A 54,095-nucleotide genomic window follows, 5' to 3' on the forward strand; every position below is an offset into this window, starting at 1 on the left:
CCATAAAACTGATCGAATTCATAAATCCAGCGCATCATCCGGCAGCGAAAGGCGATTCGTCCGCCCGCCGGAACGCTCAATCCTGAAGGCACATCATGTCCGCGCCCAACTGGACCGAACTCACCCAATTCGCCCTCGATCTCGCAGAAGCCTCGGCCCGTGAGATCCTGCCCCATTTCCGGCAGAACATCCCGGTCGATGTCAAAGCAAGCGTCGTCTGGGACCCGGTCACCGAGGGCGACCGCGCCGGGGAACGGATCATGCGCAAGATGATCGAGGCGCGCTATCCCGATCACGGCATCCATGGCGAAGAATATGGTCAAAAGCCCAGCCGTTCGGGCTTCACCTGGGTGCTCGACCCGGTCGACGGCACCCGCGCCTTCATATCCGGCATGCCCACCTGGGCCACGCTGATCGGCCTCAATTTCGAGGGCAAGCCCACGGTCGGCGTCATGAACCAGCCCTTTGTCGGAGAAACCTTCTATGGCAACCCCGAGGGCGCATGGTCGCGGCATCGGGGAAGCGAGCGCAAGCTTTCGACCCGTCCGGCCCGGCCCCTGGCCCAGGCCACTTTCACCACCACGGCTCCCGAGCTCTATCGCAACGATGCCGAGAAAGGCATCCTGAGGCGGCTGAGTCAGGCGACACGCCTCACCCGCTATGGCGGGGACGCCTATTTCTTCTGCGTGCTGGCGGCCGGGCAGATCGACCTGGCGCTCGATGCGCATATGGAGCCCTATGACATCGCCCCGCTCATTCCCATCATCGAAGCCGCCGGCGGCGTCGTCACGACATGGGAGCGCGGCGATGCGGCAGGGGGCGGCGATGTGATCGCGGCAAGCTCGCCCGCCCTTTATGAAGAAGCGCTCGCCGTCATGCACGGGTCTCGGGATGCTTAAGCGCCGGTGAAGGCCTCGAAGGCGGCGAAGAACTGCTCGCGTATGCTGTCGCGCTCGAACAGGATCTCATGGCGCGCTTCCGGGATGACGGCCAGCGACACGCCCGAGGCGGCGTTGCAGAAACGCCTGGTCGCCTCATTGTCGACGACGCGGTCGCGGCCTCCCACGACGACGAGGATGGGGGCGCGGAAGGTGACCGAGGCGGCATGCGACTGCATGTGCCGCAGCGAGCGAAGTGCCGCGTTGAGCCAGGAAAAGGTCGGTCCGCCGACTCCGAGATCAGGCTGTTCCGCCAGCGTGTTCGTCGCCTGAAGGAAACGGCGCCGGTCGCTGGTGAGGTTGTTGCCGGCAAAGTTCGACGGCGCGAGAGGGCGCTTGCTCTGGCCCGGCAGAAACAGGCGGCCAAGCCCGATCTTCGGAAACAGCGCGCACATGAAGCGCACCAGCGGCATGGGCCAGATGCCGACATCGACGCCGATCAAGGGAGCCGAAAGCACTGCACGCTCGAACCAGGTGCGGCGCTCGAGCGCCCGCAACAGAACGAGACCACCGGTCGAATGTCCCACGGCATAGAAAGGCGGCGGACAATCCGGCAGCACGATCTGCGTCATGAAGGAGGTGAAATCGTCGTCATACTCCGAGAAGTGTCTGACGCCGTCGCGATAGCGATCCTCATAGGCGCGCTGCGAGCCGCCCTGGCCGCGGAAGTCGAAGGTGGCGACGGCAAAGCCGCGGCGAATGAAATCGCCGATCGTCTCGAACCAGCGCTCGATGAAATCGCCTCGCCCGCAGACGAGAACGACGGTACCGCGCGGCGAGCCGGGAATGGCGTAGGCGGCACGCAGTTTGCGGCCGTCCCGGGTGGTGACGGTCGCGCCCTTCAGCCCCTCCGGCAAGCCGTTGCCCGGAAGGGGGGTAAGCGGAGTCAGGAGATGTGCGAGGGCCTGGTCCACGTGCTGATGCCCGGTTTCATGAACTCGTTGCCGGCACAAAGACACCGGCAGGAACAGGATCCGACGATCCTGCCCCTGTCATGCAGCACTATCAGCGTTTCTTGACTTCGGTCAATTCGCCGGAGGCCGAATTGAGCTTGACGGAGAACGGCTTGCCGTCACGGGTCGCATTGAAGGCATAGACCTGGCCTTTGCAGGTCACCGATTCGACGCTCTTGAAGCCATAGCCCGAAACGATCTCGCCTGCCTTGGCGCATGTGATCGTGGTCGGCTTCTTCTTGGCCTGCCGTTTCGTCTTCGACTGGACCGACGGCTTGGGCTGGCCTTGTGGCTTCGCATAGGTCTTGCGCTTGCGCGGCGGGATATATTCGGGCTCGTAGTAATCCGGCTCGTAAGCGTAATCGTTGTAGTCTTCGTCATCATCGTAATAGTAGGCCGGACGGTCGCGCCGCATGTAACGATAGTGGCGCGGTCCCGGAAGGTATTCAGGACCATAGTAATAGTCATAGTCCGGATCATAGGTGTAATAGCGGAACTTCATGCGCGAGCCGGCATCCGCATAGCTTGCGAAAGCCACCGTCCCACACAGCACCGCCACCGCGATAAGTCCAAGCCTGGTCAGCATGACGTCATTTCCCTGCAAGTCGTGCGGAGCGCGCCAACATCGCGCGCCTGCCGCTCTCAATAATCATCGTCATAGTCATCGTAACCGCCGTCCCAGCCGCCGCGGCGCCGGATATCGGTGATGCGGCCATTTCGCGAGCGGACACGAATCTCGAAAATGCTGTTCCGCCGAAAGCCGCGATACGAATACTCGCTACCATTGCATTCAATTGGCCGCACACGGCGGAACCCTGCCGAGCGCACGATGTGCGCGCCCTGGCGGCAGCTGATACGCCCGCCGCCGTGATAAGCATAGTGCAGGTCCGGCGAGCTATAACCGCCACCAATGCCGACACCGACGTCGATATCGGTATCAGCCTGCGCCGGTCCGATGGCGCCGGTCACCAGCATGCCAAGGGACAAAGTCCCGGCGGCCATCCAGTTCCTCAACATGACCCCTAACTCCTCCGCCGCGCTATTTGCGCAGCCCCGGTACGTTGCGAGAGGATCGTGAAGAAAATGCGGCGGACGTCAAGTCTTTCCGGAGCCAATTGTAACAGCGGGAAACAGGGTTTTGGCCAGTTCCGTCGAGCGTTTCAGGGATATTCAGAGCTGGCGGCGCCTCAGAATGTCCCCGGTGCGCGGGTCGATTTCGATCACGAATCGGCCGTCCCTGCCACCCACCCGGAAGCGGTAGGTCGACCCCGAGCAGGCGAGTTCCTCGATATCCCCATAGCCGCGCATCTTGAGGAGGCCGGTGGCTTCCTTGCAGGTGAGGGTCAGGTTGACGCCCTTGTAGCCGGGCTTGGCATAGACGGGACCGCCATCGCGGGTGCCAAAGGGCACGAAGAAGTCATAGTGGGAAGGCCAGGTGTAGCCGGAGCCGGTCTCAGGTGGTTCCGCCCGGGCTTCGGCGGCAAGGCCGAGCGGCAGGACGGCCGACAGCAAGGAAAACAGAAAACGCAACTTGATCGTCATATTGGCTCCTAATGCCCAAGCCCGCGACAAACATGTCAGAATGCGCCTGAACGCGACCGGAGTGGCAAGTTCATCTGACGTTCAGTCGAGCAAATGAAAAGGGCGCCCAGAAGGCGCCCTTTCCGCATTATGCATTTCTCTTAGAGGGGATCGACGTCGACGATATTACCCCAGCGGTTGACCTTGATCCTGTACCAGTCGCCCGACTGCTTGCCCTTGAAGCGCATGATCTTGCCGCCGCAATCGGTGGCATAGACTTTGTAGAAGCCGTGGTTCTTCACGATCTTCTTCGCCTTGTGGCAGCTGATGCCGTTATAGCCGCCGCCATAGACCGGGTAATAGCCGCCGCCATAGCCGCCACCATAGCCGCCGCCAAAACCGAGGCCGAGACCGACGCCAATATCGATGTTGGTTTTGGCCTGGGCAGGCGCCGTAACAGCAACCGCAGCGGTCAGAGCAGCAGCGGCAACCAGAAGCTTCGTAAACATGGGTGTCTCCTTGACTGTTCAATTCGTTTGGGGATGACCACTCGGCCATCGATGGGCGCAAGATTACGGTTTTGTAACTGAATGGATTTCGAAGCCTTCATTCATTCCCCATTCATTTGGAGCTGCTGAAGAATCTTTTTAAGATATTGATATTACTGGTGAAAGTTCGATTTTGGGCAGGGCCTTGAAAATTGTCCGGGAAAAATTATTTGAAGACTTGCAGGCGCTGCTGCGGCGGGTCTGCAAACTGAACGGTCCGGTCAATCGCGGCGGACCTCACCCAACTGCACCTTGCTCAAGGAGGATGTGCATATGTTTGATCTTTCCCCCCTCTATCGTTCGACTGTCGGCTTCGACCGTTTGGCCCAGCTTCTCGACAGTGCCGGAAGCTTCGAGGTCCCGGCCTATCCGCCCTACAATATCGAGCGTGTCAGCGATGACGAGTATCGCGTCACCATGGCGGTCGCCGGTTTCGGCCGCGACGACATTTCAATCGAAGTGAAGCAGAACACGCTCACGATCTCCGGCAAGAAGGCCGACAAGGCCGAAGCGAAAGGCGAGTTCCTGCATCAGGGTATCGCCCAGCGCGCCTTCGAGCGGCGTTTCCAGCTTGCCGACTATGTGCAGGTCGAAGGTGCCGAGCTCGACAACGGCCTGCTCCATATCGCGCTCAAGCGCGAGATCCCGGAAGCGATGAAGCCGCGCACGATCGCCATCAAGGGTGCCCATGAGCCCAAGGTGATCGAGAGCAAGAAGGCGGCGTAGCCGACCTGTTTCGATTTGAATGTGAAAAGAGGCGCCTGTGCCCGGCACGGGCGCCTTTCCGTTCGGGTCAGTGGCGGCCGGTGTGGATTCCGATCAGATTCACCAGATGGATCAAAGCAAGCAGGGCTACGAAGCCACTGGCGATGAGGACAGGGGTCGTCGGAATGAGCCTTGGGTTGAGGTCGGTGCGCGGGCGCTTCTCGATGATGACCATGCGGGCGACCACCAGCAGGGCAGCCAGGAAGACAAAGGCGGTCAGGTAGAATTGCGGCGTGAGCATCCGTTTCTCCGAGCCATCACCGGGTGGAATTGACAGGCAGGGCCCATATCACTATGGTCCCGCCTCCGAAAGAGGCACCTGGGCGGCCGGTCCGGGTGCGATTTGTTTGGTGACCGCTATGAAGATTCGTAACTCGTTGAAATCGCTTCTGAAACGTCATCGGGACAACCGTCTCGTGCGGCGCAAGGGACGCATTTACATCATCAACAAGACCAATCCGCGCTTCAAGGCCCGTCAGGGCTGAACCGGTTACGTCTACGGTTTTGTGATCACCGCTGCGATCCTGTCGCGGCGGTGATCATTTTATTGCCGCAGTAGCTCAGTGTATAATGGCGCCCATGAAGCGCCTTTGCGGCCTTGTCGCCTGTCTTGCCGTCTTGAGCCTTGTTCCTGCGAGCGAGGCGCAGACGCGTGATCCGAGTGGGGAGGCGATACCGGCGATGGCGCGGCTCAAGCCCGGCGAAATGCGCGCCGAGCAGCTCGACAAGCTGTTTGCCCGCCTCATCAAGACCGACAACGACACCGAAGCGCGGCGCGCCGAGCAGACGATCTGGTCGCTGTGGATGACATCGGACAGCCCCACCGCGGATGCGCTGCTGGGGCAGGCGATGAAGGCCTCCGCCGCCAATGAAACCGGAGCCGCGCTCTCCATCCTCGACAAGGTCATCGAGGTGCACCCCAACTATGCCGAAGCCTGGAACAAGCGGGCGACGGTATATTTTCTGATCGGCCGCTACAACGATTCGCTCGGCGACATCGAGAGAGTGCTTGAGCTCGAGCCCCGGCATTTCGGCGCGCTCTCGGGGCTCGGCATGATCAAGCGCCAGCAGGGCGATCTTGCCGGCGCGCGGGCCGCCTTCAAAGAAGCGCTGAGCTTCAATCCGCATATGGAAGGCGTCAAGCGGGCGCTCGAGGAAATCGAAAGCCGGGAGCGGCCGATCTAGCCCTTGATCGCGATCATCTCGACCGGCGCAATGATGCCACGCTCGAGGGTCACGGCCACATTGCCCATCCGTTCCTTGGCGGCTTCGCCCATCAGAACGTGAAGGCCGAGCTTGGGCAGGCCATGCTCGGCGATCTTTCGCCGCATCTCCTGGAAGAGCGCCAAAGCCAGATCGCGCCGGCTCACTTCTCCTTCGAGCCTGAAGCCGGCTTTCGCCAGCAGCCGTCGATAGTCGGCGGGCGTTCCCACGAAACTCGTGAGCGGCGTCGCGGCCCACGGCATGGGATAGGGAATCTCGCCATTGCCCGTTCGCATGACGTCATAGACGGCAAAACGCGCATGCGGCCTCAGCACGCGGTGCACTTCGGAAAAGAGCTTCGCCTTGTCCGCGATATTCATGCCGACATGGATCATTGTCGCGGCATCGAAGGTGCTCTCCGCGAAGGGCAGAGCGAGCGCGCTCGCCTGCTGGAACGTGGCCAGATCGGACAGGCGGCAGCGCCTGGTCAGCGCATTGGCGACAGCGACGAATTCCTGCGTGAGATCGATGCCGGTAACGCGGGCGCCATTGGCTTCGGCGAAGTAGCGGGCCGGACCGCCGATGCCGGAGCCGACATCGAGGACATGCGTGGCGCGCGACAAATGGAGATCCTTGGCGATTTCCATGGTGGCCGCCCGCCAGCCGAGATGGAACTCATCGACGCCGGCGAGATCGCCCGGGCTGAGATTGTCGATGTCGCTCCCGGCGTCTCTCAGCGCTTCGAGAATGACGCTTTCGAGCGCGCCATGCGTGTAGTGCTTCGCGACCTGCTGCTCGGTATCCATGGGACGCTCCGATCACCGATCCGGCACCCGGCAGCCTACTCTTTAATTCCCCTGCAAGGAAGCGTGCGGCGTCAATCGCGGCCGAGATAGGCGATGCGCAGCATGTTGGTGGCGCCGGGAGTTCCGAGCGGGACGCCGGCGGTAATGATGATGCGCTGGCCGGGATCGGCGAAGCCTTCGGCCTGCGCGATGTTGCAGGCGCGCGAGACCATGTCGTCGAGATCATGGGCATCGTCGGTAAGCACGCAGTGCAGGCCCCAGACGAGAGCGAGGCGGCGGCTCGTCTGGGTGATCGGCGACAGAGCGATGATCGGCACGTCGGGGCGCTCGCGCGACACGCGAATGCCGGTCGAGCCCGATGCCGTGTAGCAGACGATGGCCGCGAGGTTGAGGGTCTCGGCGACCTGGCGGGCGGCGGCCGATATCGCGTCGGCGCTGGTGGGCTCGGGATCGCTGCGCTGGGCCGTGATGATGCCGCGGTAGAAGGCGTCATTCTCGACCGAGCGTGCGATCGCGTCCATGGTGGCGACCGCCTTGTCGGGCCATTTGCCGGTGGCGCTTTCGGCCGACAGCATGATGGCGTCGGCACCCTCATAGACGGCGGTGGCGACGTCGGAGACCTCGGCGCGCGTCGGCACCGGCTCGACGATCATCGATTCCAGCATCTGGGTGGCGACCACGACCGGACGTCCGGCGCGCCGGGCGGCGCGGGTGATCTGCTTCTGGCGGGCGGGAACGGTTTCGAGCGGCAATTCGACGCCGAGGTCGCCGCGCGCCACCATGATGCCGTCGGAGATCTCGAGGATCTCCTGGAGCACGTTGAGCGCCGAGGGCTTCTCGATCTTGGCCATGACGCCGGCACGCCCGGCAATGAGCTTGCGCGCCTCGGCGACGTCGTCGGGCCGCTGCACGAAGGAGAGCGCGATCCAGTCGACGCCGATATTGGCGGCGAAATCGAGATCGGCGCGGTCCTTCTCGGTCAAGGCCGGGATCGGCAATATCGTGTCGGGCAGATTGAGGCCCTTCTTGTCCGACAGCATGCCGCCGAACACCACGCGGGTGATCAGCCGGTCAGGCTTCACATCGGTGATCTCGACCCGGATGCGGCCGTCATTGACCAGCAGGTTGTCGCCCTTGCGGACGGCCGAGAAGATCTCCGGGTGGCGGAGATAGACGCGCGTCGCATCGCCGGGCTGCGAGTCGGTGTCGAAGGTAAAGGTCTGCCCGGCATCGATTCGCGCCTCGCCGTTCCTGAAGGTGCCGAGCCGCAATTTCGGTCCCTGCAGGTCGGCCAGGATGCCGATCGGCCGGCTGAGCTTCGCTTCGACCTGACGGATAGCGCCATGCAGCTCTTCAAGCTGCTTGTGCGCGGTATGGCTCATATTGATGCGGAATACATCCGCCCCGGCGAGGAACAGTTTTTCGATCATCTCCGGGCTGGAGGAGGCAGGCCCGAGGGTGGCGATGACCTTGACGCTGCGATTGCGTCTCACTGGGATTTAGTGCCGTTGGTGTTCGTCTTTTCGCCGGAGAGCGAAATGGTCCAATCGACTTCCTCTTTGGTATCGACCTCGAAGAAGCCGGTTTTCTGATAACCACGATCGGTGCAGTTGCCGATGCCGCGGATGGTGAATATCTTGTCCCTGGTGCACATCATCGACTTGCCGCCCCACGAGCCGCCTTTGTCGTAGTCGACCGCGAAGATGTAGTAGTAGCGGGCGATGAGGGGGCCCTTGAGCAGGGTCTCGCAGCCATTGGCGCCGATATTCCACCAGCCCTCCGACGCCCAGCCGTCCTTGTCCTTGTAGCCCAAGGCTACGCCGACCCGGCTTTCCGTCTTGTTGCAGAGCTTGAGATCAGCCTTGGCGCCCTCGGCCATGAAGGCCATAGCCAGAAACGCGGCCGCGATTGTTGCCGACCATTGTGCCATCCGTCCAGTGGCCTCCAGAGATACCATCGAATCGATCATAAGATTCCCTGTCAATAAACAGGCGTCAACCGCCGGCAGGGCCGCACGGGCATGCCGCGTTGTGCCACAACCAGTCCTGCCGTCAAGTTTGGCAAGATGATGACTGACCAATTGGGACCTCCTATAAGACCCGCAATGTTTGAAACAAGCATTAATGAGAGTTTTGTCAGGATTCCGGGGGATTTGCGGCAAGGCCTGATTCTCATCGCCGACCATGCCCGCAACGCCCTGCCGAAGGAATACGGGTCTCTTGGGCTGGCGCCGCAGCAGTTCGAGCGGCATATCGCCTATGATATCGGGATCGAGCCGGTGACCCGCGGGCTTGCCGGGGCGCTCGGCTGCCCGGCCCTTCTGGGCGCCTTTTCCCGGCTTCTCATCGATCCCAATCGCGGCGCCGATGATCCGACGCTGATCATGCGGGTCTCGGATGGCGCCATCATTCCCGGCAATGCCATGATCGACGATGGCGAGCGCGAAAAGCGGATCGCGCGGTTCCACCGGCCCTATCATGCCGCCATCACGGCCGAGATCGACGCGGCGCTGGTCATGGGAATCGACCCCGTCCTCGTTTCCCTGCACAGCTTCACCCCCCACTGGAAGGGCATCGCGCGGCCCTGGCATGCCGGCATCCTGTGGGACGAGGACCATCGCTTCGCCGGCTACCTGCTCAGGGCGCTCAGGGCCGATGCCAGGCTCTGCATCGGGGACAATGAGCCTTATTCCGGCGCTCTTGAAGGGGACACCCTATATACCCATGGAACCAGGCGCGGCCTCAGGCACGGGCTGATCGAAATCCGTCAGGATCTCATCGCCCGGCAATCAGGTGTGGATGAGTGGATATCCCGGCTGGCGCCCATCCTCGAAGGGTTTATGAAAGGTGGCTCATGACGACCGACCAGAAGACCGAAACCGAGCTCGAAGCGGCGGTATTCCGCCGTCTCGTGGAGCATTTGCGCGGGCGTAGCGACGTCCAGAACATCGATCTGATGAACCTGGCGGGCTTCTGCCGCAACTGCCTGTCGAACTGGTATGAGGAAGCGGCCAAGGCCAAGGGCGTGGCGGTGTCGCGCGAGGATGCGCGCGAGCGCGTCTATGGCATGCCCTATGCCGACTGGAAGGCCAAGTATCAGCGCGAAGCCAGCCCCGCCCAGGAAGCGGCCTTCAAATCCACCCACAAGCATTAGTTCAGGATACCCGTGATGGACGCCAAGACCAGTTTCGCCCAAGGCCAGCTCAAAAGCCTCGTCGAGCGCATCGAAAGGCTCGAAGAGGACAAGAAGGCGATCGCCGGCGACATCAAGGAGGTCTATGCCGAGGCCAAGGCCAATGGCTTCGACACCAAAATCCTGCGCAAGGTCATCTCGCTGCGCAAGAAGGACCGGCATGAGCGGGAAGAGGAGGAAGCCATCCTCGATCTCTACATGAACGCTCTCGGCATGTTGCCGGCCGAGGAAGCGGCCTGATCCCGCTGCCGGTTTATCCACCGAAAAAACTTGTGCATGGCAGGAAATCCCCGGAACCACTTCCGAGGTCGCGCATTGTTGGCGGAAGGCACAAGGCCCCGGGACCCTGACATCCTGGCGATAAGATTGTGCCGCATCCTAACTGGGACGATCACGCCCTTGTAAATTTTGACGTCCGGTCAGAGTTGGCGTGATCGATGGACAGCAGAGGGCCTGACCATGATTCAGCATCCAGCCAGCCGACCCGCTCTTGAGAAATCCGAATTCCTCCAGATGATCCTGCGCATCGCGGGTGGTGGCCTCACCGTCGGCCTCCTGATCGTCCTGCCGGCGCTCAAGATCCTGGGGCTGGCCTGATTCAGGCCGCACAGCACGGCAAGATGGACAACCGGACACATCTGATCCTGACCCGGGCACGGGAGCTGTTTGGCCGTGCCCATCCCGGTGAGCCATGGCCCGAGCCGGCGGGCCGGTCGGAAACGAAACTTCTCGAACGGCAGGCGAAATATCTGGCCCGCGCCGAGGATCAGCTCCTCAAGGAAGGTGCGATCGAGAGCGTCGATCAGAGCTGAACGGCAAACATAACCGAAAATTGATCAGTGCACGGAGTAGTCGCGGCCGCCCGGCCGCGAATGACAGACGTCATTGTACGCAAAGGTCGAGTTTGGCGGGAGCGCTTCGGGCCGGCCCGGCCTGAAGCGAATAGCGTCAGTTGTTGTCGGTGATGCCTTCGATGAACTGGCCAAGCGTCTGGCGCCGCTTCTGCGCGACGACGGGCTCGTTCATCAGCATGCTGCCCTTGGCCGAACGGTTTACCTCGAGCATGTCGCTCTTGCCGCCCGACACGGTCTGGAACGCAGGCATCGGCGGCGCGGCATTGGCCTGGGCGACCATCAATGTCGAGGACGATGACAATTGCGGCACGGCCATTTCGGCGATGGTCTCGCTATCGTCCGGCACGACCTGCTGGGGCGCGCCGTCACGGCGGATCGCCTGGTCGGGGCTGAAGGTCAGTTGCTTCGGCCACCAGAACAGATCGTCATTGCCGGCGGAAGCGGTCAACGGGCGGATCATCGGGACATTCTCGGCGGTGCCGTCACGCAGCGAGTCGGCGAAGCTGCCCTTGGCGGAGATATTGGCCGTCTGGGTGACATCGGGCTCTTCCACCATCGATTCGGCGCCGGCAACGGCGCCCAGGCTATCCGTGTCGTCGATGATATGAGACTTGAAGTTGGTCTGGACGCCCTTCGGCGGGGCCGAGGCAGGCTCGATCTGCATATTGGCGGCCGCCATCATGAGAACTTCGATGGGCTTCGGACGCGGCAGGGGAACGGGATAGGCTTCGACAACCTCGACCGGCTTGACCGCAGGCTTCGCCCGCGGGGTCGGCATCTTCACGCCGGCATCGGCTTCCGAGTTCCCGGCCTCGAGGCCTTCATCCTCATCGTCGCCCACGGCCATGCTGGCGATCTTGGCCTGCATCGCACTCTGATCAGGCTGCTCGGCCGAAGCGACCAGAATCTGATCGTTGCGGTTGAGGCGGGCGCCGACGGTCTTGCGGTAGTCGCGGAAAATCCTGGCGAGCTGGGTCGGCGACACGCGCGGCCACATGCGCACCTTGCCCGAGTCGATATGGACGAAGCCGCTGGGGCCGGATGAGCGATAATAGCCGACACCGCCGACCTGGCGGACGAGCGCGCTGTTGCGCAATTTCTCGGTCGAGACGTCCGGGAAATAGAGATCGATGGCCTTGCCGACCATATGCTGGCTCTTCTTGGCCACATTGCGCCCGATGCGCTTGAGGAAGGAATTGGTCTTGGGCGAGCGATAGCCGCAGATGATGTGGACCGGGCGCGTGGAGCCCAGATCGGCATGCAACTCCCACATCAAATCGATGGTCTTGGGGTCCATGCGGATCACTTCCTTACGGCGCCAGTCGCGCATCAGGTAGTTGATCTTCTCGAGGGCGGAAGGAATGTAGCGGCCATCCACCTTATAGGTGATGGTCAGACTTTCCTTGGTATGGACGTGATAGAGGGAAATGGTGCGGGTCTCACCGCCGGCCGTCGCGTCATTGCCGAATCCGAACCACAGACCGGCGGTCAAGGCCCCGGCCAAAGCTGTCGAGAGTGCGATCCGTTTCGCGCGCGAGGTCAAAGATCCACGGTGTCCGTTTTCAGCGGCCTGGAAACCCATACTCACATTCAGACCGGCTGAACCCCGGTTCCCCTTACTATTATCCCGAAACGATGGTCATCCGTCCCAAACGGATTACACCAGTTCAATCCTTGCGACAAGAATACGGCTACTCTTAGGCAGCCTCCTGTCGAAAACTACCCTAAATCACCATCATTAACAGGGGCTTAAGTACAAATATGGCGGGGTGCCTTCACGGTATCCCACAGGTCACCTTGTAGCCACAGCCATGGCGGAAAGGGCCGATTCCATGCGCTGGTCGCGGCCATAGACATCGTCATAATACATGATCTTGCCGGTTTGATCGGGCCAGGCGGTGAAATAGGTCAGATGGACCTTGATGTCCTGCTTGACCTTGGCGCTCTGGCTGCGGCCGCTGTCGATCCGCTTGGCCACTTCCGCAGCACTCAGGCCGAGCAGCGTTTCAGCGAACAGGCGCGGATTCTCGACCCGCACACAGCCATGGCTGAAAGCCCGCGACGGGCGGGAAAAAAGCGAGCGGGCCGGCGTGTCGTGGAAATAGATGCTGTGCGAGTTCGGGAAGAGGAATTTGACCTCGCCCAGCGCATTGTCGTCGCTGGGCGGCTGCTGGATGGAGTAGGGCACACCCTTGTTGTAGGCCGACCAGTTCACCGAGCTCGATCGCACGATCTGACCGTTCCGGGACACGACCCGATAGCCCAGCCGGTCGAGATAGGACGGATCGCGCCGCAATATCGGCAGCATCTCATTGCGGATGATGGAGGGAGGAACGCCCCAGGAGGGATTGAAGACCACCGTCTCCATCTTGTCGTGGAAGGCCACGGTCTGGGTCTCGGGCTTGCCGATGATCACCTTGGTCCGCCAGGCTTCACGGTCGCCATCCATGACCTGGAGCTGATAGGCGGCCTGGTTCACGAATACGTATCTGTTGCCGAGATTGCGCGGCAGCCAGCGCAGGCGCTCGATATTATAGACAAGCCTGGCGACATTGCGTTCCTCGGTGCGTCCATTCAGGGCGTTGACGGTCGCCTGATCCAGGCCGCCGGTGGCCTTGAGCTGGGCCTCGGTCTGGAACGCCTTGAGCGCTTCCGAAAGGGTCGGATCGAGAACCTGTTTCGCGGCCTCGGTCTCGGCACGTATGGCGGCCGGGGCGCCGTCCGGCAGCTTGCCCAAAGGCTTGAGATAGCCCAGGCGCTCGAGGTGATGGCGGACGAGCGGGAGGCGCTGATCGGTGTCGCCGGGCTTCAGCCTTTTGCCGAGCGGGATGATCTCGGTCTCGGACACATGGAGAAGGGCGCGTTTCTTGGTGAGCTCGGCCTTGAGCAGCGCATAGGCAGGATGCTGCGGATGCAGACTCTTCAGATATTCGACCGGAAAGGGCGACCAGGCCACAACCTTGATAACGACGCCAGGGTCCGCCGTTTCCGGAGAGATGTCGTTGTACTTCGTCAGCCGGTTGGGAATGATCCGGCCTCCCGAAGCATGGCGCGCATATTTGAGCGCCATGGCGGTCAGGCCGAGATCAAGGCGGGCAAGATGGACCATATCGCCCTTGAACATCGCCGGATCGTCGGTGAAGGAACCCAGCGCCGGTGGCAGGTAATCGAGAGGCTCCATCGCCTCATCGGCGCTTTTCGCCAGCAGGCCGAGCACGTCCTGGCCGCGCTCGTCGAGACCGTCGGCCGTGGTCCAGAGCGGCTTGAAGCCATTGCCGCGATAAAGATCGACAATGAGCGCTTCCTCGGCGGGCGTCACCCGGATCGCCGCGTCCTTGCTCAGCAATTCCCGATAGATGGCGGCCGGCAACGGCTCGAGAGGCTCGCTTTCGGCAAGCGAGTCGACTTTCAATGCCTGCAGCTTCTCCGGCCGGTAGACGAGCGGCGCCTCGGGCTTGTACCTCTCGATGGCGGGGGCATTCTGGATCGGCGGACCCGGCTCGCGGTTGCGCCTGACGGTGCGGCGGCGCTCTTTCATCCGGCGCTCATAGCGCTTGCGGGCGAAATACTCGAAAATGGAGCCTGTTTTCTTGATGCGGCTCGGCGAATCGATATCACGCTCGGCTGACGCTTGCGGCGCCAGCAGAAAAAGAGCCAAAACCAGCGCAGAGGTTCCTGCCAATCCCTGCGTCAGCCGCATCGTCGGTCTACTCCCATGAGATTCCCATAGCTAACCGCCGCTTCATGGCTTTTCAACGGGTCCGGGGCGCCGCGGCAGCATTTAAACAAGAACTGTCACGTTTTTGCCGCAGCCCTGCGCCGAGGCGTTTCCGTGACGGTCAGGGACTCATTCTAACACATTGAAATCGAATGTGTTTGGGTGTTCGTACGGCAGGCGGCTAAACTCCTCGTGATCACCGTTCAGGCGGTCGAGCGGCCGTTTTCGCCCTCATCGAGGCCAAGGTCGCGCATCTTGCGGTAGAGAGTCGAGCGGCCAATGCCGAGCTTGCGGGCCACTTCCGACATCTGGCCGCGGTAACGGTGCAGCGCCAGGCGAATCATGTCGGCCTCGATCTCCTCGAGCTTGCGGATGTGGCCGCCATCGGTCACCGCCGGGATGCCGAGCGCCATGCCGTCTGAGACGGCGGAGCCGGTCGAGCGGGACGGCACCGCAGGGGCAGGGGTGGTCTGGGGCGCCGGCTGGGGCGGCAGCTCCGGGATCTTGACCTCATAGCCCTCGACCAGGGAGGCGATCTGGGGAAAATCCTGGATCTCCAGAATATCGCCCTCGCACAGGACAATGGCGCGGAACACCGTGTTCTCCAGCTGGCGGACATTGCCGGGCCAGCTATAGAGCTGCAGCATCGCCAGCGCTTTCGGATCGATACCATGCACCTTGCGGCCTTCCTCGGCGGCGAAGCGGGTGATGAAGTGATTGACCAAAGCGGGGATGTCGTCCTTGCGGTCCTTGAGCGCCGGCACCATCACCGGGAAGACATTGAGGCGGTAATACAGATCCTCGCGGAACTCGCCGGCCTTCACCATCTCGATCATGTTGCGGTTGGTGGCGGAGATCAGGCGGATATTGACCTTGACGGGCTTACGCGATCCGACCGGATCGATCTCGCCTTCCTGGATGGCGCGCAGCAGCTTCACCTGCATGTCGAGAGGCAGCTCCGCCACCTCATCGAGAAACAGCGTGCCGCCATCGGCCTCCTGGAATTTGCCGACATGCTTGGCGGTGGCACCGGTGAAGGAACCCTTTTCGTGGCCGAACAGGATGCTTTCCACCAGGTTTTCAGGGATGGCGCCGCAATTGACAGCGACGAAATTGCGGCCGCGCCGCTCGCTCTCGCCATGAATGGCGCGGGCGATGATTTCCTTGCCGACACCCGACTGGCCTTCGATGAGGATCGGGATATTGGACTGGGCGCCGCGCCGGCCGAGCCGGATGACGCCCGCCATGGCGGCTGAGGAGGCGATCAGGTCGTCGAAGGTCAAGGCGCCGCCGACCTTCTTGTTGAGGCGCCTGACCTCCTCGGTGAGCGCGTTGACCTTGAGCAGGTTCTGCACCGAGGCGCGCAGGCGCTCGGGCGAGATCGGCTTCACGACGAAATCATCGGCGCCGGCGCGCATCGCCTTGATGACCGTCTCGATCGAGCCTTGTGCCGTCTGTACGATCACCGGGATGTGGCCGCGCACTCCCGCCATGCGCTCGAGAAATTCGAGCCCGTCCATGCCCGGCATTATCAGGTCGAGGATCACGAGCTCGACATGGCCGCCGGCCGGACCGCTCAATATCTCAAGCCCCCTGGCTCCGCTTTCGGCGCTTGCCGCCTCGAAGCCAAACCGCTTGATCATTTCTTCCAGTATGCGCCGCTGGGCTGGATCGTCTTCAACAATAAGGACGCGCGCTGTCATGCTTGACGGTACCACTCAACTGTTAATCGCCATTAAGAGTGAAAAGCGTGCCCTGGTGCACCGCCCAACGCACCAGCCGCTCCCCCTAAGTCACGGGCGACTGTGACAAAGAAGGGTAAAGAGGCGATTAAAGACTTGGCGAGAATGGAGACAGTCGGGGCATCTGTCCAGCGGGAGACGGAATTGCCCGATGTCATATTGCCGGGGCGAGGGCCATGGGCCATATGAGCCTGACACCTCCAAGATGGATCATCGCCCCATGGATTCTGCCGCCACCGCCCAAAAACTCGGCCCCCTGCCGGAATGGAACCTTGCCGATCTCTATGCAGCGCCGGAAGACCCCGGTTTCGCGCGCGACATGCAGCGCGGCGAAGATGATGCCAGGCGCTTTGCGGAAAGCTACAAGGGCAAGCTCGCCGGCCTCCCGGGCGATGAGCTGGCAGGGGCGATCAAGGCCTATGAAGGCCTGAGCGATCTCCTCGGCCGCACCGGCTCCTATGCCCAGCTCTACTATGTCGGCGACACGACCGATCCCAAGCGGGGGAAATTCTATGGCGATGTGTCGGCGCGCCTCACCGGCATCTCGACCATCCTTCTCTTCTTCGAGCTCGAGCTCAACAAGATCGCCGATGACGAGCTCGCCAGCAAAATGAAGGCGCCGGCGCTCGCCCATTACAAGCCGTGGATCGACAATCTGCGCAAGGAGAAGCCCTATCAGCTCGACGACAAGCTCGAGGAGCTGTTCCTGGAGAAATCGCAGACCGGCTACTCGGCGTGGAACCGGCTTTTCGACGAGAGCCTGGCCGAGATGCGCTTTACCGTCGACGGCGAGGAGCTGTCGCTCGAGCCGACGCTCACCCTCATGATGAGCCCGGACGAGGCCAAGCGCAAAGCCGGCGCCGAGGCGCTGGCGCAGACCTTCAGGAAGAACCTGCGGCTCTTCACCCACATCACCAACACGCTCGCCAAGGACAAGGAGATCTCCGATCGCTGGCGTGGCTTCAAGGACATTTCCGATGCGCGCCATCTGTCGAACCGCGTCGAGCCGGAAGTGGTGGCGGCCCTCGTCGAGGCGGTGCGCGCCGCCTATCCGCGCCTGTCGCATCGCTATTACAAGATGAAGGCCAAGTGGCTCGGCAAGGACAAGCTCGCCCACTGGGACCGTAACGCGCCCCTGCCGCAGGAAGACACGCGCGAAGTTCCGTGGGAAGACGCCAAGGCCACCGTGCTCAATGCCTATAGGGGGTTCGCGCCGGAAATGGCCGAGATCGCCGGGCGCTTCTTCGAGAAGAGATGGATCGACGCGCCGGCCCGGCCCGGCAAGACATCGGGCGCCTTCGCCCATCCGACCGTGCCGTCGGCGCATCCCTATGTGCTCCTCAACTATATGGGCAAGACGCGCGATGTGATGACGCTCGCCCATGAGCTGGGTCATGGCGTGCATCAGGTGCTCGCCGCCGATCAGGGCGCCCTCATGGCGCAGACGCCATTGACGCTCGCCGAGACGGCCTCGGTGTTCGGCGAGATGCTCACCTTCCAGGCGCTGCTGCGCCAGGCGAAGGATCCGAAGAAGCGCAAGGCCATGCTCGCCCAGAAGGTCGAGGACATGCTCAATACGGTGGTGCGCCAGATCGCCTTCTACACCTTCGAGCGCAAGATCCACACCGCGCGCAAAGAGGGCGAGCTCACCGCCGAGCAGATCAACGCGCTCTGGCTCGAGGTGCAAAGCGAGAGCTTGGGGCCCGGCATCGCCTTTTCGGAAGGCTATGAGACTTTCTGGGTCTATATCTCGCACTTCATCCATTCGCCCTTCTATGTCTATGCCTATGCCTTCGGCGATTGCCTGGTGAACTCGCTCTATGCGCGCTATGGCGAAAGCGCCGAGGGCTTCCAGGCGAAGTACTTCGCCATGCTGAAGGCCGGCGGCAGCCAGCATCACAGCGAGTTGCTGAAGCCCTTCGGCCTCGATGCCAGCGACCCGACTTTCTGGCAGAAGGGGCTCAAGGTCATCGAGGGCTTCATCGACGAGCTCGAGGCGATGGAAGCCGCCTGACGACAAGGAAAATGGCGCGCCGTGGCCGATGACGAAAACAGCCTGACCGGACGCCTGATGCGCTATGCCAATGTCGGCACCGGCGTCGGCGGGGCGGTGGCGCGCATCGCAGCCGGGAGGCTCATGGGTGCCGAGAGAGGATCGGCGGCGGAGGGCCAGCTTCTGGCCGAGGCGCTCGGCAATCTCAAAGGTCCGCTCATGAAGGTGGCGCAGCTTCTCGCCACCATTCCCGATGCCCTGCCTTCCGCCTATGCCGCAGAACTGGCGCAGCTCCAGTCGCAAGCGCCGGCCATGGGCTGGGCCTTCGTCAGGCGGCGCATGGCGGCGGAACTCGGCGCTGAGTGGCGCGCGCTCTTCGCCGATTTCTCGCATGAGGCGGCGCATGCGGCATCCCTCGGCCAGGTGCATCGGGCGCGCGCGCATGACGGGCGCGATCTTGCCTGCAAGCTGCAATATCCCGACATGGATTCGGCGGTCGAGGCCGATCTCAAGCAGCTCAACATCATCTTCGCGGTGCAGAGGCGCATGTCGCCGGCGATCGATACCAGCGAGATCGGCGAGGAGATCGCGGCGCGCTTGCGCGAGGAGCTCGATTACTTTCGCGAGGCGAAGCATATCAGCCTCTATCGCGAGATCCTGAAGGAGCATCCCACCATCCACGTGCCGCAGGTGGATAAAGAGCTGTCGACGCGCCGGCTCATCACCATGGGCTGGCTCGAGGGGCGCAAGCTGCTCGAATTCAAGGAGCATGATCTCGAAACCCGCAACCTGCTGGCCCGGCATCTGTTCGAGGCCTGGTGGATGCCGTTCTGCGGCCACGGCGTGATCCATGGCGACCCGCATCTCGGCAATTACTCGGCCTCGCTCGATCAGACGGGCAGGCCTCATGGGCTCAACCTCCTCGACTATGGCTGCATCCGCATCTTCCCGCCGCGCTTCGTCGAAGGCGTCGTCGATCTCTATCGCGGCCTCCTCGCCAATGACCGCGCACGCATCGTGCATGCCTATGAGATCTGGGGCTTCCAGGGCCTGTCGAACGAGCTGATCGACATCCTCAATATCTGGGCGCGCTTCATCTATGGACCCTTGATGGAAGACCGGGTGCGCGCCATCGCCGATGGCGTGTCGCCCGCCGAATATGGGCGAAAGCAGGCCTTCACGGTGCATCGGGCGCTGAAAGAGAAGGGGCCGGTCAAGGTGCCGCGCGAATTCGTGTTCATGGACCGCGCCGCGATCGGGCTCGGCGGGGTGTTCATCCATCTCAGGGCCGAGCTCAATTTCTACCGGCTGTTCAACGAGGCGCTGGAAGGCTTCACGGTCGACGGAGTTGCGGCACGGCAAAAGGCGGCGCTCGTGGCGGCAGGGCTTACTTCCAGTTTCCCATCAGGATGAAGGCCGCCCAGTGATAGGGATGGGCGCTTGGCGCCGCGGTGGTACCGGCGGTTTCAATGACCGACATCGCGCGCCCCGGCTGAAGCTTTGTGATGCCAGCCGCCTCGCCTTTGATCATCGCGATCTGTGCGCGGCGCAGGGCGCCGGCCTTGTCGAGGCCGTGATTGATGAAGCCGTCATAGAAATCGCGCATCAGCCGAGCGGTGGAGTCATCGGCGATTTGCCAGAGCGTCGACATGACGGCGGAGGCGCCATTGGCCTGGGCGAGGGCGCCGAAGCTTTCGATCTCCTCGCCCTCGGCGCCGCCGCCGCGCGCCGTCTCGCAGGCCGAGAGAATCAGAAGATCGACGCCGGCAAAGCGGAACTGCTTCTCGGTCCGCAACCGATCGAGCGAGAGTCCCTTGCCGTCGCCGAGAAGCAGATAGGAGTTCGTTTCATTGCCGGGTCGAAAGCGGAAATGACTGGCAATGTGAAGGATTTGGGGACGCTTCGTCAGTGCCGTGAGCAGGCTGGATTCATCGAAAGAAGCATCCATCACCGGTACGCCGTCGAGAAAACCGATGCCGTCCGCTCCGCGGAATATCGTTTCGAGCTCGGCCGCGACGCCGGGAAGGGCGGCGAAGCCCGGATGCTTGCCGGCGACACCGAATCCGGTTCCATTGACCTGTGTCCGATCGGGCCGTGAGAATTTTGGCGGAATCGCCGGATTGAAGCGCGCGAGCGCAAAATCCTCGACAAGGAAGCGGCCCTCGTCGTTGAGCGCGGCGAAGGGCACGTAGCGCAGGAAGCCCGAAAGATCGAGCACAAGAACGGGCTCATGCCGGCTTTGCCGGTCAAGAGCGGCTTCGATGTCGCGGCGGACCGGCCTGATCAGGAGGTCGTAGAGCTTCGCCAGACGATTGACGGCATCGCCGCCCCTCGATTCGACGGATGAAACCGCTGCGAAGACCTCGCCGGCGAGATCCGGTCGACGAACGGGTATCTCACGGTGCGCCGTGCCGCGATGGGCCGCGCTTACAAACAGGTGCAGACCGTCTTCAAGGCTCATCGCCTGAAGGAGGACGACATTCGGGCCCATCGCCTTGAGGTCCGCCTGCAGCTTCTGCGAATAATGCTGCCCGGTCTCAAGCGCTTCCCTTTGTCGGGTAAGCCTGTCGGTCTCGGCGCGATCGAGATGGCCGCGGGCGGCGGCAATGAATTCCCGCAGGGCGGCGTCCCGGCGTCTGAGAAGCTCGCCGGCCCGGTTCTGCTCCACAGCACCGGCTCTCTTTCCAGGTCCGGCAAGCCGGCCGAGCTCGGCGGCAATGAGATGCGCCGGCTGCATCGTCTTCTCGATGGCTGCCTCGATCCTTTCCTCCAGCTTCGTCAAGCGAATGCTGTCGGGCTCGAATTCATGCGGCGTGCCGGCGCCGCGGCGGGTGAAATCGAAGAACTCCTCCTGTTTGAGGAGGCCCGCCACGAACTGCGCCTCCGAAAAGAGCCCGTCGGCGAGGAGCAGCCCGGACAGGCTGCGATAAGAACTCTGGAAGCTTTCGCCCAGCGCCGAGCGCAGTTGCGGCGTGAGCTTTGCATTGTGGCCGCGCACGGCCTGATGGGTGTTGACGGCTTTCTTGGCAAACAGCAGCGCCGCGCTGCGATTGCCGCGAGCCGACAGGGCCAGCGCCAATGTGCGGAAAGTATAGCGCATATTGTCGAGATCCGTGTCCGCGCTGCCTGTCTGTATCAGATAGGCCTGAAGGGCGCTGTCGATGGCTTCATCGTGACGGCCGAGCCGGCGCGACGTATTGGCGATCCTGGCCAGCAGCGCCCCAACTTCGGCATGATCCGGCCCGAGCGTCGCGACGGCGATGGCCATCGCGCGGCGATAGCCGGTCAATGCGTCCTCATGCTTTCCGAGGTCATCATCCAAAGTGCCGAGATTGACGAGAGTGCGCATGCTCTGGAGGTTTGACGGGCCATAGATGCGATCGAAGACCTCGCGCGCAGCCTCATAATGCGTACGTGCCTCGTCGTGGCGGTCAAGCCCCATATTCGCCCATCCGATGTTGGCAAGGAAATGCGCGATCTTCTCGTCGCTCGGAGATGGCGACATCCGGTGGTGGGCAAGCGCCTTCTGCAGAATATCGAGCGCATCCTTGAAGTTATCCAATTCCATATGGACGACGCTCATATTGTTGAGCACATCGGCGAGCAGAGGGCTTTTGTCGCTCCCGAGCTTCACGAGCATGGCGCGTGCCCGCTCGAAAGCTTGCAGCGCATCGCGATAGCGTGCCGAGCCGTAATGGAAAGCGCCCTGGTTCATGTAGATGCCTGCAACATCATGGCTTTCCTCCTCGCCAAGCTCGGCGAAGATCGACAGGGCGGCCTCGTTGGCGGCGACGGCCTCGGCGAAGCGCCCCGCCGAGCCAAGCCCGGCGGCCAGATTCGCATAGGCCGCTCCGACCAGGGGATCGGGCAGGCCGACGCGCCCGGAAATCTCGCGGGCTGCGTCAAGGGCGGCGATGGCCTCGGGCAGGCGGCCGAGTTTCCGGTAGATGTTGCCCAGTTCGATGTTGATCAGGACGATGTCCCGGCTTCTTTCTCCGAAAGGGTCTCCACCGCTTTCGGCAAGGCCGGCCTCGGCCTTGGCCAGCAAATTCCGGCCGTGAAGCAAAGCCCGATCGAGGTCTCCCGGCTTTGCTCTTTCGGCCAGAGCAGAACTCAGCAGATAGACGGCATGGAGGTCACCGGCCTTGGCCGCGGCATCTAGCCATGAGATCGCCGCGTCGAGGTCGCGTTCTGTCCCCCGACCCTCCAGATAGGACTGTCCCAGGCTGATCATGGCGCCCGTGTCGCCGGACTGGGCCTTGATGGTCAGCGCGGGAATGTCCGGAGCGGCCCGGTCGGACTGGGCCGGGCATGATGCACTCGCCCCTGCAAGGCAGAGGATGACTGCAAGCCAGAAGATTGCCAATTGCCGCCGCATCGTTCATCCAAGGATAGTGCCCAATTATGACGTAAGCAGGAAGATTTTCCAGCCAAACAACGGCACCCGGCTTGTTGGATGAGCTCATCGGCTCGTGCGGCGACAGGGTCATGAGACTCATCGCCGCGCCGACCCTTTGTTCTTGCAGGCGCGCTTCATCCATGGACCCTTGATGGAAGACCGGGTGCGCGCCAAGGTCACAGACAAAGCCGATCGTCCTTCGGGATCGTCGCGCCAGGGCCGCTGGGGAATTTCTATGAAAAGAATCCTTCTGGCCGCGGCTTCGGGCAAACCCTTTATGTCGGATTCCGCACGCCAGGATCTCCTGTGGACTGTTACATCCAGTTCCCCATCAGGGTGAAGGCGGCCCAATAATAGGGATGGGATGTGGGCGCCGCATCAAGGTCCGTGGCCGCTGAAGCATCTTCCACGACGGTCATGGAGCGATTGGCGTGTTGCGCCGACTGTTGCGCCGTTTCGCCCTTGATCAACGCCAACTGCGCCCGCTGCAGGGCATGTGCCTTGTCGAGGCCCTGATTGACGAGGCCGTCGTAGAAATCGGTCATAAGCCGGGCGGTCGACTCGTCGGCGATCTGCCAGAGCGTCGACAGGACCGCCGATGCACCTTTTTCCTGTGCCAGCGCGCCGAAGCTTTCGATTTCCTCTCCCTCGGCACCGCCGCCGCGCGCCGTCTCACAGGCGGAAAGGGTGATGAGATCGATGCCGTTGAACCGGAATCGCTTCTGCGTGCGGAGCTGGCTCAAGGTGAGGCCAGCGCCATTGCCGAGCAGCAAGTAGGAGTTTGTTTCGTTGCCGGGCCGGAAACGGAAATGACTCGCTATGTGAAGAAGCTGAGGTTTCGCCGCGAGCGCCTTTGCGAGGGCATCGTCACTGAATTCATCGTCCAGCTTGGTTGTTCCCTCGACTATATGGAAGACGGCGTCGAGCTCACGGACCGCGCCGGGCAAAGCCGGGAACCCCGGATGTTCCCGTGCCACCCCAAAGCCTGCTCCCTTGATATTGCCGCGGCGCATCGCCGCGAACTTCGTCGGGACGGCGGGGTTATAGAGGGCCAGGGCATAATCCTCGACGAGATAGTGTCGACCGCCGTAAAGGGCCGCGAAAGGGACATATCGCAGGAAGCCGGAGAGATCGAGGAGCAGGGTCGGAGTATTCGCGCCGGCGCGGTCGACCGCGGCATCCAGGTCGGAGCGGACCGGTCGGATGAGCAGATCGTAAAGCTCGGCCAGTTTGGCGTTGGTGTCGTCGCTGCGCCCTTCAATTGCGGCGAGAGTCGCCGATATCTTGTTGGCGAGGTCGGAACGGCTCGCGGGCACTTCACGGTGGATCGTCTCGAACCCGGCGGCACTCACGAAGAGATGAAGGCCATCTTCGAGACTCATTGCCTGCAGAAGGACGACGTTCGGACCCATGGCGTTCAAGTCTGTTTGAACCTTCCGGGCGTAGTCCTGGCTGAGATCGAGAGTTTCCTTCTGCCGCAGAAGCATCCTGGTCTCGTTGCGGCCGATGAGTTCCAGCGTCGATGCGACGAAGGTCCGCACGGCTTCGTCCCGCCTTGTCGCGAGATCGCGAAGTCGGGCTTGAGCCTCAGGTGTAGCTGTTCCTGTTTTTGCCCGGGCGGCCGCCAGAGCGCGCATCTCAGCTGCGATCTTCCGAGCGGGCGTCATCCGCTCCTGGATTTCCGTCCAAATCCGTGCTTCGGGCTTCGTAAGCCGAATGACTCCTGGATCGGTATCCGCGCTCTTCTCGGCAATCTGTGTAAATTCATGGAATTCCTCCTGTTTCAGAAGTCCGCCGGCGAACTGAGCCTCCGAGAACTGGCCGTCAGAAAGCAGCAGTTCGGAGAGCAGACGATAGGAGGGCTGAAAGCTTTGGCCGAACGCCGAGCGCAATGCGTCGGTCAACGTGCTGTTGCGGGCGCGAAGCGCTTGATGTGCATTTACCGCCGACTTGGCAAAAAGCATGGCGACGCCCCTATTGCCCTTGGCCGCAAAGGTTCGCGCCAGCATGCGGAAAGTGTAGCGCTGATTGTCGATATCGGCATCGGCGGCGTTTGTTTGAATCAGGAGGGCGTGGAGGCCGTAGTTGAGAGCATCGTCATATCGTTCGAGTTTGCGTGAGGTGTTACCAAGTCGCCCAAGCATGGTGGCTACGTCCGCGTGATCGGGACCCAAGGAATCCATGATAAGGGCCAGAGCCCTATTATAGTTGGTGAGGGCGTCCTCGAAATGGCCGAGCTCGTCATCCACGTTGCCGAGGTTGATGAGTGGATTCATCATTTCAATGGTATTCGCGCCATAATTGCTTTCCAGGATCTTTGCGGCCGCGAGATACTGCACGCGGGCGTCGGCGTGGCGTTCGAGACCCTGAAAGGCGAGGCCCAGCGTCCCATATGTGGCGGCGACCTCGTGTTGATCGGGTGATTCCGACTTGGCATAAATGGCAAGCGCGGATCGAGCGGCTTTCACGGCGTCCTCATATCGTGCCAGCAGGGTGTAGACGCGACTCTTCGTCTTGAGGACGTTGGCGACGCCCGAGATCTCCGGGATATTCAGGTTCTCGTAGATGGCAAGGGCTTCGTCCAGGGCATCCAAAGCTTCGCCGTAGCGTGCCAGGATTGTGAGGCTGATGGCCTCGTTTGTATAAAGGTTCGCCAGGAGCCTGCGGTCACTTCCGGGAATCTTGGCGAGAACTTCGATCGCCCGCTTTGTGGCGGCGACGGATTCCTCCTGACGCCCCGCGCCCGCGAGACTGTTGGCGAGATTGAAATAGACGGCCACGATCTGCAGGCGATCTTGACCGGGCTTGCGCTCGGCTATGCGGCGCGCGGCTTCATAGGCCGCTATTGCCTCCTCGAAGCGGTTCAGCTTGTCATAGACATAGCCAAGCTGCAGTTGGATGCTGGCTTGAAATGCCGCCGATCCAGACCTCTTCGCCAACGCTGATGCGGCAATGCCATAGCGCAAGGCAAGAGCGAGATCGTCCGGCTTGCCTCTTTCCCGAAGCGCGTAACTCAGTTGGTACAGTGCGTTGGCGTCACTGGTCTGTGCGGCGGTTGCGAACCAGCCAATGGCTGCGTCGAGATCGCGCCTGGTCCCGTCACCCTCCAGATAGGCTTCGCCGAGGGCCATCATCGCCTCGATGTCGCCCGCCTGGGCCTTCTGGGTGAGGAGGGGGATATCCGGAGCGGGCGAGGAATTCTGGGCCTGGCCCACGCCCATAAGTCCCGTGAGCCACAGGATCGCCGCAAGCCAGGGAACTGCCAGTCGCTGTCGCATGAGCCGTCCGGGGCGGGGAACTGACGGGATATTGCCGTTCCAATGCGGGATTTTAAAGGCGCTTCTGGGACGGATCGCCGCGCCGGCCCTCGGTTCTTGCGGCGGGTAAGGCTCTAGGCTAGGTAAGTCACCTCAGATTCCGAGGTTTTGAGGGGATTTCCGACATGGCAGAGCAATCGGTCGACCATCATCTGGATATGGCAGCGCATCGCAGGACCTATGGCGCCTTCGTGCGCGGCTCGATCGTGCTGGGCATCGTCTGCGCCTTCGTGCTGGTGTCGCTCAGCTCCTTCGCCTTCGGCAAGTCGCTCAATGTCTTCATCGGCTTTGCCGGGCTCATCATCGGCATCATCGCCGTCCTGATCGATGCGCGCTCGGGCTCGCAGCGCTGGCTCCTGTCGATCGGCGCCCTGGTGCTGTTCGGACTGATTACCGCCGTCAACGTCGGCTAGGGTTCCCGACATATGAAGATCGCGGTCTCAGCCGAAACCACTCCGGGCGAGAGCCGCGTCGCGGCGACGCCCGATACGATCAAGGCCTTCATCAAGAAAGGCTTCGAGGTTGCCGTGGAAGCAGGCGCCGGAAGCGGCGCCTTCATCTCCGATGACGCTTTCGCCGGCGCTGGCGCCAAGATCGGCAAGGGAGAGGCGGCCCTGAAAGACGCCGATATCCTGCTCAGCGTCCGCCGGCCGGAAGCCCAGACCACCAGATCCCTGAAGCCGGGGGCGCTCGTCGCCGCCATCCTCGATCCCTATGGCGACCGGCCGGGGCTCGAGGCGCTGGCCAGGCAGGGGCTCACCCTTTTCGCCATGGAGCTGATGCCGCGCATCACCAGGGCGCAGTCGATGGACGTGCTGTCGTCGCAGGCCAATCTCGCGGGCTACAAGGCGGTGATCGATGCCGCCGCCCAGTTCGGCCGCGCCTTCCCGATGATGATGACGGCGGCAGGCACGGTGCCGCCGGCCAAGGTGTTCATCATGGGCGTCGGCGTCGCCGGCCTCCAGGCCATCGCCACCGCGCGCCGCCTCGGCGCCATCGTGTCGGCGACCGACGTGCGCAAGGCGACGGAAGAGCAGGTGAAGAGCCTCGGCGCCAAATTCGTCTTCGCCGATGTGGCCGATGCCGCGACCGCCGGCGGCTATGCGCGGGAATTATCGGCCGAGGACAAGGCCAAGCAGGCGGCACTCGTCGCCGAGCACATCAAGGCCCAGGACATTGTCATCACCACCGCTCTCATTCCGGGCCGCCCGGCGCCGGTGCTGGTGACGAAGGAGATGGTCGAGACGATGAAGCCCGGCTCCGTCATCGTCGATCTGGCGGTCGAGCGCGGCGGCAACTGCCCCTTGTCGAAAGCGGGCGAGGTCGTCACGCATCAGGGCGTCACGATCATGGGCAATCTCAATCTCGCCGGAAGGCTCGCCGGCAATGCCTCGCCGCTCTATGCCCGGAACCTGCAGAACTTCCTCGATCCCCTGATCAAGGACGGCGCGCTCAAGATCGATTGGGCGGATGAGATCATCACCGGCACGCTTGTCGCCAAGGACGGCGAGCTGGTGCACAAGATGTTCAAGTCTTAAGGACCCTCACGATGGAACATGGGATCGATCCCTTCGTCTCGCTTTTCGCGATCTTCGTGCTGGCGGTCTTCGTCGGCTATTATGTGGTGTGGAACGTCACCCCGGCGCTGCACACGCCGCTCATGTCGGTGACCAATGCGATCTCCTCGGTGATCGTGGTCGGAGCACTTCTGGCGGTGGGGGCAGGGGCGATCGCATCCGGCTCGACACTTGCCATGATCTTCGGCTTCCTGGCGCTCATCCTCGCTTCCGTCAATATCTTCGGCGGCTTCCTCGTCACCCAGCGCATGCTGGCGATGTACAAGAAGAAGGACCCATCGGCGTCCAAATCTCCGGCCAAGGGTCATTGATGACACGTTTTCCGAAGCTCCGTGGCCGGTTCATCGCGGCGACAATCTGTGCATGCCTCGTGACGGCCGGCGCCGCCATGGCGCGCGATCTGACGGACGCGGAAAATGCCAGCCTCACGGATGTGGTGGCGAAGTTCGGCACGGCGATGACCGGCAGCGATATCGCAACCCTCGTCAAGGCCATTCCGCCGCGCATCATCAAGCAGATGGCCGAGCGGGACGGCACGAGCGAGGCTGAGATCAGCACGGCGCTGGCCCAGCTCATCGGCGACACGATGGTCGCCATGCCGGTCAAGTCCTTCGCGCTGAAGCTGCCCGAGGCCGCGCATAAGGAGCTGGCGGACGGCACGCCCTATCTGCTCATCCCCACCGATACCGTCATGGATGCGGGCGGCGCCGACAAGGTTCTGATCCGCGCGTCGACGCTTGCCCTCATCGACGGCAGCGACTGGTATCTGCTCAGGACCAATGACGCCCAGCTCGTCTCGGTCCTGCGCGAGGCCTATCCCGATTATGTCGGCGTCGAATTTCCGGAAGCCACCCTGGAGCCCTACAAGGAATAATCATGAGCGCTTCACTCGCTGCCTTCCTCTATCTGGTCTCGGGCGCCTTGTTCATCATGGCGCTGCGCGGGCTGTCGAGCCCTGAATCCTCCAGGCAGGGCAATCTCTTCGGCATGATCGGCATGGGGCTCGCCATCGTGACGACGCTGCTGCTCGCCGCACCCTCGGGCGGGCTCGCCTGGGCGCTCATCATCGGCGGCATTGCGATCGGTGGCGCCATCGGCGCCGTCACCGCCAGGCGCATCGCCATGACGGCGATGCCGCAGCTCGTCGCCGCCTTCCATTCGCTCGTTGGTCTCGCGGCCGACTTCGTGGCGGCTGCCGCCTATTATGCGCCGGAAGCCTTCGGCATCGCCAGCAATGGCGAGATCCATGCGCAGAGCCGCATCGAGATGGCGCTCGGCGCCGCGATCGGCGCGCTCACCTTCACCGGCTCGATCATCGCCTTCCTCAAGCTCGACGGACGGATGAGCGGCAAGCCGATCATCCTGCCGGGCCGGCATTTCATCAATATCGCGCTCGGCCTCGCCCTTCTCGTCTTCGTCTATGTTTTCTTCGCCGGCCAGAGCGCCTTGGCCTTCTGGCTGATCGTGGCGCTGGCGCTGGCGCTCGGCTTCCTCCTCATCGTGCCGATCGGCGGCGCCGACATGCCGGTCGTCATCTCGATGCTCAATTCCTATTCCGGCTGGGCCGCGGCCGGCATCGGCTTCACGCTCGCCAATACCGCGCTCATCATCACGGGGGCGCTGGTCGGCTCGTCGGGCGCCATCCTCTCCTACATCATGTGCAAGGGCATGAACCGCTCCTTCTTCAGCGTCATTCTCGGCGGCTTCGGCGGCGAGACGGCGGCTGCGGCGGGGGGTGTGGAAGCGAGACCCGTCAAGCAGGGCTCGGCCGATGACGCGGCCTTCATCATGAAGAATGCGGGCTCGGTCATCATCGTGCCGGGCTATGGCATGGCCGTGGCGCAGGCCCAGCATGCCTTGCGCGAGATGGCGGATCATCTCAAGAAAGCGGGCGTCACGGTCAAATATGCCATCCATCCGGTGGCGGGCCGCATGCCGGGCCATATGAATGTGCTGCTCGCCGAGGCCAATGTGCCCTATGACGAGGTGTTCGAGCTCGAGGACATCAATTCCGAATTCGCGCAATCCGATGTCGCCTTCGTCATCGGCGCCAATGACGTGACCAATCCCGCCGCCAAGGACGACCCGGCCTCGCCGATCTACGGCATGCCGGTGCTCGAAGTGTGGAAGGCCAATACGGTGATGTTCATCAAGCGCGGCATGTCGTCGGGCTATGCCGGCATCGACAATGGCCTCTTCTACCGCGACAATACGATGATGCTGTTCGGCGACGCCAAGAAGATGACGGAAGAGATCGTCAAGGGCATGTGAGGCGGCGGGTGTCGCTCGATTTCGAGCGCGATGGTGTCGCGGTCCGCGACGCGGTCATCGGCGCCGATATCCTTGGCAAGCTTGCGGATGAATTCGAGGAGGCTGGCGTGCGCATCGGTGCGCGCCCCTTCGCTCTGTCCCCGGTGATCCGGGGACTCCTGGCGCCGTCCGGCATCCTGACGCTGCTGGCACGGCATTGGGCTCGCGGTCCGGCTCGCCCGGTGCGCGTTCTCGCTTTTGACAAGACGCCCGATGCCAATTGGCATCTGCCCTGGCACCAGGACCGGGTTATCGCGGTCAAGAAGCGCGCCGATGTTCCAGGCTTCGGCAACTGGACGGTCAAGAGCGGACAGCATCATGTGGAAGCGCCGGCGGAGCTTCTCGCGACGATGTCCAATCTGCGCCTCCATATCGATGACTGTGACGCCGCCAATGGCGCGCTCAAGGTCGTGCCCGGCAGCCACGAGCGTGGCCGCCTCACCGACGCGGAAGTGCGTGACACAGCCCGGCAAGGGCGAGCCATCACATGTCCCGTCGCGGCCGGAGGTGTTCTTGCCATGAAAGCGCTTACCATCCATGCGAGTGATGCGTCATCGACGCCGCGCCGCAGGCGTGTCCTGCATGTCGACTACTGCGCGGGCGAATTGCCCAAGGAACTCGACTGGGCGCTCGAAGTCTAGTTCTTCACGTCGTAGCGATCGCTGAGGATGCGCTGGACTTTCTCCATGGGATCGCCGGCCTTGATGTCCGGCAGGCCGTGCAAATAGGCATTGGCGGCAAGCCAGATAGAGACATTGTCGTCCAGAGTCGTGTCAAACTTGCGATAGAAAACGATATTCAGGGTGCTCACCACGCCTGCCGCTCTGACGAGCTCGAACCCCATGCAGGAATACTGTTCGCGAGGAGAGCTGTCGCTGTCGATGAAGATCAGGGATTTTTCGATGACGCCGGTGTACTTGTCGAAATAGCTGACGGCCCAGCAGGGGGCGTCGACGAATTCGATGTCCTTTCCGCCGGTCTTCAAAAGCTTCTTACTGGTGATATTGGCATCGAGATGGAGCTTTCCATCGATCTTGCGGTCGCGCTGATCGAAAGTGTCAGGTCGCGGCGCAATGTGGACTTCGATCTGAGCGGCATCGGCTTGCGCGATGCGGGCTCCGAACGTGTCCGGTGCATTGGACTGCAGAAATTCCAGGATGTGCAGGGCAGGAGAGACACAGCCTTCCTTGGGGCAGGACACATAGATACTGGGCGTGTTGCGATATTTCAGGACCCTGTCGAATATCCAGCGCCCCGCGAGATAGTTCTCAATCAATGTGGCGCGGGTCTCCGGTGACCGGCTTTTGATATAGGCGTCCATGTCGCCGGCAGGCTGGGCGGCGGCGGGAATGCAAAACAGGACTGTGGCCAATATGGCTGCGCGGATCTTGTTAGATACGAACCATCCAACCACCAGCGCCGCCATTCCAGCCTCCCGATCGCAACCGCCGGATATATAGGGTGATGACAGGCGAACTGCGAGTCCAGCCAGCGGACCGGAGCAGGCTTCTCCACAAGCAGGAAAGAAAATTCTTTTTTCTTGAGTTAAAGATAAAAATCTTTTATTCGGGAAGGCAATCAGAAAATGCCAACCGAAAAATGGGAGAAGTCATGAGAACGCTCATCCGTTTCGCGGCTGCGCTGTGCGCCGCCGCGCTCGTCAGCGCCACCGCCCAGGCCCAGCAGAAGGAAGTGACGGTGTGGTCGTGGTTCGTGCAGAGCACGATGGAGAAATCGATCGCCGCCTTCGAGAAGGCCCATCCCGACATCAAGGTGAAATACACTTATTACAACTACTCGCCCGAATACATCACCGCGCTCAAGGCGGCGGCCGCATCGGGCAGCCTGCCCGACGTCATCGGCCTGCAGCCGGGCTCGCTCACCCAGCAGTATCGCGAGCAGCTCGCCTCGGTGAATGAGCGGGCCGCCAAGGAATGGGGTGCCGACTGGATCAGCAAGCTCGCCGAGGTCAACCGCCGGCAGATGCTGATGGGCAATCCCAAGGGCGATGAGAATTTCTACATCATCCCGCAGGAATCGCAGGTCATCTGCATCTGGTACAACCGCAAGATCTTCGAGAAGCTCGGCCTCCCGGCGCCCAAGACCTATGCCGATCTCAAGGCGGCGGCCAAGGCGCTGAGCGATGGCGGCTATATCCCGATGTTCCAGGGCGCGGCCGATGGCTGGCAGAACGAGAATGTTTTTCTGATGCTCGCCAACCAGTTCGCGCCCGGCATCACCGACAAGGCGCAAGCGGGCGACGCAAAGTGGACGGCGCCCGAGCTCGTTTCCGCGATGAAGGCCTGGAAGGCGCTCTTCGATGACGGCGTGTTCCAGCAAGGCGCCCTTGGCGCCCATGCCTATCCGACCGGCGCCCAGCTCTTTGCGCAGGGCAAGGTCGGCATGATGGCCTTGGGCTCCTGGTGGATGCAGGAAAGCAAGTTCCCGCCGCCGCTCTCCGAATTCGTGCAGAACATGGAAGGCTTCGATTTCTTCTATCTGCCGCCCGTGGTCGACGGCAATCCGGCAAGCCCTCCGGTCGGCGGCATCGATATCGGCTACGGCCTCACCAGGAATGGCGAGAAGAACGAGGCCGCCTGGACCTTCCTTGCCTCCCTCACCAATGGCGAGGCGCTGCAGGAAGCGCTCAACGACCTGAACGACCTGCCGGCTTTCGCCGGGCATGAGCCCAAGGGCGACATCTCGGACCATGTGAAGCAGATGTCGGCGCGCTTCAATGCCGATCTGGTCAAGGCCGAGAACCAGCGCTTCGCGGTGCCGGCCGTGGCCGAAGCGCTCGACAATGCGCTGGCCGGCGTCGCCTCGGGCAGCCTCGAGCCCGAAGCTGCGCTTGCCGCGGTCCAGGCCGCGACCGACAAGGCACTCGGCAAGTAACCGGGGCCGAATGGATGTCGGAGTGGTCCTCCCTTGGCGCTCCGGCATCCCCTTTCTATAGAATGTCCATGATGACCAAATCTGCGAGGAGGGGACTGCGTTTCGGCAAACCGGCTCTCTATCTCTTCGCGCTGCCTGCCACCCTGCTGTTCGTCGTCTTCATCGCTTATCCGATCCTGTGGGTGGCGGGACAAAGCCTGTTCACCCGGACGGCAGAAGGACAGATGGTCTTCGCGGGCTTTGCCAATTATGGCGCGGTGCTCAGCGATCCGGCCTTCTGGATCGTGGTGCGCAACATGGTCATCTGGGGCCTCATCACCATCCCGGTGCAAATGGTGATCGGCGGGCTCCTGGCCTATTTCATCGAGCGCCACACCTATCGCCTGCGCTCCTTCTTCCGCACCATGTTCTTCCTGCCGGTGGTGACCTCGGTCTCGGTCATCAGCCTCGTCTGGGTGCAGATCTATGCGCCCTATTACGGCATCGCCCAGGAATATCTGAAGCTCTTCGGCATCACCATGAGCTTCTCGCCGATCGGCGACCCCGCGACCGCGATCTATGCCCTGATCCTCGTCAATATCTGGCAATGGACCGGCTTCTCGATGCTCATGTATATCGCCGGCATCGCCAATCTGCCGTCGGAAGTGCTGGATGCGGCGCGCATCGATGGCGCGCGCGGCTTCCGCCTCGCCTATGACGTGGTGGTTCCCATGCTGGCGCCGGCGACGAAATCGCTTCTGCTGCTCGGCATCATCGGCACGCTGCAGACCTTTCCGATCGTGCATCTGATGACCGGCGGCGGCCCCAACCGGGCGAGCGAAGTGTTCGGCACCTATATCTTCAAGCAGAGCTTCGTGCTCGGCGACACCGGCAGCGGCGCCACTTTGTCGGTGATCGTGCTGCTGGTGGCGCTCGTCCTGTCGCTGGTCCAGATCGTGTTCTTCGGCGCCCAGCTCTCGCCGGCGAAGAGGAAGCCCGAATGACCGGCTATGCGCGCGCCCGAATTCGCTCGCTTGTCATCCATGCGGTGCTTTTCGCCGTTCTGGCGCTGTGGATGATCCCGCAGGTCTACATGCTGTCGATCGGGCTGCGCGCCCCGGCCCAGGCCTTCGATGCGGCGCTCATCACCTGGCCCGTCACCTTCGACAACTTCATCACCGTCATCCGCGACAATCCGCTGGCCCGCATCTTCCTCAACAGCATGATCGTGACGGTGGCGACGGTCGCGATCGTCGTCGCGGCGTCCTCGCTCATCGCCTTCGCCTGCGCGGTGCTCAGGCTCAAGGGATCGCTCGTCCTCTATGCGACGCTGCTGACCACGCTGATGGTGCCCTTGGCCTCGCTGGTGCTGCCGCTCGCCATCCTGCTCAAGACCTTCGGCTGGGTGAACACCTATATCGGCCTCATCCTGCCCTATGCGGCGCTGGGCGTGCCCTTCGCCATGGTGGTGCTCAAGGCCTTCATGGAGGATTCACCGGCCGAGCTCTTCGAGGCGGCGCGCGTCGATGGCTGCAATGCCTGGCAGATCTACTGGCATGTCGCCCTGCCGCTGGTGCGCCCGGCGCTGGTCTTCGTCGCCATCTGGCAGTTCATCGTGACCTGGAACGAATTCTTCCTCGCCCTCATCATCCTCACCGAGAGCGAGATGAAGACGCTCACCATCATCCCGATGCAGTATTCCGGCCTCTATATGGCCAATCCCGGCGCGCTGTTCGCGGTGCTCACCTTGATCGCGCTGCCTTTGATCCTGCTCTATGTCGTGGTGCAGCGCGCCTTCGTGCGCGGCCTCACTGCCGGCGCCGTGAAAGGGTGAAGCATGGCCAATCTCACAATTGAAAACATCACCAAGAGCTACGGCAATGTCACCGTCATCCCCGGATTGTCGCTCGATGTCGGGGAAGGCGAGTTCTGCGTGCTGGTAGGCCCGTCGGGCTGCGGCAAGTCCACGCTGCTGCGCATCATTGCCGGGCTCGAGCCGATCAGCTCGGGCCGCATCCTGATCGATGGAGCCGATGTCAGCGACGCCGAGCCGCCCGAGCGCGGCATCGCCATGGTGTTCCAGTCCTATGCGCTCTATCCGCATATGAATGTCGACCGCAATATGGGTTTCGGCCTCGAGATCGCCCACACGCCGCGTCCCGAAATCAAGGAACGGGTGGCGCGCGCCGCCGAGAAGCTCAAGCTCGGCAGCTATCTCGCCCGCAAGCCACGCGAGCTTTCGGGCGGCCAGCGCCAGCGCGTCGCGATCGGACGCGCCATCACGCGCAGGCCCAAGCTCTTCCTTCTCGATGAGCCGCTCTCCAATCTCGATGCGGCCCTGCGCGTCGGCATGCGGGTCGAGATCGCGCGGCTCAAGGCGGAGCTCGCCTCGACCATGATCTATGTGACCCATGACCAGGTGGAGGCGATGACGCTCGCCGACCGGATCGTCGTCATGAACAACGGCCGGATCGAGCAGGTCGGCTCGCCGATCGAGCTCTATGAGAATCCCGCCAATCTGTTCGTCGCGGGCTTCATCGGCTCGCCGGCGATGAATTTCCTCGACGGGCAGGTGGCAGCCGTCGCCAATGGCAAAGCCCAGGTGAAGCTGGCGCTCGGTCCTGAGATCGAGGTCGGGCTTGGCGCAAGGGTCGAGGCCGGTGCCCGGGTCACGGTCGGGATCCGGCCCGAGCATATCCGGCTGGCGGCGCCAGGCACCGCCCAGACCCATACCGGCAAGGCCTTCATGGTCGAAATGCTGGGCAGCGACACCTTCATCCATCTGCGCGAAGGCAATGCCCAGATCGTCATCCGGGATGCCGAAGCGCGGCGCCTGCGCATGGGGGACAGCGTGACGATGGCGCTGCCCTCGCCGGCCTGCCATTTGTTCGATGGCGAGGGACGCCGCGTCTCGGCGCGGCCTTGACAGGATGGCTGGGCGGGCTATTCATGGACCGGGATAGAAAGAAAGTTTTCTGGATGCAGCAGAAGAAAAAAAATCTTTCAGGCCGCCCTGCGACTGACGGCGGTGGAGTGGCGATCGACATCTTCCAGAAGCTGGTCGCCGCCGCCCGTTCGCCCGACCGCACGATGGCCGCCCTGTCGCAATGGATCATCGATCACCAGGGGCAGGTGGCGAGCCTCTCGATATCGAGCCTCGCCGAGAAGACGGAAGTGAGCGAGACGACGGTCTTCCGTTTCTGCAAGCTCCTCGGCCTCAATGGCTACAAGGATCTGCGCCTGGCCTTGGCCGAGAGCCGCGGCCTGGCGCTCGGAGCGCAGCTCGCCGAGGCGACCGCCACCGCGAGGAGCGGCAAGGAAGATCCGCTCGCCGCCGTGGTGCGCCGGGTCATCGAGGTCAATTCCGAGCAGTTGCTCAAGACCATGAGCCTCGTCTCGCTTCCGGCTCTCGATGAGGCGATCGCCACACTGCTGGCGGCCGATCATATCCATCTCGTGGGCTTCGGCAGCTCGGCGCCGGTCGCCTTCGACGCCTATCAGCGCTTCCTGTGCCTCGGCCTCACCGCCAGCGCCCATTCCGATCCGCATGTGCTCGCCGCGATAACCGCCAATGCGCGCCCGGGCGCCGTCTTCTTCGGCATCACCTGCTCGGGGCGCACGCGCGATCTCATCGAAGCCTTCGAGACGGCGGGCAGCCGCGGCATCAAGCGCATCGTCATCACCAGCGATGAGAATGCGCCCGCCACCAAGGTCGCCGACACAGTGCTCATTTCCGCGGTGCGCCGCTCGCCGGTGGCGCGCGAAGTGATCGCGACGCGCATCTCGCAGCTCGCCATCGTCGAGATGATCTGCGTGGCGCTGGCGCTCAATCACCCGGAAGCCAAGGACATCGTGCGCGATACATCGCTGCTCGAGCGCGAGATCGCCAAGAAGCGCCTGCCGGACCGGCCGGCGGCACCTCGCAAGACCCGCTGAATTCATGAAATCAATGGAGCCTATCTATGCCTAGCTATGATCCCGTGAAGGACATGATCGTCCACTGCTGCCATCTCATGGCGCAGAAGGGACTGATCGCCGGAACCGAGGGCAATGTCAGCGCCCGGGCGCGCGACGGCGGCATCTGGACGACACCGTCCGATCTCAACAAGGGCGAGGTCACCGCCGATGTCCTGGTGCGCATCGATTTCGACGGCGAGATCATCGAGGGCGAGCGCCGGCCGACATCGGAGCGCTTCATGCATCTCGAATTCTACAAGCAGCGGCCGGGCGTGAATGGCGTGGCGCATGGCCATCCGGTGTTCAGCACCGCCTATGCGGCGGCGGGGCGCAAATTGCCGAAGGACATCCTGCCCGAGCTGGTGGCGACGATCGGCGATGTGGCGCTCGTGCCCTATGGCCGCCCGTCGGGACCCAAGCTTGCCGCCGCCGTCGCTCCCTTCGTCAAGAGCCACAATGCTTTCCTGCTGCAGAACCACGGCTCGATCGCCTGCGGGACCACGGTGCTGCAGGCCTATCAGCGGCTCGAAGTGGTGGAGGCCTATTCCAAGACCTGCTGGGCGGCGGAAGCGCTGGGCGGCGTCAAGCCGATGAGTGCCGCCGACATCGCCGACCTGCCGGTTCCCTCCTTTGCATGAGCGGACTTGAGATCTTTCTCGGTCTCGATCTTGGCACCAGCGGCTGCAAGCTGATCGCGTTCGACGCCGAGGGGCGCGAACTCGCGAAAGCGCATCGCGCCTACCGGGCGGTCAGTCCGGGCCCCGGCCTGTTCGAGCTCGATGCCGAACTCGTCTGGCGCGAAGCGGAAGCCTGTTTCCGGGAGGTCGCCGCGGAGCGGTTGCCCGGTGCCGTGCGGACGCTCGCCATATCCGTGCTCGGCGAAGCCATCGTGCCCGTCGATAAATCAGGGCAGGCGCTGGCGCCGAGCCCGCTCAGCGCCGATCTGCGTGCCACGGAAGAAACGCGCGAGCTTGGCGAGGCCATTGGGCCCGAGCGCATCACGGCGATGACGGGCCAGCCCCTGTCGCCCCATATGTCGCTGCCCAAGCTCATATGGTGGCGCAAGCATCGCCCCGATCTCGTGGCGAGGAGCTGGAAGTTCCTGTGCTTCGGCGAATTCGCGCTGATGCGCCTGGGCTTCGAGCCCGTCATCGATGAAGGCATGGCGTCGCGGACGCTGGCCTATGATCTCGAGCGCCGGAGATGGTCGCCGGAGCTTCTGGAGAAAGCAGGGCTGGATGAGCGCCGTATGGCCGGCGTTGCAGAAAGTGGGATCGATCTCGGCATCATCGCTCCTGCCGTTGCCGAAAGGCTGGCGCTGCCCAAGGGCGTGCATGTCATGCTCGGCGGCCATGACCAGCCCATGGGGGCGCTGGGCGCCGGGATCGTCGCGCCCGGCATGGCCTCCTATGCGCTCGGCACCACCGAGGCTTTGGTGGTGGCACTGGGGCAGCGCTCACGCGAACTCGGCCGCCACAATATCCCGTGCTATCCGCATGTGATGCCGGGGCATTATGTCGGCCTTGCGGGCAGCGAGAGCGGCGGGCGCGTGCTTGCCTGGTATCACGGCATTCTGGCAGCGGGTGGAAACGCCGACGCACTGGATGAACTCCTGGGCAGGCTCCCCGACAGTTTGCCGACCTGGCCGATCTTCCTGTCCCATCTCGCCGGCAGCGGTTCCGTCCTCAATGATCCCGCGAGTCTCGGCGCCTTCCATGGCCTGCGCTTCGGGACGACTGCAGATGACATGCTGCTCGCGGTGCTCGAAGGGATCACTTTCGAGCAAGCCCTCAATCTCGAGACGCTGACTCAAATCGCAGGCCCGGTGGACCTGGTGCGCGCCATGGGCGGCGGCACACGCTCGGCCCTGTGGCTGCAGATGAAAGCCGATATTCTCAACCGGCCGATCATGAAGCTCCCGGTTCGGGATGCGCCCTGCCTGGGGGCGGCGATCCTCGGCCGGGCGGCAATCGAGCGGCAGCGGCCGGTGGCGGAGATCGCCCGATACATGGTGGCCGGGGGCCAAGTGATCGAGCCCAGGGTGCAACGCCACGCGATATATGCCGAGCGCCTCGATATCTATCGCTCGCTCTATAAGGCCTTGCGGCCGCTGGCCAGCCGCCTTACAGCGGTCGGACGGCACGCTCAAAAATAGGTGTTTGCACAGGGTTGCCGACAACCTTCACGGTCTCGCTGTTAACCCGCCACGCAATCGTCTAGATTTGACGCCATTTACCGCCGCTTGACGTTCCGAAGGCGACCATGAACGACGCTAGAGAACCCACAGTCCTCGAACTGCCGAAAGTCTATCTCGTCCGCATGATCGTGTTCATGCTGGTCGTCAGCATCCTGGCTGTCGTCCTGTTTCCCCATATGCAACGGGCCTTTATGGCCAATCCGGGCCTCAATGGGGTGATCGTCGGAGCGCTTCTCCTGGGCGTCATCTACTCCTTCCGCATGGTTTGGCGGTTGTGGCCGGAAATCAGTTGGGTCAATGGGTTCCGCATCGCCAATCCCGGCCTTGAGCTCACCCACACGCCCAGGTTGCTGGGGCCGATGGCGACCCTGTTCCGCGACCGGCCGAACCGCACTGTGCTGTCGCCGCTGTCCATGCGCTCGCTGCTTGATTCGCTGGCTTCCCGCCTCGATGAGGCCCGCGACATCTCGCGCTATCTCGTCGGCCTCCTGATCTTTCTCGGCCTGCTCGGCACCTTCTGGGGCCTGCTCGAGACGGTGACCTCGGTGGGCAACGCCATCCGGGCGCTCGATGTCAGCTCGGCCCAGTCGGCCACTGTCTTCGACCAGTTGAAGACCGGCCTCGAAGCCCCCCTGTCGGGCATGGGCCTTGCCTTCTCGTCCTCGCTGTTCGGTCTTGCCGGCTCGCTGATCCTCGGCTTCCTCGAATTGCAGGCCAACCAGGCGCAGAACCGCTTCTACAACGATCTCGAAGACTGGCTGTCGACGATCACCGACATCCAGGCGGGCGATGGCGGCAGTCTCTCGGTGCCCAGCTATCTGCGCCTCGACATAGCGGGCCTGCAGAAGGGCATCGAGCGCATCAACAACACGCTGGACGACGCGCTGGCAACGGACGCGCCCGCGGCGGCACAGCCGACAAGCTCTGGCCTGCCGGCGATGTCGGCGCAAGACGGCGAATCGATGGAGAAGCTCGCCGACGCGGTGGCGAGCCTCGTGCAGCAGATGCGCGAGGAACAGAAGATCGTGCGCCAGTGGGCGCAGGCCCAGCAGGTGCAGCAGAACGAGATGCAGAAGCTCATCCTGCGCACCGCCAAGCAGCCGACGGCCGGCACATCGAGCAGTCGGTTCAGCCAGGCCGCCGCCGTCGAGGACGAGGAATAGCCCATGTCGCAAGCTCTGGCGCGCCGCCGGCGGCAATATGAGGCGCCTTACTGGCCGGGCTTCGTCGACGCCATGGCGCAGCTGCTGCTCGTCATCACCTTCCTGCTGTCGGTCTTCATCGTGGCGCAGTTCCTGCTGGCGCGGCAGATCTCAGGGCAAGACAGCGCGCTCGGGCAATTGCGCTCTCAGATCGCCGAGCTCACCGAATTACTGGCGCTCGAGAAATCGGCCAAGGCCGAGCTCGAGGTCAATCTCTCGACATTGGGCGATGACCTCAATGCCGAGAAAGCCAAGTCGGCAAGCCTGTCGCTGGCGCTCGAAGGCGAAAGCGAGAAGGGTGCCGGCGCCAGCACGACCATTTCCGGATTGCGCACCGCGCTCGATGAGGAAAAGCAGATTTCCTCCGATGCGCTCGCCAAGGTGGAGCTCCTCAACCAGCAGCTCGCGGCGCTGCGCCGGCAGATCGCCACACTCAACGGCCTCCTGTCCGATGCCGAGACGCGCTCGCGCACCGACCAGGCGCAGATCATCGATCTCGGCAAGAGGCTCAACTCGGCGCTGGCGCAGCGCGTCCAGGAGCTGACACGCTATCGCTCGGAGTTCTTCGGCCGGCTGCGCAAAATCCTGAGCCAGCGCTCCGACATATTGGTGGTCGGCGACCGCTTCGTCTTCCAGTCGGAAGTGCTGTTCCCCAAGGGCTCGGCCGATATCCAGCCGGCGGGTCTCGTCGAGATGGACAAGCTCGCCACCGCGCTCAAGGAGCTGGAGACCGAGATCCCGACCGATATCGCCTGGGTGCTGCGCGTCGACGGCCACACCGACGCCGATCCGATCTCGACGGCCTTCAAGTCGAACTGGGAACTGTCCTCGGCGCGCGCCATCGCGGTGGTCAACTACCTGATCAGCCAGGGCATCAACCCCAAGCATCTGGTGGCGGCGGGCTTCGGCGAGTTCCAGCCGCTCGATCCGGGCGACAGCGAGGATGCCAAGACGCGCAACCGGCGCATCGAGCTCAAGCTGACCGAGCGCTGAACGTCGTGACCTGGGGCCTGCCGTCATGAAAAGGGTGGCGGTCATCGGCAATGCTGGCGGCGGCAAATCGACCTTGGCGCGGCGGCTCGCGGATAAACTCGGCCAACCCTATCATGAGATCGATGCGCTCCTCTGGGCACCGGGCTGGATCTTGCAATCGGAAGAAGTCTTCGAAGCTGCGCACCAGAAAATTCTTGCCGAAGAGCGCTGGGTCATTGACGGTCTCGGCCGGCTCGACTCCATAGAAGCAAGGCTGCGCAGGGCGACCGATATCGTTCTGGTCGACATGCCATTGTGGCGGCATTTCTCCTTCGCGGCCAAGCGCCAGCTCGCCTGGGCCACGGGCAAGCTCTCGCATCCGCCAGCGGGCCTCAGCGAAATGCCCGACATGGATGCGTTGTTCGAAACCATGTGGCTCGTCGATAAGGACTGGATGCCCAAGATCCGCATAATGGTCGCGGCCGAGGAAGCAGAGGGAAAGCCCGTCACCAAGCTCGGGTCGCCGAGTGAGCTTGATGAATATCAAGCCGATTGAGCGCTGAACTGAAGCTCGGCGAGGCGCGAATAGAGCGGGTTGGACTGGGTGAGCTCGCCATGCTTGCCCTGGGCCACCAGGCGGCCTTCATCGAGAACGAGGATGCGTCCGGCACTTCTGACCGTGGCCAGGCGATGGGCGATGACGAGCGTCGTGCGGTTCTGCGTCAGCTCGGCGAGCGCCTGCTGGATGAGCGCCTCGCTCTGGGCATCGAGCGCGCTCGTCGCCTCATCGAGGAGCAGGATCGGCGCGTTGCGCAATATGGCGCGGCCAATGGCGATGCGCTGGCGCTGGCCGCCCGACAAGGTGATGCCGCGCTCGCCGACTTGCGTGTCATAGCCGCGGGGCAGGCTTTCAGCGAATTCGTCGATATGGGCGGCGCGCGCCGCCTTCCTGACCTCGTCCAGCGAGGCGTCGGGGCGGCCGAAGCGGATATTGTCGAGGACGGAGCCCGAGAAAATCACGGTTTCCTGCGGGACGACGGCGATGCGCGATCTCACCTGGCGCGGATCGGCGAGCCGCACGTCGACGCCGTCGAGGAGGACCTTGCCCGCTTGCGGGTCATAGAAGCGCTGGAGCAGCGCGAAGACCGTCGATTTGCCGGCGCCGGACGGGCCGACGAGCGCCACGGTCTCGCCCGCAGGGACCTGGAAGCTCAGTTCTTCGAGCGCCGGCCCGTCCGGGCGGGTCGGATAGTGGAAGCTCACTTTGTCGAAGGCGACCTCGCCCCGGGCGGTCGAGGGCAGGGGAACGGGTGAGGCGGGCGCCGCGATGGCGGGCCTCTCGTCGAGCAGCTCGGCGATCCGCTCGGCCGCGCCGGCGGCGAGCTGGATCTCGCCCCAGACCTGCGAAAGCTCGCCGAGCGAGCTGGCGGCCAGCACCGCATAGAGCACGAACTGGCTGAGCGATCCCGCCGTCATGGTGCCCGTGATCACCTCGCGCGCGCCATACCACAGCACCGCCGTGACCGAGCCGAGCGACAGGAAGATGATGGAGCCGGTCAGGAAGGCGCGGGCCCAGCTGCGCTTTGCCGCGGCGTCGAAGGCGGTGGCGGTCGCCTCCCGGAAGGCCCTGACCGCGGCATTCTCCTGGACGAAGGATTGCACGGCGCTGACCGCGAGCAGGCGCTCCTGCGCATAGGCGGCCGAATGGGCCAGCGTGTCCTGCGCGTCGCGCGACAGCGCGCGCACTTTCCTGCCGAAAAAGATGAGCGGCAGCACGATCAGCGGAATGGCAAGGAGGACGAGCCCTGAGAGCTTGGGGCTGGTCACCACCATCATGACGGCGGCGCCGATAAGCATGGCCAGGTTGCGCAGCGCGATCGAGGCCGAGGTCGAGAAGGCCGATTTGATCTGGGTGGTGTCGGCGGTGAGGCGCGAGACGATCTCGCCCGAGCGGTTGGCCTCGAAGAAGGAAGGGCTCAGATCGAGGAGATGCCTGAACAGGAGATCGCGCGTGTCGGCGACGATGCGCTCGCCGAGCCAGGTGACGAGATAGAAACGCGCCGCCGAGGCCAGTGCCAGCACGGCGACGACCGCCAGCATGACGGCGAAATACCGGTCGATGAAGATATCGCCGCCCGGAGAAAAACCATGGTCGATGACGCGGCGCACAGCCAGGGGCACGCTCAGCGTGGCGAGCGCCGCCACGATCAGGGCGACGAAAGCCAGCCCGATCTGGATCCGGTAGCCCTGAAGCAGCGGCAGGAACCGGCGAAGGGGCTTGAGGCTCTTGCCGGCCGGCCGGGCCGGGGTGGCATTGTCTGCGGAGGAACGGGCCATCGCTACCAGTTAAACCAGGCTTGGGGGGCTGTGAAAGGGCCAAGCCGCCGCACTTGCACAGAAGGGGCCCCTCCTGTATAGACGCCGCCCGAAACCCTTAAATTCGACATTTCCGGGCGCCGGGCGCGCCAACAGAGAGTTTACGCCATGAAGAAAGACATTCATCCCAAATACCACATGATCAATGTGGTCATGACCGACGGCAGCAAGTTCCAGACCCGGTCCACCTGGGGCAAGGAAGGCGACACGCTCAATCTCGACATCGATCCGAAGTCGCATCCGGCCTGGACCGGTGGCCAGCAGACGCTTCTCGACCGCGGCGGCCGCGTCAGCAAGTTCAAGCAGAAGTTCGGCTTCCTCAACAAGTGAGGCCGCGCCATCCTTCGTGCGGAACAAAACCCGGCCGATGTGCCGGGTTTTGTGTTTGAAGAGGACAAGACATGCAGAAGGAAGGCAAAGCGCGCATCGAAATCACCTACTGCACCCAGTGCCAGTGGCTGCTCCGGGCCGGCTGGATGGCGCAGGAGCTGCTCTCGACCTTTGCGACCGAGCTCGGCGAGGTGGCGCTGGTGCCCGGCACCGGCGGCATCTTCCAGATCACCTGCGATGGCGAGCTGATCTGGGAGCGCAAGCGTGACGGCGGCTTTCCCGACGTGAAGACCCTGAAGCAGCTGGTGCGCGACCGCGTCTCGCCCGAGCGCGATCTCGGCCATACGGATCGCTAGCGCGTCGCCAAATCACCGTCCGGCTGGTTGAGATAGATCAGCACGCCGATGATGGCGACATAGAACTTGAAGGCGGCGTCCTGCCCGTTCCAGGTCTGCGACTGCCACATGGCGAACCATTCGCCGCCGACGACCATGAAGCCGAAGAACCAGACGAGGAAGCCCATGGTGGCGCCGATGACGGCGAAGCGCTTGGCCTGGTTGAAACGGGCACCGGTCGCGTGGCGGGCCTGCCAGAGGTGCCAGACGCCGATCAGGAACAGGATGCAGGTCAGGCCTTCGCCCAATATGATGAGCCAGTAGCCGGCATGCCAGAGGGTCTCATTGGTGATGGCGCGGTACATCAGCTTGTTGCCGGGAAAGGTCGTGTCCATGCTCAGCACATGCTGGACAAAGGCGAAGTTCGAGCCGTAATCGGTGATGTTGCCGAAGGTCACCATGAAGGCGAAGGCGGCAAGGCACAGGCACAGGATGATCTTGGAAAGACGGACGGTCATGGCAAAGGCTCCCACCAGCGAATCTGCCGCCGATGATATGCGCAATATGGTCGTCTGTCTTACGCAGAGCGCCCAGCGCTATGCCGACAAGCATCAGATCCGGGACGATCTCAGGGCGCTCGAGCTCGGCACCGATTGCATGCCGGGTGACCTTGTCTCGGTCGAGATCGGCATGCGGCCGCATGACTTCATCGTCCTGCGCCGCCGGTGGATCATCGGCGGCGCCCGGCGCCAGCTCGAGGTGACGCTGGATCATCCAGCGAGGCTGGCCAGACAGTGAATTAGCGGCGTGCCATTTTGAAAACCGCGGCGAGCCGGTCCATCTGGTGGCTGACCGGATTGGGCTGCACCGGGGCGGACCTGGCCTTGGCGGAGAGCATCTCGTCGAGCTTCTGGATGCGCTCATGCAGGCGCAGGGAGCGGTCGACAAGCTCCTTGAGGGCCAGGGGAATCTGGTCATAGCCGGTGAGCGTGTGGCCGGCGCCGATCTCGGCCAGGTTGATGCGGTGCTTCTCCTTGGAGGCGTCCTCGAGCGAAATCTCGCCGGCGCTGACCGCCCGCTGCAGCAGCAACCAGGAGGCAAGCTGCATCAGGCGCGTGGTCAGGCGCATGCTCTCGGTGGCATAGGCGATGGCGCCGGTGCGGTCGAGGAGGCGGGCATCCTGGCGGCCGGGACCGTCCAGGTAATTGGCCGTCTCTTCGACAAGCCCCATGCCTTCCTTGAATATTCCGGCAAACTGGTCGGACGCGGTGAACCGTGCCAGGAAATCGACGAGGCTCTCATTGCCGTCGTTCCTGCTGTTTTCCCCTGTAGCCTTCATGAGAATCGATTCTTTCGTTCTTTTCTCCGTCGCACCCTCATCGAAACGGGATTAACGGAACATTAATCTTGGTTCATTTTCGGCCACTATCCACAGGAAACGGCCGTAACAGGGATTAACGAGCAATTAACAGGCCAAAAAAAAGCCGCGCAGAAGCGCGGCTTAAAGGTTCTAACAGGGAGGCGTCAAACAGAGTGGACAGGAGCCACTCGGAGAATCCAGATGACTGGATTACGTTGATGAAAATACAACCGAATCCCTTACCGATTGGTTAACGATACGGTTGCTTAACGCAAAAAGAGTCTGAACGGCCTGTCAGCTGCGGAAAAACGCGTCGGCGGCGGCCTTGCTCGACTGCTTGCCGGCGATCGCCTCGCGGATGCGGATGATCTCGGATTCCAAAAGATGAACACGGTGTTCGAGTTCGGCTACCGACAGGAGAGCCAGATCCTCGCCAATGACGATCTCGGATTTCTTGAGCGGACGAATGTCGTCGAGGTCCATGGGCAACTCTCCCTTGGCGATAAGATCAACCGAGCCGGCAGTTTGGCGCCGGCATGGGCGGCGTGCAAGTTTTTCGCGGAGGTCCGGTTGCCTCACGGCGCGAAACCGTATGGGCGCCGGCGCAGCGCGTCGACTTCCTCGGCACTCAGAAGCGCGACCAGATTGCGCAGGACGGTGGCAATGGCCTCCTCGCGGCCAATGTCGTCGCCCACCGCCTTGCGCAGCCACAGGCCATCGATCAGGCCGGCGATCGACAGGCTCGCCTCACGCAGGCGCCGTTTGTCCAGCAGGCCCGCGAAGGCGGAGGCCAAATTGGAAGCGATGCGGCGATGGAACAGGCGCTGGAGGCGCTCATAGTTCCGGTTCGTATTGGTCGCCGCACACACCGACAGCCAGGCGGTGGCGACATTGCGGTTGAAGGCGGTGGCGGGGAAATTGCCTTCCACGATCGCTTCGAGGCGCTGCCAGGAAGTTGCGGCCTGGCGCATGCGAGCGATCACATCCTCCATCAGGAGCCGGTTGTTGAACCTCACCATGGCGTAGAGCACCTCGTCCTTGCCCTTGAAATAATAAGCGAGGATGCCCGGCGACATCCCGGCCTCCTTGCAGATGCGGGCGGTGGTGAGGCCCGGCAGGCCCTCGCGCAGGAAGACGCGGTGCGCCGCCTCGATCAGCTCGGCGCGGCGGATTTCATCGATTCGCTTGCGCATGACAGGTGATATTATATCTCAAATCAATAACTTGTACGATCGTACAATTTCCTGTATTGACATATAATGAGACGCGAATAGGCTGGGCGAAAACCATAAGCGCCGGGAGAGGAAACAACACATGCGCAGAATGCTCGCCTTCACCTTACTGTTCGGCTGCTGCTCCTGGGCCGCCCAGGCCGCCCAGGCCGCCGATGCGCCGCAATGCCAGAAGGTGCGGATCTCGGACCTCGGCTGGACCGATATCGCGCTCACCAACAGCACTGCGGAAGTGCTGCTCGACGCCCTGGGCTACGAAGCGACCCAGACGCTGCTCGGGCTCGATGTCACCTATATGAGCCTCAAGAACAACGAGATGGACGTGTTCCAGGGCAATTGGCGCCCGGTGCAGGACGAGCAGTATAGATCCTATTTCGAAGAGGGTTCGGTCGAGGTCCTGGGCGTCAATCTGGAAGGCGCCAAATTCACCCTGGCGGTTCCGAAATATGTGTCGGATGCCGGCGTGAAGAGCTTTGCCGATCTGGCCCAGCATGGCGATCAGTTCGGCAAGAAGATCTATGGCATCGAGCCCGGCTCGAACCAGCCGCTGCTCGATATGGTGGCCGCCAACCGGCATGGGCTCGGCGGCTGGGAGATCGTCGAATCGAGCGAAGCGGCGATGCTGGCCCAGGTTAGGAAATCGGTGCCCGGCAAGGACTGGATCGTGTTTCTGGGCTGGGCGCCGCATCCGATGAATCTCGATCACGAGATGACCTATCTGGCGGGCGGCGATGTCGAATATGGTCCCAATTTCGGCGGCGCCACGGTGCGCACGATCGCGCGCAAGGGCTTCACGAGCGAATGCCCCAATGCGGCGAAACTGTTCGCCAATCTGGTCTTTGACCTGGACTATGAGAACTACGGCATGCAGATGGTGCTGGGCGAAGGCAGGACGGCCGAAGACGCGGCGCGCGAGATGCTGAAACGCAATCCCGACAAGCTCGCCAGATGGCTGGATGGGGTTGCCACTTTCGATGGCCAGCCGGCACTGCCCGCGGTGAAATCGGCACTGGGGCTCTGAGAACTCGACAAGTCACACGGAAAGATTCAATCTCCGGCGATGCCATTTGCAGGAGATTTGCATGACCGACTTGCCGCGCCAGATGACCGCCATTGCCATTGCCAGACCGGGCGGGCCTGAGGTGCTCAAGCCGGAGCGGATCGCCGTTCCGCCGCTCAAGGACAGCGAGGTGCTGATCAAGGTCGCCGCGGCGGGCGTCAACCGCCCCGATGTGCTCCAGCGCCAGGGCGGCTATCCGCCGCCCGCCGGCGCGCCCCTGACGCCGGGGCTCGAAGTGGCGGGCACGGTCGTGGCCAGGGGCCCGTTGGTAAAGCGCTACAAGGAGGGCGATGCCGTCACCGCGCTGGTGCCGGGCGGTGGCTATGCCGAATATTGCGCCGCGGCCGAGGACAATGCGCTGCCGGTGCCTGAGGGATTGTCGCTGACCGAGGCGGGCGGCGTGCCTGAAACCTTCTTTACCGTGTGGACCAATGTGTTCGAGCGGGCAGGACTCAAGTCCGGTGAGACGCTGCTCGTCCATGGCGGCTCGAGCGGCATCGGCACCACCGCCATCATGCTGGCGCATCACCTGGGATCGCGCGTCTTCGCCACGGCCGGCAGCGCCGTCAAGTGCCGGGCCTGCGAAGCGCTGGGGGCCGAGCGCGGCATCAATTACCGAGACGAGGATTTCGTCGCCATCGTCAAGGAACTGACGGATGGCAAGGGCGCCGATGTCATCCTCGACATGGTGGGCGGCGATTATATCGGGCGCAACATGGCGGCGGCGGCCATGCACGGGCGGATCGTCAATATCGCCTTCCTCAAGGGATCGAAGGTCGAGGTCGACCTCCTGCCCATCATGGTAAAGCGCCTCACCCTCACGGGCTCGACGCTCAGGCCGCGCAGCGTGGCGGAGAAGGCCCTGATCGCCCGGGCGCTCGAGGCCAGGGTCTGGCCGCTCATCGCCCAAGGCAAGATCAGGCCGCAAATCTACAAGACCTTCCCGCTGAGCGAGGCCGCGGAAGCCCACCGGCTCATGGAAACGAGCGCCCATGTGGGCAAGATTGTGCTTGTGCCCTGAGGGGGGCAGCGCCTATATAGCCCCTATTCCATCAATCTTTTGATCTCGCGATCACAGAGCTTCGGTTCTGAAGGAGTTTTTACCTATGTCACGCGCACCGCTCATGCCCAAGGCCACGGCTGTCTGGCTGGTCGAGAACACTGCGCTCACCTTCCGGCAGATCGCCGATTTCGCCGGCCTGCATGAGCTCGAGGTGAAGGGCATCGCCGATGGCGACGTCGCCCAGGGCATCAAGGGCCTCGACCCGGTGACCGGCGGCCAGCTCACCCGCGAGGAGATCGAGAAGGGCGAGAAGAACCAGGACTACCGGCTCAAGCTGCTCGAGCCCAAGGTCAATATCGCCGTCCAGAAATCGACCAAGGGACCGCGCTACACGCCGGTCTCGAAGCGCGGCGACCGCCCGGATGCCATTGCCTGGCTCCTGCGCTATCACCCGGAATTGCCGGATTCGCAGGTCATGAAGCTCGTCGGCACGACCAAGACGACGATCGCCGCCATCCGCGACCGCACCCACTGGAACGCGCCCAACATCAAGCCGGTCGATCCGGTGTCGCTGGGCCTGTGCTCGCAGATCGATCTCGATTTCGCCGTGCAGAAGGCGGCGCGCAAGGCCGGTCGCGGCATCGTCCCCGACGCCGAGCCGGTCCGCACCCTCATCCCGGCGGCGGCGGCCGTGGTTCCTCCGGCGACTCCCGCCGAGCCCGAGCCTCAGGCCAAGAAGCCGCAGGAAGAGGAATATGACGCCGATTCCGTCTTCGCCAAGCTCAAGGGCCTCAAGGCGCCGAGCGAGGACGAATAATGCGTGTACTGATCATCGGGGCGAATGGCGCGCTCGGCCAGGCCGCCGTCGGCGCGCTGAAGGGCCGGCACGAGATCGTCACCGCCGGGCGCACATCGGGAGACGTGAAGGTCGACCTGCTCGACCGCCAGTCGATCGTCAATATGTACAAGGAGGCGGGCAAGCTCGACGCCGTTGTCGCCTGCACCGGGCATGCGCATTTCGGTCCGCTCGCCACGATGACCGACGAGCAGTTCATGGTCGGCCTCAAGGACAAGCTGATGGGGCAAGTCAATGTCGTCCTCATCGGCCAGTCGCTGATCAATGACAAGGGCTCCTTCACCCTGACCGGCGGCGTGCTCGACCGCGACCCGATCCGCAAGGGCGCCAATGCCTCGGCCGTGAACGGCGCGCTCAATGCCTTCGCGATGAGCGCCGCCATCGAGCTCGAGCGCCAAATCCGCATCAATGTCGTGAGTCCGACCGTGCTCGACGTATCGGCCAAGAAATATGATGGGTTCTTTCCCGGTCATGTGCCGGTCTCGTCCGAGCGCGTCGGCATCGCCTATGTGAAGAGCGTCGAAGGCGCGATCACCGGGCAAGTGATCAAGCTCGACTGATTCTCCCGGATTTGCAGCATCAGCTTTTCCCTGCGCGCTGGCGGCTCTTGCCGCCGGCGCGTAATTTTCTTCGCGGGTAGCTGCTTTGGTATTATGTTGTAGATGCAACATTTTTAGTGTAAGATGGAAACATTCTAAGGTTGTCGAAAGGGCATTTCGCTTTACGACAATATGTTGTTCACTCGATTCTTTGCCGAAAATTTCAAATTTTATAGTGGCTTAGGTTGATGAACCGGAAATGAACGGCCCGGTTAGGCGCCGTTCAGAAAAGTGCCTATATGTTGAATTCGCAACACTTGAGATGGAGAGGGCAATCTCGTCGCAAGGAGTCCGCAATGGGGATGAACATACTTGTCTGGCATGAATTCAGCACCAGCGTGCCGCCGGAAGTCGGGCGCTTTCCGGCCTCCTGTGAGGAGCTGATACAGCGCCACGCGGCGTTCGGCAGCGCCGTGGAAGAGGAAGCGCGGTTCTGCGGCACGATCCGGCGCTGCCGGCTCGGCATGGTCGAGGTCGCCAAGGTCACGACGACGACGCCAAGCCTTGTGCGAACCCCGGAACTGGTCAGCAATGGGGGCGACGCCATCTTCGCGGTGATATGCCGCGAAGGCGGCATGCGGTGCATCCGGGACGATGGTGCGACGCGCATATCATCGGGCGAAGGCATCATTTGCGACAGCGCCGAGCCGGGCAGTCTCGAAATGGAAAGTGGGACGCATTACTGGACACTGAAGGTGGCGCGCGCCGACATGGCGAAGATGGTGCCCCATATCAAGCGCTTCGCGGGCCTGCGGCTGAGCAACTGCGGAATGGCGGTCAAGCTGTTGATCCGGTATCTCGACGGGCTTGAAGGCAGTGACGCGCTCGGCAATGAGCAGGAAGCGCGGATTTTCGGAGAGCACCTGGTCGATCTCATCAGCATGGCGGTCGGCGCCCAAAGCGAGGTGCTGCAACTGGCCGAGAAGCGCGGCGTACGGGCGATGCGCCATGCCGCGGTGCTGCGCGAGATCGAGCGCAATATCGGCGACAACCGGCTGAGTGCCGCCCTGGTGGCCGAGATGCTCGGCGTGACGCCGCGCTACATACATTTCCTGCTCGAGGAAAGCGGCCGCACCTTCTCCGAGCATGTGCTCGCCCGCAGGCTCGAACTGGTCGAGGCGCTGCTCAGTGATGAGGCAAAGGGCAATCTCAAGATCTCGGCCATCGCGCGACAGGCGGGCTTCACCGACATGTCCTACTTCAACCGCAGCTTCCGCAGCCACTTCGGCGATACGCCGTCGGGCCTGCGCAAGCGCCGCCTGGGGCAGGCGGCGCAACTGTCGCCGTCCTTCAGGGAAGCGGCCGAATAACGCGCCTGTCGGTCAGCCGGTGAGGGTCTTGCGGAAGAAGGTGTCGCCCGGGTCGCCTTCTTCCGTCATCCGCCAGCCTTTCAATGCATAGAAAGCAGCGGCTCTGGAACCCGTTGCGGTGGTGAGCCAGGCCTCGCGATGACCCATCTCCACGAGCCAGGCTTCCGCCCGGGCGAGAAGGGCCGAGCCGTAGCCCCGGCCTTCCCGGCCGGGCAAGGTGAAGAGCGCGAAAATCGACGCATCGCGCCGGTCGGCCATGGCGAAGGCGACGATCTCGCCATCTTCCTCGGCCACCCAGGCGCCAAGGTCGCCGGCGGCCATCGCCGCTGCTGTGCTCGCCGGCGTGATGCCGCGCTCGGCCATCTGCGCGACGCTCATATGGTTCTCGACGACCGAGATGCGCACATGCGTGATCGCCGGCAGGTCGTCCGCGCGGGCCGTGCGGATCATGATTTGACCGGCACAGTGTAATTGAGCGAGAGCCGTCCGCCTTCGGCATAGATCGTCTGGCCGGTGATGTAGCTCGCATCGTCGCCGGCGAGGAAGGCCGCGATGGCGGCGATCTCGGCGGCCTCGCCGATCCGGCCGAGCGGCGTGCGCGACAGCAGGCGATGGCGGGCCTCGGGGTCGGCATTCACCGTCGTCAGCATGTCGGTCATGATGGAGCCTGGGCCAATGGCGTTGACGCGGATGCCATGCTCGGCAAGGCTGAGCGCCATGACCTTGGTGAGCTGATTGATGCCGCCCTTGGAGGCGGAGTAGGGCACCTGTGTCGCTATGGTGACGACGGCGTTGACCGATGACATGTTGATGATGGCGCCCGCTTTGCGCCCCGTCTTCACCTGCTTCACCATCTGCCGGGCGACCCGCTGGCTGACCAGGAAGGCGCCCTTGAGATTGACCCTGATCACCCGGTCGAAATCGACCTCGGAGACTTCGAGGATGTCGCCGGGCGCGGTGATGCCGGCATTGTTCACGAGAATATCGATGGCGCCGTGCCGGGAAATGACGGCGCCGATCAACCGGTCGACCTGAGCCGCATCGCCGACATCGCAATGCAGATAATGCGCATTGGCGCCGAGCGCCCGGGCCGTCTCATGCCCGCGCTCGTCATCGATATCGCTGATGATGACACTGGCCCCTTCGGCAATGAAACGCTCGGCGCAAGCGCGGCCGATGCCGCGCGCCGCGCCGGTGATGATGGCGATTCTGTCGGTCAGCTTCATGATTGCCGGCTATTGTGGGAGGGTGCCGCCGTGATCGGGGTCGATGACGATCGAGGCCATGGTGACGTGGCGCGGACGGCTCAACGCGAATATCCCGGCCTCGACGATGTCGCGGTTGGTGGCAAGCGAGTCGCGATCGCGCGGCGCCTCCCAGGCCTCGGCATCGAGCGGCGAGATGTCGACAAGGTTAGGTGGATAGAGCGCGCTGACGCGGATGGGCCTGCCCCTCAGCTCTTCCCTGAGACCCTCGGTCATGCCGGTCTGGCCGTGCTTGGCGGCATGAAAGGCGACCGATGCGCCCTGCAAGGGAACATTGGGAAGGCCCGAGATCGAGATGATGTTGAGGATGTCGCCGGCGCCCGATGCCTCGAGCGGCTTGATCAGGCCGCGGGTGAAGAGCAGCGTGCCGGTGACGCCCGATGCGATCGTGCCGACGATGGCATAGGCATCGTGCTCGTCCATCTTGCCGGGCAGCCATTGCGCGCCATTGTTGATGAGGATGTCGACTTTCGGCATCTCGTCGCGCATCTTCTTGGCGGTGAGGGTGACCTGGCCCGGATCGGCGAGATCGAAGACGATGGTCTGCGGACGCCGGCCGGTGCGCAGGCCAATGGCTTCGGCCGCGGTGGTGACCTGCTCGGTGTTGCGCCCGGTCATGACGACCTCGGCGCCAAGGTCGGCAAGGATGACGGCGAAGGCCGCGCCAAGGCCGCGGCCGGCGCCGGTGATGACCACTGTCTTGCCCGTGAAGTCAGGCCTGTCCATCATTCCCCTCATCGTGTTCGCCCGATCCTAGCTAATAGGCATCGGCGGCGCCAGCGGCCCTGGCCGAAGCGGCGATCACCAGCGATGCGAGCACGATCAGGCCGAGCGCCGCGGTCAACCCGGTCAGCTCGGCGACAAAGCCGATCAGCGGCGGTCCGGCGAGGAAGCCCGCATAGCCAAGTGTCGTCACGGCGGCAATGCCGCGTCCCGGGGCGTCGGGTTCGAGCCGGCCGCCACCGGCAAACAGGACAGGCGCGGCGTTGCCTATGCCTATTCCGGCAAGAGCGAGAGCGATGATCGCAATTGTGGCTGAAGGAACGACCAGCGCAATGGCCACCCCGAGAGCCATCAGCAGGGCGCTCCAGCGCACGAGGCGCCGGGCGCCGAATTTCATGCGCATGCGGTCGCCGAGCAGGCGCGAAAGTGACATTCCGGAAGCGAAAGACGCGAAACCCAAAGCGGCCGTGCCGGCGTCCAGCATGAAACGCTGGCGCAGCATGAGGCCGGACCAGTCGACGACGGCGCCTTCGCCCATCAAGGCGAGGAAGCACAAGGCCCCGAGGCCGACGGTCGCCCGGGTCGGCAGGACGAAACCCTCGCCAGAC

The 54,095-nt window shown here is 63.1% G+C and carries 60 protein-coding genes (2 of these 60 cut by a window edge); 35 read left to right on the top strand and 25 right to left on the bottom strand.

Annotated elements, in window-relative coordinates; all coding sequences use genetic code 11:
* Positions 1-80, bottom strand: partial view of a hypothetical protein gene (locus tag DT068_RS28120; protein WP_162914359.1) — the 5' portion only. Its footprint begins 175 nt before the window's first position; 80 of the gene's 255 nt are visible here — the first part of the coding sequence; its start codon is at positions 78-80; its stop codon lies beyond the left edge, outside the window.
* Between the two features lie 15 nt (positions 81-95).
* Between DT068_RS28120 and DT068_RS21760 the strand changes: the two genes are divergently transcribed.
* Positions 96-899 (top strand): inositol monophosphatase family protein, encoded by an 804-nt coding sequence (locus tag DT068_RS21760; protein WP_119391998.1) that lies wholly within the window; start codon positions 96-98, stop codon positions 897-899.
* Here the strand turns inward: DT068_RS21760 and DT068_RS21765 are convergent.
* The 5 genes from DT068_RS21765 to DT068_RS28425 all read right to left on the bottom strand — a co-directional run bounded on the left by DT068_RS21765 (position 896) and on the right by DT068_RS28425 (position 3,921).
* Positions 896-1,852: an alpha/beta fold hydrolase gene (locus tag DT068_RS21765; RefSeq protein WP_162914360.1), complete on the bottom strand. Its 957-nt coding sequence runs from the start codon at positions 1,850-1,852 to the stop codon at positions 896-898. The two genes, DT068_RS21760 and DT068_RS21765, sit on opposite strands and share 4 nt — an antisense overlap.
* Before the next feature lie 91 nt (positions 1,853-1,943).
* Entirely contained in the window at positions 1,944-2,477 is a 534-nt protein-coding gene (locus DT068_RS21770; RefSeq protein ID WP_119392000.1) for a hypothetical protein, read from the bottom strand.
* Between the two features lie 56 nt (positions 2,478-2,533).
* Positions 2,534-2,908, bottom strand: coding sequence for a hypothetical protein (locus DT068_RS21775; protein ID WP_162914361.1), 375 nt, complete (start codon positions 2,906-2,908; stop codon positions 2,534-2,536).
* Positions 2,909-3,061: 153 nt separating this feature from the next.
* Positions 3,062-3,433 carry a hypothetical protein gene (locus DT068_RS21780; RefSeq protein ID WP_119392002.1) on the bottom strand — a complete coding sequence of 124 codons (372 nt, stop codon included), beginning with the start codon at positions 3,431-3,433 and terminating at the stop codon, positions 3,062-3,064.
* A gap of 140 nt (positions 3,434-3,573) precedes the next feature.
* A complete protein-coding gene (locus DT068_RS28425; RefSeq protein ID WP_368904970.1) occupies positions 3,574-3,921 on the bottom strand; it encodes a hypothetical protein in 348 nt (115 codons plus the stop codon).
* Between the two features lie 306 nt (positions 3,922-4,227).
* Between DT068_RS28425 and DT068_RS21790 the strand changes: the two genes are divergently transcribed.
* Positions 4,228-4,686, top strand: a complete 459-nt coding sequence (locus DT068_RS21790) for an Hsp20 family protein (protein ID WP_119392110.1) — start codon at positions 4,228-4,230, stop codon at positions 4,684-4,686.
* Positions 4,687-4,753: 67 nt separating this feature from the next.
* On the opposite strand, the gene DT068_RS21795 is transcribed toward DT068_RS21790, so the two are convergent.
* Positions 4,754-4,966: a hypothetical protein gene (locus DT068_RS21795; protein ID WP_119392003.1), complete on the bottom strand. Its 213-nt coding sequence runs from the start codon at positions 4,964-4,966 to the stop codon at positions 4,754-4,756.
* A gap of 118 nt (positions 4,967-5,084) precedes the next feature.
* Here DT068_RS21795 and ykgO point away from each other — a divergent pair, with 118 nt between their 5' ends.
* Complete coding sequence (gene ykgO / locus DT068_RS21800) at positions 5,085-5,210, top strand: type B 50S ribosomal protein L36 (protein WP_119272963.1); 126 nt, start codon at positions 5,085-5,087, stop codon at positions 5,208-5,210.
* A gap of 94 nt (positions 5,211-5,304) precedes the next feature.
* Positions 5,305-5,910, top strand: a complete 606-nt coding sequence (locus tag DT068_RS21805; RefSeq protein WP_162914362.1) for a tetratricopeptide repeat protein — start codon at positions 5,305-5,307, stop codon at positions 5,908-5,910.
* On the opposite strand, the gene DT068_RS21810 is transcribed toward DT068_RS21805, so the two are convergent.
* The 3 genes from DT068_RS21810 to DT068_RS21820 all read right to left on the bottom strand — a co-directional run bounded on the left by DT068_RS21810 (position 5,907) and on the right by DT068_RS21820 (position 8,664).
* Positions 5,907-6,734 carry a class I SAM-dependent methyltransferase gene (locus DT068_RS21810; RefSeq protein ID WP_119392005.1) on the bottom strand — a complete coding sequence of 276 codons (828 nt, stop codon included), beginning with the start codon at positions 6,732-6,734 and terminating at the stop codon, positions 5,907-5,909. The two genes, DT068_RS21805 and DT068_RS21810, sit on opposite strands and share 4 nt — an antisense overlap.
* Before the next feature lie 71 nt (positions 6,735-6,805).
* Complete coding sequence (gene pyk / locus DT068_RS21815; RefSeq protein WP_119392006.1) at positions 6,806-8,227, bottom strand: pyruvate kinase; 1,422 nt, start codon at positions 8,225-8,227, stop codon at positions 6,806-6,808.
* Positions 8,224-8,664 (bottom strand): DUF1036 domain-containing protein, encoded by a 441-nt coding sequence (locus DT068_RS21820; protein ID WP_368904972.1) that lies wholly within the window; start codon positions 8,662-8,664, stop codon positions 8,224-8,226. Before DT068_RS21820 ends, pyk begins: the two co-directional genes overlap by 4 nt.
* A gap of 222 nt (positions 8,665-8,886) precedes the next feature.
* Between DT068_RS21820 and DT068_RS21825 the strand changes: the two genes are divergently transcribed.
* The 5 genes from DT068_RS21825 to DT068_RS21840 all read left to right on the top strand — a co-directional run bounded on the left by DT068_RS21825 (position 8,887) and on the right by DT068_RS21840 (position 10,738).
* Positions 8,887-9,591 (top strand): N-formylglutamate amidohydrolase, encoded by a 705-nt coding sequence (locus tag DT068_RS21825; RefSeq protein ID WP_368904974.1) that lies wholly within the window; start codon positions 8,887-8,889, stop codon positions 9,589-9,591.
* Positions 9,588-9,887, top strand: a complete 300-nt coding sequence (locus DT068_RS21830) for a DUF1244 domain-containing protein (protein WP_119392009.1) — start codon at positions 9,588-9,590, stop codon at positions 9,885-9,887. Before DT068_RS21825 ends, DT068_RS21830 begins: the two co-directional genes overlap by 4 nt.
* Positions 9,888-9,902: 15 nt before the next feature.
* Entirely contained in the window at positions 9,903-10,166 is a 264-nt protein-coding gene (locus DT068_RS21835) for a DUF2312 domain-containing protein (protein WP_119392010.1), read from the top strand.
* Positions 10,167-10,385: 219 nt separating this feature from the next.
* Complete coding sequence (locus DT068_RS28125; RefSeq protein ID WP_162914363.1) at positions 10,386-10,523, top strand: hypothetical protein; 138 nt, start codon at positions 10,386-10,388, stop codon at positions 10,521-10,523.
* 23 nt (positions 10,524-10,546) lie between these two features.
* Positions 10,547-10,738, top strand: coding sequence for a hypothetical protein (locus DT068_RS21840; protein WP_119392011.1), 192 nt, complete (start codon positions 10,547-10,549; stop codon positions 10,736-10,738).
* Between the two features lie 136 nt (positions 10,739-10,874).
* Here DT068_RS21840 and DT068_RS21845 read toward each other — a convergent pair whose 3' ends face one another.
* The 3 genes from DT068_RS21845 to DT068_RS21855 all read right to left on the bottom strand — a co-directional run bounded on the left by DT068_RS21845 (position 10,875) and on the right by DT068_RS21855 (position 16,201).
* Positions 10,875-12,272, bottom strand: a complete 1,398-nt coding sequence (locus DT068_RS21845) for a peptidoglycan L,D-endopeptidase MepK (protein ID WP_162914364.1) — start codon at positions 12,270-12,272, stop codon at positions 10,875-10,877.
* Between the two features lie 300 nt (positions 12,273-12,572).
* Positions 12,573-14,480 carry a L,D-transpeptidase family protein gene (locus DT068_RS21850; protein WP_119392013.1) on the bottom strand — a complete coding sequence of 636 codons (1,908 nt, stop codon included), beginning with the start codon at positions 14,478-14,480 and terminating at the stop codon, positions 12,573-12,575.
* A gap of 221 nt (positions 14,481-14,701) precedes the next feature.
* Entirely contained in the window at positions 14,702-16,201 is a 1,500-nt protein-coding gene (locus tag DT068_RS21855; protein WP_119392014.1) for a sigma-54-dependent transcriptional regulator, read from the bottom strand.
* A gap of 259 nt (positions 16,202-16,460) precedes the next feature.
* Here DT068_RS21855 and DT068_RS21860 point away from each other — a divergent pair, with 259 nt between their 5' ends.
* Complete coding sequence (locus DT068_RS21860; RefSeq protein WP_368904978.1) at positions 16,461-18,254, top strand: M3 family oligoendopeptidase; 1,794 nt, start codon at positions 16,461-16,463, stop codon at positions 18,252-18,254.
* A 57-nt stretch (positions 18,255-18,311) separates the two neighbouring features.
* Positions 18,312-19,646 (top strand): ABC1 kinase family protein, encoded by a 1,335-nt coding sequence (locus tag DT068_RS21865; RefSeq protein ID WP_119392112.1) that lies wholly within the window; start codon positions 18,312-18,314, stop codon positions 19,644-19,646.
* Here the strand turns inward: DT068_RS21865 and DT068_RS21870 are convergent.
* Together DT068_RS21870 and DT068_RS21875 are read right to left on the bottom strand one after the other, a co-directional pair.
* Positions 19,621-22,611: a CHAT domain-containing protein gene (locus tag DT068_RS21870; RefSeq protein ID WP_119392015.1), complete on the bottom strand. Its 2,991-nt coding sequence runs from the start codon at positions 22,609-22,611 to the stop codon at positions 19,621-19,623. The genes DT068_RS21865 and DT068_RS21870 overlap by 26 nt on opposite strands.
* Before the next feature lie 335 nt (positions 22,612-22,946).
* Positions 22,947-25,847, bottom strand: a complete 2,901-nt coding sequence (locus DT068_RS21875; RefSeq protein WP_162914365.1) for a CHAT domain-containing protein — start codon at positions 25,845-25,847, stop codon at positions 22,947-22,949.
* Between the two features lie 227 nt (positions 25,848-26,074).
* Here DT068_RS21875 and DT068_RS21880 point away from each other — a divergent pair, with 227 nt between their 5' ends.
* Genes DT068_RS21880 through DT068_RS21905 form a run of 6 tightly spaced genes read left to right on the top strand, consistent with a single transcriptional unit; the run spans position 26,075 to position 30,477 of the window.
* The gene (locus DT068_RS21880; RefSeq protein WP_119392017.1) at positions 26,075-26,362 is read left to right on the top strand and encodes a hypothetical protein; all 288 of its coding nucleotides are present in this window, start codon (positions 26,075-26,077) and stop codon (positions 26,360-26,362) included.
* A 12-nt stretch (positions 26,363-26,374) separates the two neighbouring features.
* Positions 26,375-27,487 (top strand): Re/Si-specific NAD(P)(+) transhydrogenase subunit alpha, encoded by a 1,113-nt coding sequence (locus tag DT068_RS21885; protein ID WP_119392018.1) that lies wholly within the window; start codon positions 26,375-26,377, stop codon positions 27,485-27,487.
* 11 nt (positions 27,488-27,498) lie between these two features.
* A complete protein-coding gene (locus DT068_RS21890; protein WP_119392019.1) occupies positions 27,499-27,837 on the top strand; it encodes a proton-translocating transhydrogenase family protein in 339 nt (112 codons plus the stop codon).
* Positions 27,837-28,400 carry a hypothetical protein gene (locus DT068_RS21895; protein ID WP_119392020.1) on the top strand — a complete coding sequence of 188 codons (564 nt, stop codon included), beginning with the start codon at positions 27,837-27,839 and terminating at the stop codon, positions 28,398-28,400. The genes DT068_RS21890 and DT068_RS21895 overlap by 1 nt, the downstream gene beginning before the upstream one ends.
* A gap of 2 nt (positions 28,401-28,402) precedes the next feature.
* Positions 28,403-29,797, top strand: a complete 1,395-nt coding sequence (locus DT068_RS21900; protein ID WP_119392021.1) for an NAD(P)(+) transhydrogenase (Re/Si-specific) subunit beta — start codon at positions 28,403-28,405, stop codon at positions 29,795-29,797.
* 8 nt (positions 29,798-29,805) lie between these two features.
* A complete protein-coding gene (locus DT068_RS21905; protein WP_162914366.1) occupies positions 29,806-30,477 on the top strand; it encodes a phytanoyl-CoA dioxygenase family protein in 672 nt (223 codons plus the stop codon).
* Here DT068_RS21905 and DT068_RS21910 read toward each other — a convergent pair.
* The gene (locus DT068_RS21910; RefSeq protein ID WP_119392023.1) at positions 30,474-31,262 is read right to left on the bottom strand and encodes a hypothetical protein; all 789 of its coding nucleotides are present in this window, start codon (positions 31,260-31,262) and stop codon (positions 30,474-30,476) included. The two genes, DT068_RS21905 and DT068_RS21910, sit on opposite strands and share 4 nt — an antisense overlap.
* Before the next feature lie 185 nt (positions 31,263-31,447).
* Here DT068_RS21910 and DT068_RS21915 point away from each other — a divergent pair, with 185 nt between their 5' ends.
* From DT068_RS21915 to DT068_RS21960, 10 genes are all read left to right on the top strand, one after another.
* Positions 31,448-32,731, top strand: coding sequence for an ABC transporter substrate-binding protein (locus DT068_RS21915; RefSeq protein WP_119392024.1), 1,284 nt, complete (start codon positions 31,448-31,450; stop codon positions 32,729-32,731).
* 68 nt (positions 32,732-32,799) lie between these two features.
* Positions 32,800-33,714: a carbohydrate ABC transporter permease gene (locus DT068_RS21920; RefSeq protein ID WP_368904980.1), complete on the top strand. Its 915-nt coding sequence runs from the start codon at positions 32,800-32,802 to the stop codon at positions 33,712-33,714.
* Positions 33,711-34,544, top strand: a complete 834-nt coding sequence (locus DT068_RS21925) for a carbohydrate ABC transporter permease (protein WP_119392025.1) — start codon at positions 33,711-33,713, stop codon at positions 34,542-34,544. The genes DT068_RS21920 and DT068_RS21925 overlap by 4 nt, the downstream gene beginning before the upstream one ends.
* Before the next feature lie 3 nt (positions 34,545-34,547).
* Complete coding sequence (locus DT068_RS21930) at positions 34,548-35,636, top strand: ABC transporter ATP-binding protein (RefSeq protein WP_119392026.1); 1,089 nt, start codon at positions 34,548-34,550, stop codon at positions 35,634-35,636.
* 53 nt (positions 35,637-35,689) lie between these two features.
* Positions 35,690-36,646 carry a MurR/RpiR family transcriptional regulator gene (locus tag DT068_RS21935; protein ID WP_162914367.1) on the top strand — a complete coding sequence of 319 codons (957 nt, stop codon included), beginning with the start codon at positions 35,690-35,692 and terminating at the stop codon, positions 36,644-36,646.
* A 26-nt stretch (positions 36,647-36,672) separates the two neighbouring features.
* Positions 36,673-37,305 carry a class II aldolase/adducin family protein gene (locus tag DT068_RS21940; protein WP_119392028.1) on the top strand — a complete coding sequence of 211 codons (633 nt, stop codon included), beginning with the start codon at positions 36,673-36,675 and terminating at the stop codon, positions 37,303-37,305.
* On the top strand, positions 37,302-38,822 hold the full coding sequence (locus DT068_RS21945; RefSeq protein ID WP_119392029.1) for an FGGY-family carbohydrate kinase: 1,521 nt from the start codon (positions 37,302-37,304) through the stop codon (positions 38,820-38,822). Before DT068_RS21940 ends, DT068_RS21945 begins: the two co-directional genes overlap by 4 nt.
* 107 nt (positions 38,823-38,929) lie before the next feature.
* Positions 38,930-40,027, top strand: a complete 1,098-nt coding sequence (locus tag DT068_RS21950) for a flagellar motor protein MotA (protein ID WP_119392030.1) — start codon at positions 38,930-38,932, stop codon at positions 40,025-40,027.
* A 3-nt stretch (positions 40,028-40,030) separates the two neighbouring features.
* Positions 40,031-41,059, top strand: coding sequence for a peptidoglycan -binding protein (locus DT068_RS21955; protein ID WP_119392031.1), 1,029 nt, complete (start codon positions 40,031-40,033; stop codon positions 41,057-41,059).
* A gap of 25 nt (positions 41,060-41,084) precedes the next feature.
* Positions 41,085-41,594 (top strand): P-loop NTPase family protein, encoded by a 510-nt coding sequence (locus DT068_RS21960; protein ID WP_119392032.1) that lies wholly within the window; start codon positions 41,085-41,087, stop codon positions 41,592-41,594.
* Here DT068_RS21960 and DT068_RS21965 read toward each other — a convergent pair.
* Positions 41,582-43,375: an ABC transporter transmembrane domain-containing protein gene (locus DT068_RS21965; protein ID WP_119392033.1), complete on the bottom strand. Its 1,794-nt coding sequence runs from the start codon at positions 43,373-43,375 to the stop codon at positions 41,582-41,584. The two genes, DT068_RS21960 and DT068_RS21965, sit on opposite strands and share 13 nt — an antisense overlap.
* Before the next feature lie 147 nt (positions 43,376-43,522).
* On the opposite strand from DT068_RS21965, the gene rpmE reads away from it, so the two are divergent.
* On the top strand, positions 43,523-43,744 hold the full coding sequence (gene rpmE, locus DT068_RS21970; RefSeq protein ID WP_119392034.1) for a 50S ribosomal protein L31: 222 nt from the start codon (positions 43,523-43,525) through the stop codon (positions 43,742-43,744).
* 71 nt (positions 43,745-43,815) lie between these two features.
* Positions 43,816-44,100 carry an Rdx family protein gene (locus DT068_RS21975; RefSeq protein WP_119392035.1) on the top strand — a complete coding sequence of 95 codons (285 nt, stop codon included), beginning with the start codon at positions 43,816-43,818 and terminating at the stop codon, positions 44,098-44,100.
* Here the strand turns inward: DT068_RS21975 and DT068_RS21980 are convergent.
* On the bottom strand, positions 44,097-44,597 hold the full coding sequence (locus DT068_RS21980; protein ID WP_119392036.1) for a DUF2165 family protein: 501 nt from the start codon (positions 44,595-44,597) through the stop codon (positions 44,097-44,099). The two genes, DT068_RS21975 and DT068_RS21980, sit on opposite strands and share 4 nt — an antisense overlap.
* Here DT068_RS21980 and DT068_RS21985 point away from each other — a divergent pair.
* On the top strand, positions 44,596-44,877 hold the full coding sequence (locus DT068_RS21985; protein ID WP_368904986.1) for a hypothetical protein: 282 nt from the start codon (positions 44,596-44,598) through the stop codon (positions 44,875-44,877). The genes DT068_RS21980 and DT068_RS21985 overlap by 2 nt on opposite strands.
* Before the next feature lies 1 nt (position 44,878).
* On the opposite strand, the gene rcdA is transcribed toward DT068_RS21985, so the two are convergent.
* From rcdA to betI, 3 genes are all read right to left on the bottom strand, one after another.
* On the bottom strand, positions 44,879-45,418 hold the full coding sequence (gene rcdA, locus DT068_RS21990) for a protease adaptor protein RcdA (protein WP_119392037.1): 540 nt from the start codon (positions 45,416-45,418) through the stop codon (positions 44,879-44,881).
* A 315-nt stretch (positions 45,419-45,733) separates the two neighbouring features.
* Positions 45,734-45,922 carry a DUF1192 domain-containing protein gene (locus DT068_RS21995; protein ID WP_119392038.1) on the bottom strand — a complete coding sequence of 63 codons (189 nt, stop codon included), beginning with the start codon at positions 45,920-45,922 and terminating at the stop codon, positions 45,734-45,736.
* Positions 45,923-46,014: 92 nt separating this feature from the next.
* A complete protein-coding gene (gene betI / locus DT068_RS22000) occupies positions 46,015-46,632 on the bottom strand; it encodes a transcriptional regulator BetI (RefSeq protein ID WP_119392039.1) in 618 nt (205 codons plus the stop codon).
* A 121-nt stretch (positions 46,633-46,753) separates the two neighbouring features.
* On the opposite strand from betI, the gene choX reads away from it, so the two are divergent.
* From choX to DT068_RS22025, 5 genes are all read left to right on the top strand, one after another.
* The gene (choX, locus tag DT068_RS22005; protein ID WP_119392040.1) at positions 46,754-47,692 is read left to right on the top strand and encodes a choline ABC transporter substrate-binding protein; all 939 of its coding nucleotides are present in this window, start codon (positions 46,754-46,756) and stop codon (positions 47,690-47,692) included.
* 61 nt (positions 47,693-47,753) lie between these two features.
* The gene (locus DT068_RS22010) at positions 47,754-48,752 is read left to right on the top strand and encodes an NAD(P)H-quinone oxidoreductase (protein WP_119392041.1); all 999 of its coding nucleotides are present in this window, start codon (positions 47,754-47,756) and stop codon (positions 48,750-48,752) included.
* 85 nt (positions 48,753-48,837) lie between these two features.
* Complete coding sequence (locus DT068_RS22015; protein ID WP_119392042.1) at positions 48,838-49,551, top strand: DUF1013 domain-containing protein; 714 nt, start codon at positions 48,838-48,840, stop codon at positions 49,549-49,551.
* Positions 49,551-50,150, top strand: a complete 600-nt coding sequence (locus tag DT068_RS22020; protein WP_119392043.1) for a short chain dehydrogenase — start codon at positions 49,551-49,553, stop codon at positions 50,148-50,150. The genes DT068_RS22015 and DT068_RS22020 overlap by 1 nt, the downstream gene beginning before the upstream one ends.
* Positions 50,151-50,491: 341 nt before the next feature.
* The gene (locus DT068_RS22025; protein WP_162914368.1) at positions 50,492-51,499 is read left to right on the top strand and encodes a helix-turn-helix domain-containing protein; all 1,008 of its coding nucleotides are present in this window, start codon (positions 50,492-50,494) and stop codon (positions 51,497-51,499) included.
* Positions 51,500-51,511: 12 nt separating this feature from the next.
* Here DT068_RS22025 and DT068_RS22030 read toward each other — a convergent pair whose 3' ends face one another.
* The 4 genes in view from DT068_RS22030 to DT068_RS22045 are tightly spaced (at most 28 nt apart) and all read right to left on the bottom strand, a layout consistent with a single transcriptional unit that may run on beyond the window.
* A complete protein-coding gene (locus tag DT068_RS22030; RefSeq protein ID WP_119392045.1) occupies positions 51,512-51,949 on the bottom strand; it encodes a GNAT family N-acetyltransferase in 438 nt (145 codons plus the stop codon).
* A complete protein-coding gene (locus tag DT068_RS22035; protein WP_119392046.1) occupies positions 51,946-52,725 on the bottom strand; it encodes an SDR family NAD(P)-dependent oxidoreductase in 780 nt (259 codons plus the stop codon). Before DT068_RS22035 ends, DT068_RS22030 begins: the two co-directional genes overlap by 4 nt.
* A 9-nt stretch (positions 52,726-52,734) precedes the next feature.
* Positions 52,735-53,493, bottom strand: coding sequence for an SDR family oxidoreductase (locus DT068_RS22040; protein ID WP_368904990.1), 759 nt, complete (start codon positions 53,491-53,493; stop codon positions 52,735-52,737).
* A 28-nt stretch (positions 53,494-53,521) separates the two neighbouring features.
* On the bottom strand, positions 53,522-54,095 hold the 3' portion of the coding sequence (locus DT068_RS22045; protein ID WP_119392048.1) for an MFS transporter. The gene runs 572 nt beyond the window's last position; only the last 574 of its 1,146 coding nucleotides appear in the window; its start codon lies beyond the right edge, outside the window — the gene reads right to left on this strand; its stop codon occupies positions 53,522-53,524.

It is taken from the genome of Taklimakanibacter lacteus (genome assembly GCA_003576695.1).
In the GTDB taxonomy this organism is placed as follows: Bacteria; Pseudomonadota; Alphaproteobacteria; order Rhizobiales; family Aestuariivirgaceae; genus Taklimakanibacter; species Taklimakanibacter lacteus.

What these genes read in the sequence shown, in the direction of transcription:
- DT068_RS21760 (WP_119391998.1), top strand. Translation starts at nt 96, where the DNA reads ATGTCCGCGCCCAACTGGACCGAACTCACCCAATTCGCCCTCGATCTC.
- DT068_RS21770 (WP_119392000.1), bottom strand. Translation starts at nt 2,477, where the DNA reads ATGCTGACCAGGCTTGGACTTATCGCGGTGGCGGTGCTGTGTGGGACG.
- DT068_RS21775 (WP_162914361.1), bottom strand. Translation starts at nt 2,908, where the DNA reads ATGTTGAGGAACTGGATGGCCGCCGGGACTTTGTCCCTTGGCATGCTG.
- DT068_RS21780 (WP_119392002.1), bottom strand. Translation starts at nt 3,433, where the DNA reads ATGACGATCAAGTTGCGTTTTCTGTTTTCCTTGCTGTCGGCCGTCCTG.
- DT068_RS28425 (WP_368904970.1), bottom strand. Translation starts at nt 3,921, where the DNA reads ATGTTTACGAAGCTTCTGGTTGCCGCTGCTGCTCTGACCGCTGCGGTT.
- DT068_RS21795 (WP_119392003.1), bottom strand. Translation starts at nt 4,966, where the DNA reads ATGCTCACGCCGCAATTCTACCTGACCGCCTTTGTCTTCCTGGCTGCC.
- ykgO (WP_119272963.1), top strand. Translation starts at nt 5,085, where the DNA reads ATGAAGATTCGTAACTCGTTGAAATCGCTTCTGAAACGTCATCGGGAC.
- DT068_RS21805 (WP_162914362.1), top strand. Translation starts at nt 5,305, where the DNA reads ATGAAGCGCCTTTGCGGCCTTGTCGCCTGTCTTGCCGTCTTGAGCCTT.
- DT068_RS21810 (WP_119392005.1), bottom strand. Translation starts at nt 6,734, where the DNA reads ATGGATACCGAGCAGCAGGTCGCGAAGCACTACACGCATGGCGCGCTC.
- DT068_RS21820 (WP_368904972.1), bottom strand. Translation starts at nt 8,664, where the DNA reads ATGGCACAATGGTCGGCAACAATCGCGGCCGCGTTTCTGGCTATGGCC.
- DT068_RS21830 (WP_119392009.1), top strand. Translation starts at nt 9,588, where the DNA reads ATGACGACCGACCAGAAGACCGAAACCGAGCTCGAAGCGGCGGTATTC.
- DT068_RS21835 (WP_119392010.1), top strand. Translation starts at nt 9,903, where the DNA reads ATGGACGCCAAGACCAGTTTCGCCCAAGGCCAGCTCAAAAGCCTCGTC.
- DT068_RS28125 (WP_162914363.1), top strand. Translation starts at nt 10,386, where the DNA reads ATGATTCAGCATCCAGCCAGCCGACCCGCTCTTGAGAAATCCGAATTC.
- DT068_RS21840 (WP_119392011.1), top strand. Translation starts at nt 10,547, where the DNA reads ATGGACAACCGGACACATCTGATCCTGACCCGGGCACGGGAGCTGTTT.
- DT068_RS21850 (WP_119392013.1), bottom strand. Translation starts at nt 14,480, where the DNA reads ATGCGGCTGACGCAGGGATTGGCAGGAACCTCTGCGCTGGTTTTGGCT.
- DT068_RS21855 (WP_119392014.1), bottom strand. Translation starts at nt 16,201, where the DNA reads ATGACAGCGCGCGTCCTTATTGTTGAAGACGATCCAGCCCAGCGGCGC.
- DT068_RS21860 (WP_368904978.1), top strand. Translation starts at nt 16,461, where the DNA reads ATGGATTCTGCCGCCACCGCCCAAAAACTCGGCCCCCTGCCGGAATGG.
- DT068_RS21865 (WP_119392112.1), top strand. Translation starts at nt 18,312, where the DNA reads ATGCGCTATGCCAATGTCGGCACCGGCGTCGGCGGGGCGGTGGCGCGC.
- DT068_RS21870 (WP_119392015.1), bottom strand. Translation starts at nt 22,611, where the DNA reads ATGCGGCGGCAATTGGCAATCTTCTGGCTTGCAGTCATCCTCTGCCTT.
- DT068_RS21880 (WP_119392017.1), top strand. Translation starts at nt 26,075, where the DNA reads ATGGCAGAGCAATCGGTCGACCATCATCTGGATATGGCAGCGCATCGC.
- DT068_RS21885 (WP_119392018.1), top strand. Translation starts at nt 26,375, where the DNA reads ATGAAGATCGCGGTCTCAGCCGAAACCACTCCGGGCGAGAGCCGCGTC.
- DT068_RS21890 (WP_119392019.1), top strand. Translation starts at nt 27,499, where the DNA reads ATGGAACATGGGATCGATCCCTTCGTCTCGCTTTTCGCGATCTTCGTG.
- DT068_RS21895 (WP_119392020.1), top strand. Translation starts at nt 27,837, where the DNA reads ATGACACGTTTTCCGAAGCTCCGTGGCCGGTTCATCGCGGCGACAATC.
- DT068_RS21900 (WP_119392021.1), top strand. Translation starts at nt 28,403, where the DNA reads ATGAGCGCTTCACTCGCTGCCTTCCTCTATCTGGTCTCGGGCGCCTTG.
- DT068_RS21910 (WP_119392023.1), bottom strand. Translation starts at nt 31,262, where the DNA reads ATGGCGGCGCTGGTGGTTGGATGGTTCGTATCTAACAAGATCCGCGCA.
- DT068_RS21915 (WP_119392024.1), top strand. Translation starts at nt 31,448, where the DNA reads ATGAGAACGCTCATCCGTTTCGCGGCTGCGCTGTGCGCCGCCGCGCTC.
- DT068_RS21920 (WP_368904980.1), top strand. Translation starts at nt 32,800, where the DNA reads ATGATGACCAAATCTGCGAGGAGGGGACTGCGTTTCGGCAAACCGGCT.
- DT068_RS21925 (WP_119392025.1), top strand. Translation starts at nt 33,711, where the DNA reads ATGACCGGCTATGCGCGCGCCCGAATTCGCTCGCTTGTCATCCATGCG.
- DT068_RS21930 (WP_119392026.1), top strand. Translation starts at nt 34,548, where the DNA reads ATGGCCAATCTCACAATTGAAAACATCACCAAGAGCTACGGCAATGTC.
- DT068_RS21935 (WP_162914367.1), top strand. Translation starts at nt 35,690, where the DNA reads ATGCAGCAGAAGAAAAAAAATCTTTCAGGCCGCCCTGCGACTGACGGC.
- DT068_RS21940 (WP_119392028.1), top strand. Translation starts at nt 36,673, where the DNA reads ATGCCTAGCTATGATCCCGTGAAGGACATGATCGTCCACTGCTGCCAT.
- DT068_RS21945 (WP_119392029.1), top strand. Translation starts at nt 37,302, where the DNA reads ATGAGCGGACTTGAGATCTTTCTCGGTCTCGATCTTGGCACCAGCGGC.
- DT068_RS21950 (WP_119392030.1), top strand. Translation starts at nt 38,930, where the DNA reads ATGAACGACGCTAGAGAACCCACAGTCCTCGAACTGCCGAAAGTCTAT.
- DT068_RS21955 (WP_119392031.1), top strand. Translation starts at nt 40,031, where the DNA reads ATGTCGCAAGCTCTGGCGCGCCGCCGGCGGCAATATGAGGCGCCTTAC.
- DT068_RS21960 (WP_119392032.1), top strand. Translation starts at nt 41,085, where the DNA reads ATGAAAAGGGTGGCGGTCATCGGCAATGCTGGCGGCGGCAAATCGACC.
- DT068_RS21965 (WP_119392033.1), bottom strand. Translation starts at nt 43,375, where the DNA reads ATGGCCCGTTCCTCCGCAGACAATGCCACCCCGGCCCGGCCGGCCGGC.
- rpmE (WP_119392034.1), top strand. Translation starts at nt 43,523, where the DNA reads ATGAAGAAAGACATTCATCCCAAATACCACATGATCAATGTGGTCATG.
- DT068_RS21975 (WP_119392035.1), top strand. Translation starts at nt 43,816, where the DNA reads ATGCAGAAGGAAGGCAAAGCGCGCATCGAAATCACCTACTGCACCCAG.
- DT068_RS21985 (WP_368904986.1), top strand. Translation starts at nt 44,596, where the DNA reads ATGGCAAAGGCTCCCACCAGCGAATCTGCCGCCGATGATATGCGCAAT.
- DT068_RS21980 (WP_119392036.1), bottom strand. Translation starts at nt 44,597, where the DNA reads ATGACCGTCCGTCTTTCCAAGATCATCCTGTGCCTGTGCCTTGCCGCC.
- rcdA (WP_119392037.1), bottom strand. Translation starts at nt 45,418, where the DNA reads ATGAAGGCTACAGGGGAAAACAGCAGGAACGACGGCAATGAGAGCCTC.
- DT068_RS21995 (WP_119392038.1), bottom strand. Translation starts at nt 45,922, where the DNA reads ATGGACCTCGACGACATTCGTCCGCTCAAGAAATCCGAGATCGTCATT.
- betI (WP_119392039.1), bottom strand. Translation starts at nt 46,632, where the DNA reads ATGCGCAAGCGAATCGATGAAATCCGCCGCGCCGAGCTGATCGAGGCG.
- choX (WP_119392040.1), top strand. Translation starts at nt 46,754, where the DNA reads ATGCGCAGAATGCTCGCCTTCACCTTACTGTTCGGCTGCTGCTCCTGG.
- DT068_RS22010 (WP_119392041.1), top strand. Translation starts at nt 47,754, where the DNA reads ATGACCGACTTGCCGCGCCAGATGACCGCCATTGCCATTGCCAGACCG.
- DT068_RS22015 (WP_119392042.1), top strand. Translation starts at nt 48,838, where the DNA reads ATGTCACGCGCACCGCTCATGCCCAAGGCCACGGCTGTCTGGCTGGTC.
- DT068_RS22020 (WP_119392043.1), top strand. Translation starts at nt 49,551, where the DNA reads ATGCGTGTACTGATCATCGGGGCGAATGGCGCGCTCGGCCAGGCCGCC.
- DT068_RS22025 (WP_162914368.1), top strand. Translation starts at nt 50,492, where the DNA reads ATGAACATACTTGTCTGGCATGAATTCAGCACCAGCGTGCCGCCGGAA.
- DT068_RS22030 (WP_119392045.1), bottom strand. Translation starts at nt 51,949, where the DNA reads ATGATCCGCACGGCCCGCGCGGACGACCTGCCGGCGATCACGCATGTG.
- DT068_RS22035 (WP_119392046.1), bottom strand. Translation starts at nt 52,725, where the DNA reads ATGAAGCTGACCGACAGAATCGCCATCATCACCGGCGCGGCGCGCGGC.
- DT068_RS22040 (WP_368904990.1), bottom strand. Translation starts at nt 53,493, where the DNA reads ATGATGGACAGGCCTGACTTCACGGGCAAGACAGTGGTCATCACCGGC.